This is a genomic window from Streptomyces sp. BR123 (assembly GCF_013401435.1).
Classification (GTDB): domain Bacteria; phylum Actinomycetota; class Actinomycetes; order Streptomycetales; family Streptomycetaceae; genus Streptomyces.
On the sequence record NZ_JACBGN010000009.1, the window covers coordinates 1 to 56,137 of the forward strand.

General features: G+C 73.6%; 52 protein-coding genes, 1 tRNA gene and 1 pseudogene (1 of these 54 cut by a window edge). 18 read left to right on the forward strand and 36 right to left on the reverse strand.

The features are described 5' to 3' along the window. Positions 1–780: 780 nt before the first annotated feature. The 4 genes from HYE82_RS02525 to HYE82_RS02540 all read right to left on the reverse strand — a co-directional run bounded on the left by HYE82_RS02525 (position 781) and on the right by HYE82_RS02540 (position 3,242). Positions 781–1,047, reverse strand: coding sequence for a GlsB/YeaQ/YmgE family stress response membrane protein (locus HYE82_RS02525; RefSeq protein WP_179172236.1), 267 nt, complete (start codon positions 1,045–1,047; stop codon positions 781–783). A 73-nt stretch (positions 1,048–1,120) separates the two neighbouring features. Beyond that, positions 1,121–1,480, reverse strand: a complete 360-nt coding sequence (locus HYE82_RS02530) for a hypothetical protein (protein WP_256986865.1) — start codon at positions 1,478–1,480, stop codon at positions 1,121–1,123. Continuing rightward, positions 1,477–2,361 (reverse strand): hypothetical protein, encoded by an 885-nt coding sequence (locus HYE82_RS02535; RefSeq protein ID WP_179172237.1) that lies wholly within the window; start codon positions 2,359–2,361, stop codon positions 1,477–1,479. Before HYE82_RS02535 ends, HYE82_RS02530 begins: the two co-directional genes overlap by 4 nt. Further along, entirely contained in the window at positions 2,358–3,242 is an 885-nt protein-coding gene (locus HYE82_RS02540; protein ID WP_179172238.1) for a phosphatase PAP2 family protein, read from the reverse strand. Before HYE82_RS02540 ends, HYE82_RS02535 begins: the two co-directional genes overlap by 4 nt. A 216-nt stretch (positions 3,243–3,458) precedes the next feature. On the opposite strand from HYE82_RS02540, the pseudogene HYE82_RS02545 reads away from it, so the two are divergent. Next, positions 3,459–4,046: pseudogene (locus HYE82_RS02545) on the forward strand (TetR/AcrR family transcriptional regulator); the annotation flags it as partial. 284 nt (positions 4,047–4,330) lie between these two features. On the opposite strand, the gene HYE82_RS02550 reads toward HYE82_RS02545, so the two are convergent. The 6 genes from HYE82_RS02550 to HYE82_RS02575 form a co-directional block, all read right to left on the reverse strand. Beyond that, positions 4,331–4,885: a TerD family protein gene (locus HYE82_RS02550; RefSeq protein WP_179172240.1), complete on the reverse strand. Its 555-nt coding sequence runs from the start codon at positions 4,883–4,885 to the stop codon at positions 4,331–4,333. 128 nt (positions 4,886–5,013) lie between these two features. Further along, on the reverse strand, positions 5,014–6,210 hold the full coding sequence (locus HYE82_RS02555; RefSeq protein WP_179172241.1) for a VWA-like domain-containing protein: 1,197 nt from the start codon (positions 6,208–6,210) through the stop codon (positions 5,014–5,016). 5 nt (positions 6,211–6,215) lie between these two features. Further along, entirely contained in the window at positions 6,216–7,406 is a 1,191-nt protein-coding gene (locus HYE82_RS02560; protein WP_179172242.1) for an AAA family ATPase, read from the reverse strand. Next, positions 7,403–9,223, reverse strand: coding sequence for an ankyrin repeat domain-containing protein (locus HYE82_RS02565; RefSeq protein ID WP_179172243.1), 1,821 nt, complete (start codon positions 9,221–9,223; stop codon positions 7,403–7,405). Before HYE82_RS02565 ends, HYE82_RS02560 begins: the two co-directional genes overlap by 4 nt. Continuing rightward, positions 9,220–10,359 (reverse strand): gala protein, encoded by a 1,140-nt coding sequence (locus HYE82_RS02570; protein WP_179172244.1) that lies wholly within the window; start codon positions 10,357–10,359, stop codon positions 9,220–9,222. Before HYE82_RS02570 ends, HYE82_RS02565 begins: the two co-directional genes overlap by 4 nt. Before the next feature lie 58 nt (positions 10,360–10,417). Continuing rightward, a tRNA-Arg gene (locus HYE82_RS02575) sits at positions 10,418–10,490 on the reverse strand. 811 nt (positions 10,491–11,301) lie between these two features. Here HYE82_RS02575 and HYE82_RS02580 point away from each other — a divergent pair. Further along, positions 11,302–12,114, forward strand: a complete 813-nt coding sequence (locus HYE82_RS02580; protein ID WP_179172245.1) for a glutamate ABC transporter substrate-binding protein — start codon at positions 11,302–11,304, stop codon at positions 12,112–12,114. A 336-nt stretch (positions 12,115–12,450) separates the two neighbouring features. Here the strand turns inward: HYE82_RS02580 and HYE82_RS02585 are convergent, their stop codons facing one another. After that, on the reverse strand, positions 12,451–13,017 hold the full coding sequence (locus tag HYE82_RS02585) for a DJ-1/PfpI family protein (protein ID WP_179172246.1): 567 nt from the start codon (positions 13,015–13,017) through the stop codon (positions 12,451–12,453). Positions 13,018–13,287: 270 nt separating this feature from the next. Between HYE82_RS02585 and HYE82_RS02590 the strand changes: the two genes are divergently transcribed. Both HYE82_RS02590 and HYE82_RS02595 read left to right on the forward strand, forming a co-directional pair. Beyond that, a complete protein-coding gene (locus HYE82_RS02590) occupies positions 13,288–14,118 on the forward strand; it encodes an endonuclease I family protein (RefSeq protein WP_179172247.1) in 831 nt (276 codons plus the stop codon). Between the two features lie 86 nt (positions 14,119–14,204). Beyond that, positions 14,205–14,513 carry a DUF3040 domain-containing protein gene (locus HYE82_RS02595; RefSeq protein WP_179172248.1) on the forward strand — a complete coding sequence of 103 codons (309 nt, stop codon included), beginning with the start codon at positions 14,205–14,207 and terminating at the stop codon, positions 14,511–14,513. 55 nt (positions 14,514–14,568) lie between these two features. On the opposite strand, the gene HYE82_RS02600 is transcribed toward HYE82_RS02595, so the two are convergent. The 4 genes from HYE82_RS02600 to HYE82_RS02615 all read right to left on the reverse strand — a co-directional run bounded on the left by HYE82_RS02600 (position 14,569) and on the right by HYE82_RS02615 (position 18,995). Continuing rightward, a protein-coding gene (locus tag HYE82_RS02600; RefSeq protein ID WP_179172249.1) for an IS5 family transposase occupies positions 14,569–15,458 on the reverse strand; the annotation gives its coding sequence in 2 pieces (ribosomal slippage) (positions 14,569–15,110 and positions 15,110–15,458; 891 coding nt in all). A gap of 22 nt (positions 15,459–15,480) precedes the next feature. Then, complete coding sequence (locus HYE82_RS02605; RefSeq protein WP_179172250.1) at positions 15,481–17,127, reverse strand: glycoside hydrolase family 20 protein; 1,647 nt, start codon at positions 17,125–17,127, stop codon at positions 15,481–15,483. A gap of 81 nt (positions 17,128–17,208) precedes the next feature. Continuing rightward, on the reverse strand, positions 17,209–17,673 hold the full coding sequence (locus tag HYE82_RS02610) for a heme-binding protein (RefSeq protein WP_179172251.1): 465 nt from the start codon (positions 17,671–17,673) through the stop codon (positions 17,209–17,211). A gap of 95 nt (positions 17,674–17,768) precedes the next feature. After that, entirely contained in the window at positions 17,769–18,995 is a 1,227-nt protein-coding gene (locus HYE82_RS02615; protein WP_179172252.1) for an MFS transporter, read from the reverse strand. A gap of 199 nt (positions 18,996–19,194) precedes the next feature. On the opposite strand from HYE82_RS02615, the gene HYE82_RS02620 reads away from it, so the two are divergent. Further along, complete coding sequence (locus HYE82_RS02620) at positions 19,195–19,674, forward strand: MarR family winged helix-turn-helix transcriptional regulator (protein WP_179172253.1); 480 nt, start codon at positions 19,195–19,197, stop codon at positions 19,672–19,674. Between the two features lie 7 nt (positions 19,675–19,681). Then, entirely contained in the window at positions 19,682–20,386 is a 705-nt protein-coding gene (locus HYE82_RS02625; RefSeq protein ID WP_179172254.1) for a ribonuclease H, read from the forward strand. A 760-nt stretch (positions 20,387–21,146) separates the two neighbouring features. Here HYE82_RS02625 and HYE82_RS02630 read toward each other — a convergent pair. The 4 genes from HYE82_RS02630 to HYE82_RS02645 all read right to left on the reverse strand — a co-directional run bounded on the left by HYE82_RS02630 (position 21,147) and on the right by HYE82_RS02645 (position 24,646). Beyond that, on the reverse strand, positions 21,147–21,878 hold the full coding sequence (locus HYE82_RS02630; protein WP_309144178.1) for a SigE family RNA polymerase sigma factor: 732 nt from the start codon (positions 21,876–21,878) through the stop codon (positions 21,147–21,149). A gap of 8 nt (positions 21,879–21,886) precedes the next feature. Further along, complete coding sequence (locus HYE82_RS02635) at positions 21,887–22,333, reverse strand: LPXTG cell wall anchor domain-containing protein (protein ID WP_179172255.1); 447 nt, start codon at positions 22,331–22,333, stop codon at positions 21,887–21,889. A gap of 173 nt (positions 22,334–22,506) precedes the next feature. Next, entirely contained in the window at positions 22,507–24,093 is a 1,587-nt protein-coding gene (locus HYE82_RS02640) for a glycosyltransferase (protein WP_179172256.1), read from the reverse strand. A 178-nt stretch (positions 24,094–24,271) separates the two neighbouring features. Then, positions 24,272–24,646, reverse strand: a complete 375-nt coding sequence (locus HYE82_RS02645) for a YbjQ family protein (protein ID WP_179172257.1) — start codon at positions 24,644–24,646, stop codon at positions 24,272–24,274. A 465-nt stretch (positions 24,647–25,111) separates the two neighbouring features. Between HYE82_RS02645 and HYE82_RS02650 the strand changes: the two genes are divergently transcribed. Next, a complete protein-coding gene (locus HYE82_RS02650; protein ID WP_179172258.1) occupies positions 25,112–25,819 on the forward strand; it encodes a hypothetical protein in 708 nt (235 codons plus the stop codon). 60 nt (positions 25,820–25,879) lie between these two features. Here HYE82_RS02650 and HYE82_RS02655 read toward each other — a convergent pair whose 3' ends face one another. From HYE82_RS02655 to HYE82_RS02675, 5 genes are all read right to left on the reverse strand, one after another. Continuing rightward, complete coding sequence (locus tag HYE82_RS02655) at positions 25,880–26,239, reverse strand: NYN domain-containing protein (RefSeq protein WP_179172259.1); 360 nt, start codon at positions 26,237–26,239, stop codon at positions 25,880–25,882. A gap of 21 nt (positions 26,240–26,260) precedes the next feature. Continuing rightward, positions 26,261–27,202, reverse strand: a complete 942-nt coding sequence (locus tag HYE82_RS02660; protein ID WP_309144179.1) for an AAA family ATPase — start codon at positions 27,200–27,202, stop codon at positions 26,261–26,263. Positions 27,203–27,205: 3 nt separating this feature from the next. Next, on the reverse strand, positions 27,206–28,420 hold the full coding sequence (locus HYE82_RS02665; protein ID WP_179172260.1) for an RNA ligase: 1,215 nt from the start codon (positions 28,418–28,420) through the stop codon (positions 27,206–27,208). Between the two features lie 103 nt (positions 28,421–28,523). Continuing rightward, a complete protein-coding gene (locus tag HYE82_RS02670) occupies positions 28,524–28,958 on the reverse strand; it encodes a VOC family protein (protein ID WP_179172261.1) in 435 nt (144 codons plus the stop codon). Positions 28,959–29,163: 205 nt separating this feature from the next. Further along, a complete protein-coding gene (locus HYE82_RS02675) occupies positions 29,164–29,910 on the reverse strand; it encodes a VOC family protein (protein ID WP_179172287.1) in 747 nt (248 codons plus the stop codon). A 316-nt stretch (positions 29,911–30,226) separates the two neighbouring features. Between HYE82_RS02675 and HYE82_RS02680 the strand changes: the two genes are divergently transcribed. Continuing rightward, entirely contained in the window at positions 30,227–31,891 is a 1,665-nt protein-coding gene (locus HYE82_RS02680; protein ID WP_179172262.1) for a ubiquinol-cytochrome c reductase cytochrome b subunit, read from the forward strand. A gap of 43 nt (positions 31,892–31,934) precedes the next feature. Here the strand turns inward: HYE82_RS02680 and HYE82_RS02685 are convergent, their stop codons facing one another. The 4 genes from HYE82_RS02685 to HYE82_RS02700 all read right to left on the reverse strand — a co-directional run bounded on the left by HYE82_RS02685 (position 31,935) and on the right by HYE82_RS02700 (position 35,842). Continuing rightward, positions 31,935–32,324, reverse strand: coding sequence for a cytochrome c oxidase subunit 4 (locus HYE82_RS02685; protein ID WP_179172263.1), 390 nt, complete (start codon positions 32,322–32,324; stop codon positions 31,935–31,937). Beyond that, complete coding sequence (ctaD, locus tag HYE82_RS02690) at positions 32,314–34,005, reverse strand: cytochrome c oxidase subunit I (protein WP_256986867.1); 1,692 nt, start codon at positions 34,003–34,005, stop codon at positions 32,314–32,316. The genes HYE82_RS02685 and ctaD overlap by 11 nt, the downstream gene beginning before the upstream one ends. Before the next feature lie 150 nt (positions 34,006–34,155). Further along, the gene (locus tag HYE82_RS02695; RefSeq protein ID WP_179172264.1) at positions 34,156–35,250 is read right to left on the reverse strand and encodes a glutamate--cysteine ligase; all 1,095 of its coding nucleotides are present in this window, start codon (positions 35,248–35,250) and stop codon (positions 34,156–34,158) included. After that, entirely contained in the window at positions 35,231–35,842 is a 612-nt protein-coding gene (locus HYE82_RS02700; RefSeq protein ID WP_179172265.1) for a type 1 glutamine amidotransferase domain-containing protein, read from the reverse strand. The genes HYE82_RS02695 and HYE82_RS02700 overlap by 20 nt, the downstream gene beginning before the upstream one ends. A gap of 255 nt (positions 35,843–36,097) precedes the next feature. Between HYE82_RS02700 and HYE82_RS02705 the strand changes: the two genes are divergently transcribed. Next, positions 36,098–37,330 (forward strand): AI-2E family transporter, encoded by a 1,233-nt coding sequence (locus tag HYE82_RS02705; protein WP_179172266.1) that lies wholly within the window; start codon positions 36,098–36,100, stop codon positions 37,328–37,330. 133 nt (positions 37,331–37,463) lie between these two features. Next, positions 37,464–38,291 (forward strand): SigB/SigF/SigG family RNA polymerase sigma factor, encoded by an 828-nt coding sequence (locus tag HYE82_RS02710; RefSeq protein ID WP_179172267.1) that lies wholly within the window; start codon positions 37,464–37,466, stop codon positions 38,289–38,291. A gap of 75 nt (positions 38,292–38,366) precedes the next feature. On the opposite strand, the gene HYE82_RS02715 is transcribed toward HYE82_RS02710, so the two are convergent. Next, positions 38,367–38,873 carry an ATP-binding protein gene (locus tag HYE82_RS02715; protein ID WP_179172268.1) on the reverse strand — a complete coding sequence of 169 codons (507 nt, stop codon included), beginning with the start codon at positions 38,871–38,873 and terminating at the stop codon, positions 38,367–38,369. 47 nt (positions 38,874–38,920) lie between these two features. After that, positions 38,921–40,372 (reverse strand): MFS transporter, encoded by a 1,452-nt coding sequence (locus HYE82_RS02720; protein ID WP_179172269.1) that lies wholly within the window; start codon positions 40,370–40,372, stop codon positions 38,921–38,923. A 216-nt stretch (positions 40,373–40,588) separates the two neighbouring features. On the opposite strand from HYE82_RS02720, the gene HYE82_RS02725 reads away from it, so the two are divergent. Together HYE82_RS02725 and HYE82_RS02730 are read left to right on the forward strand one after the other, a co-directional pair. Next, positions 40,589–40,990 (forward strand): DUF1992 domain-containing protein, encoded by a 402-nt coding sequence (locus HYE82_RS02725; RefSeq protein WP_179172270.1) that lies wholly within the window; start codon positions 40,589–40,591, stop codon positions 40,988–40,990. A 153-nt stretch (positions 40,991–41,143) separates the two neighbouring features. Further along, positions 41,144–43,792, forward strand: a complete 2,649-nt coding sequence (locus HYE82_RS02730) for a SpoIIE family protein phosphatase/ATP-binding protein (RefSeq protein ID WP_179172289.1) — start codon at positions 41,144–41,146, stop codon at positions 43,790–43,792. 296 nt (positions 43,793–44,088) lie between these two features. Here the strand turns inward: HYE82_RS02730 and HYE82_RS02735 are convergent, their stop codons facing one another. Then, complete coding sequence (locus HYE82_RS02735; RefSeq protein WP_179172271.1) at positions 44,089–44,781, reverse strand: TetR/AcrR family transcriptional regulator; 693 nt, start codon at positions 44,779–44,781, stop codon at positions 44,089–44,091. Between the two features lie 170 nt (positions 44,782–44,951). On the opposite strand from HYE82_RS02735, the gene HYE82_RS02740 reads away from it, so the two are divergent. Beyond that, positions 44,952–46,625 (forward strand): FAD-dependent monooxygenase, encoded by a 1,674-nt coding sequence (locus HYE82_RS02740; protein ID WP_179172272.1) that lies wholly within the window; start codon positions 44,952–44,954, stop codon positions 46,623–46,625. A 19-nt stretch (positions 46,626–46,644) separates the two neighbouring features. Next, positions 46,645–47,220, forward strand: coding sequence for a thioredoxin domain-containing protein (locus tag HYE82_RS02745; protein ID WP_179172273.1), 576 nt, complete (start codon positions 46,645–46,647; stop codon positions 47,218–47,220). A 33-nt stretch (positions 47,221–47,253) separates the two neighbouring features. Here HYE82_RS02745 and HYE82_RS02750 read toward each other — a convergent pair whose 3' ends face one another. Continuing rightward, a complete protein-coding gene (locus HYE82_RS02750; protein WP_179172274.1) occupies positions 47,254–47,571 on the reverse strand; it encodes a PRC-barrel domain containing protein in 318 nt (105 codons plus the stop codon). Between the two features lie 135 nt (positions 47,572–47,706). Then, entirely contained in the window at positions 47,707–48,867 is a 1,161-nt protein-coding gene (locus HYE82_RS02755; RefSeq protein WP_179172275.1) for an alkaline phosphatase PhoX, read from the reverse strand. A 310-nt stretch (positions 48,868–49,177) separates the two neighbouring features. Between HYE82_RS02755 and HYE82_RS02760 the strand changes: the two genes are divergently transcribed. Beyond that, on the forward strand, positions 49,178–49,414 hold the full coding sequence (locus HYE82_RS02760; protein ID WP_179172276.1) for a hypothetical protein: 237 nt from the start codon (positions 49,178–49,180) through the stop codon (positions 49,412–49,414). Between the two features lie 226 nt (positions 49,415–49,640). Here the strand turns inward: HYE82_RS02760 and HYE82_RS02765 are convergent, their stop codons facing one another. Next, entirely contained in the window at positions 49,641–50,321 is a 681-nt protein-coding gene (locus tag HYE82_RS02765) for a M15 family metallopeptidase (RefSeq protein WP_309144180.1), read from the reverse strand. A 153-nt stretch (positions 50,322–50,474) separates the two neighbouring features. On the opposite strand from HYE82_RS02765, the gene HYE82_RS02770 reads away from it, so the two are divergent. After that, complete coding sequence (locus HYE82_RS02770) at positions 50,475–51,752, forward strand: Nramp family divalent metal transporter (protein ID WP_179172277.1); 1,278 nt, start codon at positions 50,475–50,477, stop codon at positions 51,750–51,752. 108 nt (positions 51,753–51,860) lie between these two features. Here HYE82_RS02770 and HYE82_RS02775 read toward each other — a convergent pair whose 3' ends face one another. Then, complete coding sequence (locus HYE82_RS02775) at positions 51,861–52,916, reverse strand: M4 family metallopeptidase (protein ID WP_179172278.1); 1,056 nt, start codon at positions 52,914–52,916, stop codon at positions 51,861–51,863. A 131-nt stretch (positions 52,917–53,047) separates the two neighbouring features. Beyond that, positions 53,048–53,485 (reverse strand): hypothetical protein, encoded by a 438-nt coding sequence (locus HYE82_RS02780; protein ID WP_179172279.1) that lies wholly within the window; start codon positions 53,483–53,485, stop codon positions 53,048–53,050. 519 nt (positions 53,486–54,004) lie between these two features. Between HYE82_RS02780 and HYE82_RS02785 the strand changes: the two genes are divergently transcribed. Further along, a complete protein-coding gene (locus HYE82_RS02785) occupies positions 54,005–54,922 on the forward strand; it encodes a terpene synthase family protein (protein ID WP_309144181.1) in 918 nt (305 codons plus the stop codon). 15 nt (positions 54,923–54,937) lie between these two features. Continuing rightward, a protein-coding gene (locus HYE82_RS02790) for a cytochrome P450 (protein WP_179172281.1) crosses the window boundary here: on the forward strand, positions 54,938–56,137 show its 5' portion. Its footprint extends 156 nt past the window's final position; the window shows 1,200 of its 1,356 coding nt (coding positions 1–1,200); it begins with the start codon at positions 54,938–54,940; its stop codon lies off the right edge, out of view.

A 56,137-nucleotide genomic window follows, 5' to 3' on the forward strand; every position in this document is an offset into this window, starting at 1 on the left:
GCGGGGGCCAGGGCGGCCGCGGCGAGCGCGAGCGCGCCGAGCAGGCCGGTGATCCGGTGTCGTGTCATGGCCCCGCAGTGAAGCCCGCCGGCGCCTCCCCGCGCCAGGCCCGCCGCGCGGGTCATGGCCGGATTCCGCCCCCTCCGCCGCCGGAGGGGCGTTCCTCGAACGGCGGGGCGGGTCCTGCACGCAGGGCGGGCGGGTCAGGCGGCCGACTGCCACCGGGCAGGACCACGACGCCGCGTCGTCCGCGTGCACCGTGTCCGCGGGGGGCGGCGGAAGACGCCACCGCCGGTGGTGACGGCGCCGGGGTCGAGCCCGCCGAGGGCGACGCTGTCGCGGACCGCGCCGTTGACGACCGGCGCGGCCCGGCCGTTGCGCTGCGCGGCCCCGGCGACGACTTCTCGGGGGGAGGGCGGTGCGCAGCGGGCCCCGGCCGTCGACGACGGCACCCCGGCCCGACTGTGGTCCGGATCGCGCGGCAGGGCATCGCCCCCGCGGGAGACGGTCCGCACCGGCCCGGCGACCGCCGGGTCCTGCCGCGGCGAGGTGGGTGCCGGACGGTCCGGGCCCGGGCCCGTCAGGCGGGCGCTCCCGGCCGATCGCGCACAGGACGTCCGCGGGCCGGACCCGGTCCTGGCCGAGGGCGTGGGCCGAGTCGGGTCGGGTCGGGTCGGGTCGGGTCGGCGGGCAGTGTCCGCACGTGCCGCCGGGGCTGCGGCAGCCGGCAGGCCGTCAGGTGGTGCGGCTCTTCGGCAAAGCGGCGGGCGGGCCGCCCGTTCAGTCGCGGGAGTGGCCGAAGAGGATCCGGTAGCCGATGAGCAGCACCAGCGAGCCGGCGATCGCCGAGCCCCAGGTGGCGGGGTCGTAGAACTCGTTGGCGATCGGCTTGTCCAGGAACTTCGCGGAGAGCCAGCCGCCGATGAACGCGCCGACGATGCCGATGAGGGTGGTGCCGATCACGCCCCCGGGGTCGCGGCCCGGCAGCAGGAGCTTGGCTATGGCGCCGGCGAGCAGCCCCAGGATGATCCAGCTGACGATCCCCATGCCGTTTTCACTCCGCTCTCCTGCTGCGTGGTCGGTCTCGGAAAGGAGGACGCGGGGAGGGGCGAAACGGTTCTCAGCCCCGGCGGGCCCGCGCGCAGGCGACCGCCGCGACGGCCACCGCGGCAGCGGCGAGGCCCCCGCGGGCGCGCCGGCAGCGCACCGCCGTGCCGTGCGAACCGGCGGCGAGCACCGACCGGTTCGACCGGTAGGACAGCACCGAGCGGTTCGACAGGGCGCTGAGCAGGGAGCCCGAGCTCAGCCAGGAGCCGGCGGAGCCGAGGCAGAGCGCGGAGCCGAGCGAGCCGACCGACAGCACACTGCCGACCGAGCCGATGGAGAGCACCGAGCCCACCGAACCGATGGACAGCACGGAGTTCTTGGACCACAGCGAGAGAAACGATCCGTCAGCAGCCGTGCCGGTCATGTGCCTCATGCGGTCATGCTGCCACACGGCCGGCCGCGGCGGGGGCCGCGGCGGGCTGGGTCCGCCCGCTGTCCCGGGGCCGTACGGGTCAGCAGCAGCACTCCTCGGGCCGCCGCCAGCGCGCCCGCGACCGCGAGCAGCAGGCCGACGGTGCCGCCTTGGAGGCGTTCGCCGAGCAGGACCATGCCGATCGCGGCCGCGGCCAGCGGGTTGGCCAGGTTGACCACGGCGAGGGGCGCGCCGAGTCCGCCCCGGTAGGCCCGCTGCGACAGCAGCATCCCGCCGACCGCGAAGACGGCGACGAGCCCTGCGACGGCGAGGACGCGCCCGCCGGGCAGCGGTCCTGCGCGACCGCCCGCCACCGCCACCGTCTGGGTCAGAGCGGAGGCGACGGCTGAGGCCAGCCCGGACGCGGTCGCGTGCCGCAGCCCCGAGCGCACCTCCCTGCGTACGGTCAGCAGGCCGATCGCGGCGGCGGTGGCGCCCGACACGGCGAGCGCCTCGGCCAGGGTGAGGGTGTCGTTCGGGGTCGGCCCGGAGGCCGGGAGCAGCAGCAGGCCGAGCCCGGCGACGGTGGCCAGGGTGCCCCGCCATTCGGTGGCGTCGACGCGGCGGCCGGCCCGGCGGGCGCCCATGGGGACGGCGGCGACGAGGGTGAGCGCCCCGAGCGGCTGGACCAGGGTGAGCGGCCCGTAGCGCAGGGCGGCGGCGTGCAGCAGCGCGGCGGCGGTGTTCAGGCCCGCGGACCACCACCAGGCGCCGTTGCCGAGCAGGGCGCGGGCGGTGCGGGCGGCGCCGGCGCGGGCGAGGCGCTCCTGCGCGACCGCGGCAGCCGCGTAGGCCGCGGCGGAGGCGAGGCAGAGCGCGACGGCGAGGACGGTGGCGTTCACCGGCCGGCTCCGGCCGGTTCGGCGGGCTCGGCCGACGCGGCCCGTTCTGCCCGCGCGGCCGCGCGGCGGGCCCGCGGCAGGTGCCGTACCGCGACACGCGGGCGGGAGGGGGCCTGCGGGCCGGGTACGGCGAGGAGTGCGGCGCCGAGCAGGGCGGCGGAGACGATCGCGTCGAGCCAGTAGTGGTTGGCCGTGCCGACGATGACGAGCAGGGTCAGCAGCGGGTGCAGCAGCCACAGCAGGTGCCACGGCGAGCGGGTCCGGCCGGCGGCGATCATGCCGAGGGCGAGCACCAGCGCCCACCCGAAGTGCAGCGAGGGCATGGCGGCGAACTGGTTGGCCAGGGTGTCGGCGGCGGGCGAGGCCCCGTACACGGAGGGCCCGTAGGCCTGCCCGGTGTCGACGAGGTGCGCGGCGGCCAGCATCCTCGGCGGGGCCAGCGGAAAGGCCAGGTGCAGGGCGAGGGCGGCGCCCGTCAGGACGGTGAGGACACGCCGGGCCCACCGGTAGTGGCGGGGTTTGCGCAGGTACAGCCAGACGAGGAAGAGCGCGGTGGCGGGGAAGTGCACGGCCGCGTAGTAGGTGTTGGCGGCGTGGACCAGGATGTCCCCGGCGGCGTCCCCGGTGGGCGCCCCGGTGTCTCCGGCGCCCTGGAGGAGCAGCCGCTGAATCGTTCCCTCACTTGGGAGGCGCAGGGCCCGCTCGGCGTCCCAGACCCGGGCGGCGTTCCCGAAGGCGTCGTCCGTACGGTCCGTCGAGAGCAGCCGGCCCGCCTTGTAGACGGCGAACAGCCCCGCGACGAGCAGCAGCTCGCGCAGGAGCCGGCGGCGCGCTGCCCCCCGGCCGCCCGTCGGCCCCGCAGGTGTCGTGTGGGAGGTCATTCCCCCGGTCTCGCTTCCTGTCATCGGTCCCGTAGCGGGGGCCGCCGTGTGCGGCGGCCCGGCGGTGGCGGGCGGCCGGTCCGGGCCCCCACCACCGAAACGCCAGTGTATCGATACGTTCACGTACCGATACGCCGGTGTACCGATACGCGGGCGTTCCTCTACACTTCGGTGACCGAAGCATCTGCCGCGGAGCCCCCGAGGAGAGCCGCACCCATGACGTCGACGCAGCCCGCCGGGCGCCGCTCCAAGATCACCCCCGAGCGGGTGCAGGAGTTCTACGACGCCGTCCTGGACGAGCTGCGCGAACACGGCTATGAGGCCCTGACCATGGAAGGTGTCGCCGCCCGGGCCTGCTGCGGCAAGTCGACGCTCTACCGGCAGTGGAAGACCAAGCCGCAACTGGTCGCGGCGGCTCTGCGCGCGCACCGGCAGGGCACCCTGGCCGCGGTCGACACCGGCTCCCTGGCCGGCGACCTGCGCGAGGCGGCCCGCATCGCCGCCGGCACCTCGGGGCGCGACACCCGCCTCACCCAGGCGCTCGGGCACGCGGTGCTCAGCGACGAGAAGCTCCAGGCGGCCCTGCGCGAGGCGCTGGTCGAGCCGGAGCTGGCCGCGTTCGCGGCGATGGCGGCGCGGGCGGTGGCACGCGGGGAGATCGCCCCGGACCATCCCGCCGTGGAGTTCCTGCCTGCGCAGCTCATGGGCGTACTGCGGATCCGGCCGGTGCTGGAGGGGCGGTACGCGGACGCGGACTACCTGGTGCGGTTCGTCGACGCGGCCCTGCTGCCCGCTCTGGGCCTGGCGGCCGACGCGGCACCCGGCGCCGACGCCGGCCCGCGGCAGGCACCCCCTGGCCGCCCGCAGCAGGCGTCCGAACCGGGCCCCGACCCGCAGCAGGCGCCCGAACCGGGCCCGGATACGGCTCCCTGAACCGGTGGGCCCCGTCACCGATGACCGGACGGGGGCCCGCCCCGCGCTGCCTCGTGGGGACGGCGGCAGCGCGCCGGCCGGACCGGGCGGCGGCCACCCGCGCGAGGGGCGGCGGCCGCCCGGTCCGCACGGCCGGCCCCTTCACCCCTGCCGGGTCAGTGCCGTTCGGCGCCCATCGCCCGGACGAACTCCTCCGCATCGGCGTCGAAGCCCTGTACGGCGGTGTCCAGCAGCCAGCAGCCCGCACCGTCGCGCGTGAACCGCGCGACCGTTGCCGCCGTGGCGTGCGGCACGGCCGCGAAGTCGGTGACCGCGAGGTCGCTGTGGCCCTCCCGGATCCGGACGCCCGTGCCCCCTATGGCGGCGAACGTCTTCCGGTGGCCGCCGCGCGGGCCCGCGTCCTGGATCAGCACGCCCACCACGACCCGCACCGACTCCGGCCGCATCCGGTCCAGTTCGAGGACCATCACCTCGTCGTGGCCGAAGCCCTGGCCGGTGCGGCTGTCGCGGTTGAGCGTGATGGTGCCGTCGGGCGAGCGGCTGCCGAAGTGGACGACCTGGACGGGCTGCCCGTACGGGTCGGCGGCGCCGTAGACCGCGGCCACGATGTCCAGGTCGTTCGGGGGCGTGCCCGCGGGGCTCGGGTCCCACCGCAGCGCGACCTCGACCTTCGCCAGGCTCTTGCGTACTCCGCTCGCCGAACCGCTCACCGAACTCCCCTTCCGCTTCTCGGGTGTTGTCCGGCCATGCTGTCATGCGGAGCGGCTCCGGCGCGGGTGACCGCATGTTCCCGGCCATGCGGGATCCGGGTGCGCGCCTCCGCTCCGGCGGCCGGCCCCTACGATCCGGGGCCGACCCGTACGGTCTCCACCCAGTCCGGGGGCTGCGGGGCCCCCTCGCCGATCAGCGCGGCGATCACCCTGCAGGAGGAGGGCTCGCCGGGCCATGGCGTGAAACCGTCGGTCAGCACGACGACGACGTCCGGCCGGTCCGCCGCCGCCAGCGCGGCACCGATCCCGACCCGCATGTCCGTTCCGCCGCCGCCTGCGAGCGCCACCTGGTCGACGCTGGTCACCCGGGCCACGGCCTGCACGTCCGCGTCACAGGCCAGCACCGCGACCCGGTTTCCGCCCACCCCCACCTCCCGCAGCACACCGGTCACTTCGGCGAGCGCGGCGGCCAGCTCGTCCTCCCCCATCGACCCCGAGGTGTCGATGACGACCGCGACCCGCGGCAGCGGCCGGCGCAGGCTGGGCAGCACCACCCGGCCGCCGAGGGCGGGCGTGCGGCGAGAGGGGCGCCGGTAGGTGTAGTCGACGGCTCCGGCCGCCCAGGCGGCGGCCTCCCGTACCGCGCCGGTCAGCGCGCGCCGCCAGTCGACGGTGGGCTCCAGCACCTCCGTCGCCCAGCGCTCCCAGCCGGCCGGGAGCGTGCCGCGGCTGCGCTGGTGGGCGCGCATGGCCTGCGCGGTCTGGCGCCGCAGCGCCTCGGCCTCGACCGGGCTGATCCGGGCGGTGCCGGCGGCATCGCCGAGCTCCCAGGGGGCGGGCATGCCGTGGGCGCCCGAGCCGCAGTCGATGCCGTGCCGCGGGGTGGGCGGGATCGACGGCAGGTACGCCTCGAACATGCCTCCGGTGGGCAGGCCGAACAACCCGGGCTCCATCCGCCCCTCGGGCAGCGCCAGCCCGTCGGCGAGGAGGTCGTCATTGATCTCGCAGTCCTCGGCGATGTTGATCCGGACCTGGTCGCCCTGGTCGGCGGCCGGGAGCCGACCGGCCCGGCCGTGGTGGTCGCGCAGCAGGTGGGCCACCTCGTGGATCCACACGCCGGCCAGTTCGGCCACGGGGGTCGCGTCGACGAAGGCGGGCGAGACGTAGCAGCGCCAGTGCCGGTCCACGCCCATGGTCGGGACGGCCGTCGAGGGGACGACGGTGAGCGCGTACAGGGCCGAGGCCAGGTAGGGCCGGGCCTCCGCCGCCCGGTAGCGGGCGGCGAGCAGCTTGGCCCGGTCGAGACGGGCCTGCTCCGCGTCCACGGCCGTCAGCCGCTGCCGGGCAGTGCGCCGGAGAGCTGGAGCAGTTCGACGAACGCGTCGATGCCGGAGGGCACCGGCCAGTCCAGGTCGCGCATCGCGGCGAGGTCGGCGGCGGCCCGCGCGGCCACGTCCGGCACGCCCGCGTCCACGGCCTTGGCGAGCACCGCCCAGCCGGCCTCCCAGCGCGGGCGGGTGAGCTCGCCCTGGACGGCCGCGACCACGGCGATGAGGAACGCCAGCTGCCGGTCGCCGCGTTCGGGCAGGGCGAAGGCGTCCGGATCGGCGAGCACCCGGTCCGGGTCGGGCAGGTCCAGGTTCTCCAGGTACGACAGCAGCTCGATGCCTGCGGCCTCGCCGACGGCCCCGGTGAGCGCGGTGGCCAGGGCCTCCCGGCCGGCTCCGGCCGCGTACCCGGTGGCCAGCAGCCGCAGCGCCATCTCCCAGGTGCGCGGGGAGGGCCAGGCGCGGCCGCGGCCCTCGGCCTCGTTCGGCATGTGGTGGACCAGGCCCGGCCGGGCGGTCAGGAAGCCGGAGACCACACCGCGGGCCCGGGCGACGGCGCCGGAGACGCGGGCCGGGTCCACGGCCGGGAGGGCGACCTCGGGCCAGGTGCCGGCCATGCCGCGGGCGACGGTGCGCGGGCTGTGGGTCCAGTCGAGGTGGACGAACCGGTTGGCCAGCGGCGGGCTGAGGTGCCAGCCGTCGGCGGCGCTGGAGGGCGGGTTGGCCGCGGCGACGATCCGCACCGACTCGGGCAGGGTGAGGCTGCCGACCCGGCGTTCGAGGACGACGCGCAGCAGGGCCGCCTGCACGGCGGGCGGCGCGGAGGACAGCTCGTCGAAGAAGAGCAGGCCGTGTCCGGTGCGGGCGAGGCGCACCGCCCAGTCCGGCGGCGCCATCGGCACACCGGTGGTCGCCGGGTCGTCCCCGACGATGGGCAGGCCGGCGAAGTCGGAGGGCTCGTGGACACTGGCGATGACCGTCTCCAGCCCGATGCCGAGGGCGTCGGCGAGCTGCTGCATGCCGGCGGACTTGCCGATGCCGGGCTCACCCCACAGCAGGACCGGCTGATTGGCCGTCACGGCCAGGCACAGGGCCTCCAGTTGAGGGTTGGCGGCGGGCTCCGTGCGGGTGGCGCGCAGCCGGGCGCCGAGGGCGTCTGCGGCCGCGAGGGGGCCGGGCGGCCGGGTGCTCATGCGTCCTCGTCGCTTTCGCTTTCCTCGTACTCGGCGTTCATGGCGTCACGCTCGTCCATGTACTCGTCGAGCCACTCGGAGCCGATGCCGGGGAACTCCTCCTCGACACGGGTGCGCAGGAAGGCGAGATCGGTGCGCTCGTAGCGGCGGATCACCTGGGCCAGCGACAGTTCCAGGTCGTCGATGACGTCGATCCGGGAGCCGGCCTCGATGAACGCCCGCACCAGGTCGGCGGAGCCGCCGTTCTGGACGGCCACCTGCAGCGGGGTGAGGCCGGCCTTCGTCGTGGTCTCCACGTCCAGTCCCGCCGCCAGCAGCCGCGGCAGCAGCACCGCGTGGTCCAGGAGGTGGAGCACGTGCATCAGGGTTTGCCCCCGCCGGTCGCGGACCCGCGGGTCCATGCCGGCGTCCAGCAGCGCGACGACTCCCGGGGTGTCGCCGTGCTGGGCGCGCAGGAACAGGTCGCGCATCTGTGCCCGCAGGGCACGCGGCAGCCGCCCCCCGCCCGTGGTCCAGTCGTGCTGCACGGCGAAGCAGCCGGCGACGGCGCCGCCGAACGCGCGCATGGCGCGCTCGCGCTGCTGCTCCTCCGCGGTGTGCGCCGGCAGGTCCAGTGCGCCGCCTTGGACGCGCACCCCGTGCCATTCGCCGCGGCAGCGCACCCGTACCGGCTGCGCCGGGGACGTTCCGGGCGGGCCGGACGCGGGGCCGGCCTCGGGGAAGAGGGCCTCGGCGACGAGGGGGTGCAGTTCGCGCGGGGTGATCCGGCCGGTGCGGACCAGTTCGAGGTCGGGCAGCCGCTTCCGGGCGAACACGGGCATCCTGGCGCTCTCCTGCGGCGTGTCCCAGCCCGTTGCGACGGCGGACAGGCGCATGCCGCGCGCGCCCACCGGCTCCACCACCAGGGCGCCGTACCACTGCACGGGAATCCGGAACCTGCTGTCTTCGCCCGCCTCCGCCAGACGGCGCACCTCCGCTTCGAGGCGGGCCAGGTCGAAGGCGTCGGTGGCCATCAGCTCCCGCGGGTCCACCGGACGGGCGTACTCCGACGTGGACTCGGGGACGGTCATGTCCCGGTCGGCGCCGACGGCTTCGTAGGCCGCGTCGTACTCACCGCGGGCCTGCAGCAGGGCGACCCACTCGGCGCGTGCGGCGGGGTCCGCCGGGCCGGGATCGGCGGTGGGCAGTTCCCCGGGGCCGAGCGGCGTGCCGTCCGGGCGGAAGAACGGCAGCCGGTCGGCGCCGCCGGTGAAGCGCTCGCGGAGTTCGGCGGTGTGCCGGGCGTCCCAGAGGGGTCGGGCGGCGATCCAGTTCTCGGGGGTGTAGCTCGCCCGGGGCGCGGGCGTGTCGACGAGATGGTTCTCCTCGAGGGGGTCCACGGGGGTGCAGCGCAGCCTCAGCCGCTGCGGCCCGTCGGTCATCGGGCCGGTGGTGACGGAGAGGACCGGCGCGTCGTGGCCGGTGCCGTAGCGGGCGAGCAGCACACGCGTCAAGCCGGCGTGGGTCGTACGGCCTCCCAGGAGGCGGGGCAGGTGCCAGCGCACCAGGTCCGGGGCCAGGTGGTGCAGGTCCTCCTCCACCGCCTCGGCGACCGGCCGGCCGTGCTCGGCGGCGATCTCGGGCAGGTCGAAGGTGATGTCGACGGCGGCGGCCGCGCAGGCGGCCCGCCAGTCGCCGGCGAGCCGGTGCCCGGTCGCACGCTCGATCATCCAGCCGGGCACGGCGTAGCGGCGGATGCGCTGCCAGGCCGGGCCGTCCTCGGGGAGGAAGCCGCCGGGCAGCCGGTCGAGGCCGCGGTTAACGGGGCGCGCGTTCATCGGTACACGCTCGTGATGGCGCTGAGGTCGGGGTGGGCGCCGCGGGCGGGGCGCAGCCGGCCGGCGAAGGAGCGCTTCACCTTGCGGGGCAGGCCGGGGCCGAGGCCCACGTACTCCAGGGGCGAGCCGTCGGGGACGGCGGCCAGCAGGCACTTCGCGCCGCGTCCGGTCAGTCCCGTGTGGCGCAGCTCCAGGCGGCGCAGCGGGCTGCCGGGCAGGGCGGCGGCAAGGGCGTACGCCCCTTCGTCGCCGGTGGTGTTGCCGGTGGAGCCGAGGCTGCGCTCGGACAGGGCCCGGCCGAGGTCGAGGGCTTCGATGCCGGCGAGGGCGTCGGCGAGGGCCCGGGCGCCGTCGGGGCCGATGCCGTTGCCGCCGAGGCCGAGGCGGACCGGGCGGGCGGGCTCGGCGGCCGCGGCGGCGGCCAGGACGGCGGTGCCCTCGTCGCCGAGGTGGTTGGCGGGGAGGTACAGCTCGCGGACTCCGGCGTCCCGGATGAGGGCGGCGAGCAGCGGGGCGTCGGCGGCGGTGAGGCCGTTGCCGCCGAGGAAGAGACGCTCCAACGGGGTCTCGCGGGTACGGAGGGCGTCGAGGAGGAGGCGTACGCCGTCGCTGCCGATGCCGGTGTTGACCAGGTCGAGGGTGCGCAGGGTGCGGTTGCGCCGGAGCAGGGCGGCCAGGGTCGCGGCGCCGTCGGCGAGGACCGGGTTCCGCTTGAGCCAGAGGGCCTTGACGGAGGTGTCGTCGGCGAGGGCGTCCGCGAGGGCGGCGACGCCGTCCGGCCCGATCCGGTTGCAGCCCAGGTAGAGGGTGTGCAGGCCGTGGCCGTCCCCGAGGGCGCCGGCGAGCGTGCGGGCCCCCTCGTCGCCGATGGAGTTGGTGCCGAGCAGGAGGTGCCGGGCGTGCGGGGAGCGGGCTGCGGCGGCTGCGACACGGGCCGCGCCGGCCGGCCCGAGGCCCTGCTTGCACAGGTCGACACGTCCGTCGGTGCGCAGGGTGCCGATGGTGAAGGCCTCGTCGGCCGCGACCTCCTCAGCCGCGGCGAGCCGCGCGAGCAGCGGGTCGAGACCGGCCGGGTCGGCGAGCGGCAGGTCGGGGTGCTCGATCGCAGGGCACCGCACGGGTATCGGCCGTGTCATCACCACTCCACCGGTTCCTTCGCCGGTGCCCGGCGTCCGCTACGACTTGAAGAAGACGCAAGACCGGTCGGATTCGAACCGACGTCCTCCAGCTCGATGCTAGGGCGCGACGACCTCTGCGCTACGGCCTTGCTGCCGAGATCATAGCGGGTTTCCGGCCAAAGTCGATCACCAGTTTGAATTCGTGGCCGAATGACTGCTGCCGGTGACGAACGGGCAGCCGTGACCGCGCGCTTCGCTTGGCGGGTGAGTGCTCCGCCTGACGGGTTGAGCGTCCTGCTCGGCGAGGTACCGCTCTCGCGCCCGGACGGGGGCGAGCGGCGCGAGTGGGGCTGCGCGCGTCCCGCCGGAGCGCTCAGCCGCGGCGGCGCGGGCCGCCCGGCCACAGCGGAGGCCGTCCGGCCGGGGCCGTCTCGGCAGCGCGAGGCGGTTCTGCGGGTCGCGGGCGAGCCGACCGGTCCACCGCTCGCCGGCGGCGGGCCCACGCCTTGTCGACGCCGACCCGGAGCGCGGCGGGCAGCGCCGCGCCGCCCTGGGCGAGCCATTGCGGCGGCACTGCGTCCGGGGCAGCCCTCGGCCCGGCACAGGGCACTGCGCCGAGGCCGGCCGCCTGGGCCACGACACCCGACGCCCGGTAGGCGCAATGTCCGAATGGATCCGACATTCACCCATTCGCCGATAAGCAGGCCCTTTCTGCCCACCCGCGCCGAACGCGGCGCCCCGTGCGCCCCTCTCCATCCCGTTCGCAGCCGTAATCGCCGCAGGAACGCCGGTCGAGCCGGATCGTTACCTCAAGTTTCGCTCAATTCCAGTGACACCGCGGCGGCGGCATTCCTAGCTTCCTCGTACACGCGTCTCGAACGCTTTTCACATTTCCGCGGTTCCGCGCGATCCGGTGATCCCGCTCCGCATGCCGCGACCCCCTAGGAAAGAGTGCACAACATGAGGGTTCCCAAGGCTGGTGCGATGGCCGTGGTCGTCGGCCTCGCCCTGACCGCCACCGGCTGCGGCGGCGACGAAGGCCCCAAGGGGACCCTGTCGGTCGGCATCAAGTTCGACCAGCCCGGTGTGGGCCTGCGCGAGACCGGTGGCACCTTCTCCGGCTTCGACGTGGACGTCGCCACCTACATCGCCAAGGAGCTCGGCTACAAGCCCGAGCAGATCGAGTTCAAGAAGGTCGACAGCTCCGACCGCGAGCTGCTGCTGCAGTACAACGAGGTCAAGTTCGTCGCCGCGAGCTACTCGATCAGCGACAAGCGCAAGGAGAAGGTCGACTTCGCCGGCCCGTACTTCACGGCCCACCAGGACCTCCTCGTCCGCGCCGACGACGCGACGATCACCAAGGCCGAGGACCTCAACAACAAGAAGCTCTGCTCGGTCTCCGGCTCCACCTCGGCGCAGAACGTCAAGGAGAAGCTGGCGCCGAAGGCGAGCCTGCTGGAGCTCGGCGGCTACTCGGAGTGCGTCATCGCCCTCCAGGACGGCCTCGTGGACGCCATGACCACCGACAACTCCATCCTCGCCGGTTACGCCGCCCATAAGGGCAACACCGGCAAGTTCAAGCTCATGGGGCTGAGCCTGAGCAACGAGAGCTACGGCATCGGCGTCAAGAAGGGCAACAAGGAGCTGGTCGACAAGGTCAACGCCGCCCTGAAGAAGATGGTCTCGGACGGGTCCTGGGACGCGGCCGTGAAGAAGAACTTCGGACCGGCCTACCGCAACGAGCCCGCTCCGCAGATCACGACGGGCAGCTGACGGCGCCCTACGCGGTGGCGGGGTCCGGCCGGTCGGCGTCGAAGGCGGCGTTGACCGCCCACGGGCGCCCGCCGCGCACCGCCGCCGCCGTCGGCCCGTCGAACCGCCGGTCGGTGGTCCGCTCCACGAAGCGGCCCGCCGGCCGTCCGCGCCGATGAACCTGCGCCGGGCCGGGGATCCGGTCACGGCGTGTCCTTTCGACCGCCGCGCGGACAGCGGTGGCCGGTGCCGCTTCGGGAAGATCCTGCCCGCCGCGGCACGCCACCGCCGTCCCGTCAGTCCCCGGCCCGGACCTTCACGAGCAGAGGGGGAACGCCCCCTTCGCCGCCGCCGGGATCAGGCCACCGGGGCCTCGACGGCGAGTACCTTCAGGAACTCGCGCATCCACGCCGGGTGGTCGGGCCAGGCCCGCGCCGAGACCAGCTTGTCGTCGACGACGGCCTCGGCGTCCTCGAAGTCGGCGCCGGCCGCCTTCATGTCCAGTTGGAGCGCCGGGTACGCGGTCACCCGCCGACCGTCCAGCGAGCCGGTCGCCGCGGTGATCAGCGGGCCGTGGCAGATCTGGGCGATCGGCTTGCCGGAGGCGGCGAAGGCGCCCAGGATCCGCTGCACGTCCTCGTTGTTGCGCAGGTACTCCGGCGCCCTGCCGCCCGGTACCACGACGGCCGCGTACTGCTCCGGGTCCACGTCGGCGAAGGCCACGTCGGCGGGCCAGGAGTAGCCCGGCTTCTCGGTGTAGGTGTCGAAGCCGTCCTCGAAGTCGTGCACGACGAACCGCAGCCGCTTCACCGCGGGCGCCGCGATGTGGACCTCGTACCCCTCCTCGCGCAGGCGCTGGTACGGGTAGAGGACCTCCAGCGCCTCCGCCGCGTCGCCGGTCACGATGAGGATCTTCGCTGTCATGGGCTGCTCCCGGTAGGGGTGTTCGCACGATCGTGGTCTTCGTGTCCGCCCGGTCCTTGCCGGGCCCCGCGCCACACTGCCCGTGCTCCGGGCTCCTGCCAAGAGGACTGTCACCCGATCGGCGTACCGGACCCACAGGAAATGTCCGGGCTCCCGACACGTGCACTTCACCTGTACGGCACATGACAATATGACCGTCGCTCCGTCACCTGACACCCCGTCGACCCACCGGCGGGGATGGCGGTGCGCACGGAAAGGATCCCCCACATCATGTCCATCTCCCGGAGAACCTCCTGGGCCGCCGCCCTCGCCGCGGCCACCCTGGTGGCCATACCCGCCGCCGCCACGGCGGGTACGGCGCACCATGCCGCCGACGGCACCGCAACGGCCGCCGCCGCGGCCGGCGCGTACACCACCGTCGACGCGTACTACGCGCCCGCCGAGGGCAAGAGCGGGGCAGCGCTGAAGGCCGCGCTCCACGACATCGTCAAGAACCAGTCCCGGATCGGCTATGACGCCGTGTGGAACGCGCTGAAGGTCACCGACCAGGACCCGGCGAACCCGAACAACGTCATCCTCCTCTACTCGGGCCGCTCCCAGTCCAAGTCCACCAACGGCGGCGGCGCCAACGACTGGAACCGCGAGCACGTCTGGGCCAAGAGCCACGGCGATTTCGGCACCGCCACCGGCCCGGGCACGGACCTGCACCACCTGCGCCCCGAGGACGTCACGGTCAACAGCACCCGCGGCAACAAGGACTTCGACCGCGGCGGCAGCCCCGTCGCCGAGGCCCCCGGCAGCTACACCGACGCCGACTCCTTCGAGCCTCGGAACGCGGTCAAGGGCGACGTCGCCCGGATGCTGCTGTACATGGCGGTGCGCTACGACGGCGGCGACGGCTTCGCCGACCTGGAGATGAACGACCGGGTCGACAACGGCAGCGCGCCGTTGTTCGGCCGGATCAGCGTGCTGAAGGAATGGAACCGGTTGGACCCGCCGGACGCCTTCGAGAAGCGTCGCAACGAGATCATCTACAACACCTACCAGCACAACCGCAACCCGTTCATCGACCACCCGGAGTGGGTCGACTCCATCTGGTGACCCGGGGTTGACCCCCCGCGGACCGGGTATCCGCAGGTCAGAGGCTGCAGCACGCACCCTGCGAGCTGCAGCCGACGGAGGTCGCCATGGACGATGCCGGACTCTCCGACCGCGAGCAGCGCGCCTTCTCCGCCATCGAGGCGGAACTGAGGCAGGACCGCTCGCTCGGCCGGATCCTGCGCTTCGGCAGGCTGCGCCACCGCGCGATGGCGGCGTGCGCGCTCGGCGCGGTGACGATGGGGCTGCTGATCGCGGCGTCGATCACCGTGTCCCCGCCGCTGATCTGGGGATTCGCGGCCGCCTGGACCCTGACGGTGGCCATGGCGCTGCCGCTGCTCGCCCAGTGGCTCCGGCACCGCTGGCAGGTCCGGGAGCACAAGGGCCGGGCGGGCTGAACCACCGGCGCGCCCGGTCCGGGCACCCCGTTGCTAGGCAGTGTCTGACAAATGATCATCTGGCTGGTTCGCGGAGCCAGAGGATCAGCGAGGCCAGCACGACTCCGGCGCGGTAGCGGTCGGCGAGCTTGTCGTACCTGGTCGCGATCGCGCGGAACTGCTTGAGTCGTGCGAAGCATCGTTCGACCACGTTGCGGTCGCGGTAGGCCTCCTTGTCGAAGGCGGGCGGCCGGCCGCCGAGGCGCCCTCGGCGCCGGCGGTTGGCCGCTTGGTCGCGGCGCTCGGGGATCGTGGCGGCGATGCCCCGGCGCCGCAGCAGGTGGCGGATCGCCCGGCTGGAGTAGGCCTTGTCGCCCAGGACCCGGGCCGGTGTCGTGCGCGGGTGGCCGGTGGAGGCGCGCGGGACGCGGATCCCGTCGAGGACCTGGGCGAACGCGGTGGCGTCGTTGATGTTGCCCGGGGTGAGCACGATGGACAGGGGCAGGCCCCGGCCGTCGACGGCGAGGTGGACCTTGGTGGTCAGCCCGCCCCGGGACCGGCCGAGGGCCTGGCGCGTCTGCGAGCGGCCCGGATCTTCCAGTTCGTCCCCGCCTGCGGCCCCTTTTTACGCGCGCCGGCGGCGTGCTGGTGGGCCCGGTTGACCGTGGAGTCGACAGCAACGGTCCACTCAACCCGGCCCACCGCGTCGTCGCGGACCTGCACGTGTTCCAACAGCGCTGCCCACGTGCCATCCGCCTCCCAGCGGGCGAACCGCTCATAGACGGTCTGCCACGGCCCATACCGCTCAGGCAGGTCACGCCACGGAGCCCCGGTCCGCAACCGCCACAGCACACCATTGACCACCTGCCGGTGATCACGCCACGGACGCCCACGCCCGTCCATGCGCGGCAGCAAGGGCTCTATCCGCTCCCACGCCGCATCCGTCAACTCGCCTCGACCTGCCACAAGATCAATTATCAGACAGGCCTTAGGACCCGGCGGGCCGGAGCCGGTCGGCGAGGGCCTCGAAGTCGGTCCACGGCTGCTGCGGGGGCCGCGCGTCCCAGACCTTCTGGGACAGCGCGGCCAGCGGCAGCCGGATCCCGTCGGCCACCTGGGCCTGGGTCTGGGCCCCGGCGAGGTCGCTCCAGACGGCGAGCCGGCCGCCCAGGATCTGCGGCCCGTACCTGGCGGGCACGGGGGTGGTCCCGCGCAGGACCAGCGGGGTCCACTCCTCGTAGATCCGCCGGCCGGTGGGGTAGGTGAACTGGTTCGGCTGCCCCAGCACGTAGTAGAGGTACTCGTCGTTGAGGTTGACGACCTTGCGGCCCTCGTCGAGGTACGGGAGCGGCGGCCGGGCCCCGGTCTCACGGCCGGTCCAGTACTCGACCTGGATGTCCTGCGCGGCCCGCGCCACCCCGCCCGCGAACAGGCCGTCGTTCCACGCCTTGGGCACCCGGCCCGCCGGGCGCACCACGCCCGCCCGGTCGTTCAGCCAGCCCGTGGCGAGGTCCTGCACCTTCGCCGAGGGCCCGTACCGCTGCCGCGCGGCCTGCGCGAGCTGCGGGAAGGAGGCCTGCGGGTCGCGGTAGACCAGCGCCTGGTACTCGTCGGCCCCCAGGTGCCAGGTGGTGCCCGGGAACAGCGGCAGGTACTCGCGCAGCAGTTCGTCGACGAGCCGGGCCGCGGCCGGGTTCGAGATGTCCACGGCTCCCTTGACCGCGCGGCCCTGTACGTCGCGCAGCTGCAGGTCGGGGTGGGCGCGCAGCACCGCGCCGAGATGGCCCGGGGAGTCGATCTCGGGGACGACGGCGATGTGCAGGCGGGCGGCGAGCTCGGTGATCCGCCGGACCTCCGCCTTGGTCAGGTGGGGGGTGGAGACGATCTCGGGGTGGGTGTCGGACTGGATCCGGAAGGCCTGGTCGTCGGAGAAGTGCAGGCCGAGCTGGTTGAGCTTGAGGTCGGCCATTTCGCGCAGCCGGGCCTCGATCCACGGCGCGGTGTAGTTCTTCCGGGCGGTGTCGAGGTTCAGGCCGCGCTGCGGTTTGGCCGGCGCGTCGCGCACGGTGCCCTCGGGAGCCGAGCCGGCCGCCTTCACCGCCTGTTTGAGGGTCCGGGTGCCGTAGAAGACCCCGGCCTGGTCGGGGCCGGTGACGCGGGCGCGGCCGTCCTTCACGGTGAGGGTGTACGACTCAGGGGGCCCGGAGTCCGGCGCGGCGAGTGCGAGTTCGACGTCCCCGGGACGTGCGGCGGCCTTGTCGGTGAAGCCGAGCCGGAGTTCGCCGGCGAGCAGCCTGCCCTCGTCGGCGAGGGCCGCGCTGTTCGCCGCCGGTACGACGACCCGCGCGCCCGGGGCGGGTTTCCAGCCGGGGCCGCGGGCGGGGGTGTGCTCGCGTACGGCCGGGATGGTCCGCGGGGCGGAGGACATCGGGTACGACGGTGTCGGCGAGGGAAGGGTCGGCGCGGCCGCCGGTCCGGTGCCCGGTACCTGCCCGGCCGGGCCGGTGGGGGCGGCGCCCGTCCCGCGGCCGCCGCCCGGGGCGGCGGTGCAGGAGGAGACGGCGAAGGCGACCAGCGCGGCGACGGCCGCCGTCGCCAGGGCGCGGCCTGTCCTGTACTGCCCGGTTCGTCTCATGATGCACCCGTGTCCCCGTATCCCCGTGGCCCCGGTACCAACCTGGCACGGGGGACACGGGCTCGCGACTCGGCGCGGGCCTCAGGCGGCCGGCGCGCCGTCCCCGTCGTGTGCGGCGAGTTCGGCGAGGGCGGCGGCGGCGAAGCCGTGGTCCTCGTCGGGAGCGGCCCCGCCCACGCCGACGGCGCCGATGGTCCGGCCCTCGCGACGGACGGGCAGCCCGCCGGCGATGAACAGCAGCGGCCGGTCGAGGGCGGTGGGCAGGGTGTGGAACGGCCCGTCGGGGCGGACGGCGTCGACCAGGTCGGCCGTGGGGGCGTTCAGCTGGAGGGAGGTGAAGGCCTTGCGGGTGCTGGTCTCGCCGGAGATCAGCACGGCCCGGTCGTCGCGGCGGAAGGCGAGCAGGTGGCCGCCCGCGTCGAGGACGGTGACGCTCACGGTGGCGCCGGCCGCTTCGGCGGCGGCCCGGGCGGCGGAGACGAGGAGCTCGGCGTCGTCGGTGGTCAGCGGGGCGACGGCAGTGCGGGGGCGGATGGCGGTGGACATGGCGGGGTTCTCCCGGGTTGGTGCGGTCGGGTGGCGGTGTGAGTGCGGAGGGTGTGCCGCGGATCGGCTGATCGGCTGATCGGCGGACGGGCGGGTCAGCGGCGGGCGGCGACGGCCTCTGGAGCCGCGGCGCCCCGGGCGGATGCGGAGGCGGCGGCGAGCCGCCCCGGGCGGAGGGCCGTCGGCCGCTCCAGCGCGCCGGAGACGAGGGCGAGGACCAGGGCGGAGCCGGCCATGGCGGCACCGACCCAGTTCGGGGCGGTCCAGCCGTACCCGGCGGCGATCACGATCCCGCCCAGCCAGGTGGCGAGCGCGTTGCCGAGGTTGAAGGCGCCGATGTTGACGGCGGAGGCCAGGGTGGGCGCACCGGCGGCCTGGTCGAGGACCCGCTTCTGCAGGGGAGGGACGGTCGCGAAACCGAGGGCTCCGATGAGGACGACGGTGACGGCGGCGCCGGCCTTGGAGTGGGCGGTGAGCGTGAAGAGGGCCAGGACGAGCGCCAGAGCGCCCAGGGAGGCGTACAGCATCGGCATCAGCGCCCGGTCGGCGAACCGTCCGCCGACGAAGTTGCCGGCGACCATGCCGAGACCGAAGAGGACGAGGATCCAGGTGACGGAGGAGTCGGCGAAGCCGGCGACCTCGGTCATCATCGGCGTGATGTAGGTGATGGCGGCGAAGACCCCGCCGAAGCCGAGGATGGTCATGGCCATCGCGAGCAGCACCTGGACGTTCTTGAAGGCGGCCAGTTCGTGGCGGATCCGGACGCCCTCGGGCCGGGGCGGTTCGGGGACCAGCCGGGCGATCCCGAGCAGCCCGAGGAGGCCGAGGGCGGCGACGAGCAGGAAGGTGGTGCGCCAGCCGAAGGTCTGGCCGACGAGGGTGCCGAGGGGAACGCCGACGACGTTGGCGACCGTCAGGCCCGTGAACATCATCGCGATCGCGCCGGCCTTCTTCTCGGGGGCGACGAGCTCCGCGGCGACGACCGCGCCGATGCCGAAGAAGGCGCCGTGGGCGAGGGAGGCGACGACCCGCCCGGCCAGCATGGCGCTGAAGACGGGGGCGAGTGCGGAGAGCACGTTGCCGGCCACGAACAGTCCCATGAGCAGCATCAGCATGCGTTTGCGGGGGATGCGCGTGCCCAGCACGGTCATCAGCGGCGCGCCGAATACGACGCCGAGGGCGTATCCGCTGGCGAGGTAGCCGGCGGTCGGGATGGAGACGCCGTAGTCGGCGGCGACCTCGGGGAGCAGACCCATGATCACGAACTCGGTGGTGCCGATCCCGAAGGCTCCGATGGCCAGGGCGAGCAGGGCGAGAGGCATGAGGGGAGGTGCCCTTCAGGGGTGGGGGTGGTGGTGGGCGCGGCAGCACCGCCAATGATTGCGATCGCCGACTGCCTGCGTACACATTAATTGCAGACGCGGGATACTTGCAAGCGCGGGCTATTGCGTCCGTCGCCTATCCTGGAGGTACCCGCGTACGGGGAACCGGCCCGGACCGGGGATCTGCAAGGAGGAGCCCATGACGGCCACGGACAGCGCGCTGACCGCCCTCGCCCAGGGCTGGTGCGCCCTCTCCCTGCTGCACGGGCGGATCGAGGCGCACATCGAGCGGGCCCTGCAGGCCGAGCACGGGCTGAGCGTGCGCGAGTACTCGCTGCTCGACGTCCTCAGCCGCCAGCACAACGGGCCGGGCGGCCACCTGCGCATGAACCAGGTCGCCGACGCGGTGGTCCTCAGCCAGAGCGCCACCACCCGGCTGGTCAGCAGGCTGGAGGACCGCGGGCTGCTGAGCCGCTACCTTTGCGACACCGACCGCCGCGGCATCTACACCGATGTGAGCGAGGCGGGCCTGGCCCTGCTGGCCGCTGCCCGGCCGACCAACGACACCGCGCTGCGCGAGGCCTTGGACGAGGCCGGGCTCAAGCCCGAGCTCGCCCCGCTGGTCGCCGCCGTGGAAAACATCCGGCCCGGCACGGGCACCCCCGCGGTTGGGGCATGATCGAGGGATGTCTGAACGGATCATTGCCGCCTGCGACGGGGCGGCGAAGGGCAATCCCGGGCCTGCCGGATGGGCGTGGGTCATCGCCGACGCCGAGGGCCGCCCGGAGCGGTGGGAGGCCGGCCCGCTGGGCCGGGCCACGAACAACGTGGGCGAACTGACGGCCCTGCAGCGGCTGCTCGAGGCGCTCGCCCCGGGGACGGCCGTCGAGGTGCGCATGGACTCGCAGTACGCGATGAAGGCCGTCACCCAGTGGCTCCCCGCCTGGAAGCGCAACGGGTGGAAGACCGCCGCGGGCAAGCCGGTGGCCAACCGGGAGCTGGTCGAGCGCATCGACGGGCTGCTGGCGGAGCGGGACGTGGAGTTCCGCTACGTCCCCGCGCACCGCACGGACGGCGACCGGCTGAACGCCATCGCCGACCAGGCCGCCAGCGACGCGGCCGTCTCCCAGGAGGCCGCCGGCACCGCGCTCGGCCACACCGACCCGCCCCTGCCGGACCCCGGCCGTGCCGCGCCCGCCCGGGGGACCGCCGGCACCCGGGCGAAGAAGGCGGCGTCCGGCCGCGGCCGCGCTTCCGTCAAGGCGAAGTTCCCCGGCAGCTGCCCCTGCGGGAAGCCGTACGCGTCCGGCGAGACCATCGCCAAGGTCGGCGCCCGCTGGGGGCACCTCGCCTGCGCCGGCGCCTCCGGCCCGGCCGACGCCGCGGACTGACCCGGCCGCGGCAGCGGTCGCGGCCAGGGCCCTCCGGCGCCCGGCGCTCCGCGGGAGGTGCCGCGAGGGGCCGGTGACCGTCTGCGGCCCGGTTGTGGCCGGTCGCACAGCCCCGCGCCCCTCCGGGGCGCTGCCGATCCGCGCTGCCGGACCGCGCTGCCGGACCACGCTGACGAACCGCGCTGCCGAACCGCGGCCGGCTTCGCCACGGCCGCTCAGCCCGTCCTGCTCGCGCTGGGGGTCGGGATACGCGACGGCGAGGACTGCAGCGGAGTCCCGGTTGCCGACGGCGCCCCCGGCGGATGCCCGGACCGCGACGGGGAGGCCGGGGGCGCCGACCGCGACCCCGACGGGCCCGGCGACGCACCGGGGGGCGGCGCCGTCCGGCTCCCCGGTGTCGCGGGCGGGGACGACGGCACCGCCGACGGGGCGGGGCTGCCGGACGGGCCCGGCCCGGGCCCGGGGGAACCCAGGTCGGGCGGGGAGGCAGGCGGCACCGGGCGGGCGGGCGGCGCATCCGGGGCCAGGACGGCGTATCCGGCCACGGCGGCGGCCGCCGCGGCCAGTCCCGCCAGCGGCACCGCCCAGCGCCGCGAACGCAGCCACGCCAGGGGCCCCGGCCGCCGCAGGTGCAGCCCGGGCGGAGCCGCGGGGCGCAGCTCGCGTACGGTGACCGAGGCCGCCCGGGCGTCGAGCGCGGCCCGCAGCCTGCGCTCGACCGGTCTTTCGCACGCGGCCCCGTCGGGGCGCTCTCCGTACGTCATACGCGTCCCTCCAGAATCCGTTCCAGCGCGTCCAGCGCGCGGCTCGCGTTCGACTTCACCGCGCCCCGGCTGATCCCGAGGGTGGTGGCGATCTCCGCCTCGCTCAGGTCGGCCCAGTAGCGCAGCACCAGGACCTGCCGGCGGCGCGGGGTGAGCCGGGCGAGCGCGGCGAGGACCTCCCGGTGGGCCTCGTCGAGGACCACGTGCTCCTCCGCGGACGGCAGGTCCCGCGCCGGGGGCGGGGTCCAGGCGCGGGCCGTGCGCCGGCGGCGCAGGACGGACCGGGAGGTGTTGACCACGGCGGTGCGCAGGTAGCCCAGGGCGTTGTCGACCTCGGCGATGTCCTCTCCGTGGCGGCGGTACAGGGCCGTGAACGCGTCCTGCACCACGTCCTCGGCGGTGGCGGGGTCGTCGACGAGCAGGAGGGCCAGGCGGACCATCGGCAGCCGGTGGGCGTGGTAGAGCTCGGAGACCGTCGGGCGCGGCGGACCCCACGCCGGATCCCCGTGGTCGGCCGGGGTGCTGTCGTGCAGGGACCCGCTCCGGTGGGCGGGCCCGGCTCCGTACGGCGATGCCGCGGCCGGCGGGGGCACGGCCGGGGCCGGGCGGGCGGCGGCCCCGGCGGGCCGCTCACGGCGCAGCGCCCTCGCCAGCAGGCCCCGCCACGCCCGGCCGAAGCCGGGCGCGGGGGGCCGTGCGAGGAGTACCGGTGGTGCGAGGTGGAGCACGGGCGTCCTCAGCCGTTGGCGCGACGCCGGACGGCGTACAGGGTCCCGCCGCCGGCGGCCAGGAGTACGGCCGCCCCGGCTCCCAGGGCGACGTTGGTCGCGGAGGACCCGGTCTGCGCGAGCTCACCGCCCGCCGGCGAGGGGGTAGCGGACGGCGTCCGGCCCGGCGGCACGCTCGGCACCGCGCTCGGGGCGGTGCTCGGCCCGGCCGTCGCAGGGACGCTGACCGAGGGCGTCGGCCGGCCGGCCGGGGCGGTGCTCGGCGGCGCGCTCGGCACGGCGCTCGGAGCCGTGCTGGGCACGGCGGTGGGCGGCACGCTCCGCGTGGCGGTCGGCGCGGGAGACGGCGTGGCCGAGGCCGCGTGCGCGGCCGTCACCGGCCCGGCGAGGGCGGCCGCGGCGGCGGCCACGACGGCGGCGGCCGCCGCCCTGTGCAGCGACGGACGGGCGGACATAGGAACGCGCTTGAGGTTGGTCACGGTGGTTCTCCACGGTCGGGTCGAGGACGTGGAACGACGCCCTTCACCCCCGCACGACGCGCGGCCCCCCGGGAGGTTGCCGCCCTGTGCGGAAAAATTTCCGCGGACCTCCGGCGCGGCGCCGACCCGGGTCCGGGACACGCCCGGCTTCACCCCGCCGACAGCGGGATCCGGCGGACGACCTCGAAGCTGAGATTGCCGTACGCGGTGAAGAAGGGCGCGGCCGCGAGCTCGGACGCCCCGCCCGCCTCCCGGGCCAGGACCTTGGAGCGGCGGGCCGTGCGGTCCAGGTCGGGCGCGTGTCGGCGGCCCAGCCGGACGGTGCGCACCACCCCGCCCGCGCGCACGTTCAGGAAGCAGTCCCACAGGCCCGGCGGGAGCGGCTCTCCCCCGGCCACGGTGGCGAGGTCGAGCTCCGCCTGGAACCCGGCCATGTCCAGCTCGGGATCGCGCCCGGCGAGCTCGGGGGCCGGGCACGGGGCGGCGGGCACCGCGTACTCGCGTCCCGTCCCGCGCTCGCGCAGGAGCAGTTCGCTGTCCATGCGGTCCGTGCCGAGGCTCTGGATGTAGGCGTGCCCGGCCAGCCGTACCCGGCAGCCCTGCCAGGTCATCGACTCCAGCCGGTGCTGGGCCTTCAACTGCCCCGTCACGTCGAAGAGGACGTCGGGCAGGCCCGCGGCCGGATCGCGGAAGAGGGGGTAGCAGCGGTACAGGCGGCCGTTCTCCACGATCTCCCGCGGCGCCTGCTCGTTCGCCGCGTCGTACTCCATCAGCTGCTCGAAGGCGGGGAGGGGGCCGCAGGCGAAGGCGTACAGCCGGATCCAGTCGATCCGCGGCAGCTCGCCGCCCATGTCGGGGGTCCAGTACGTCTCGACCAGCGTCCGCGCCCGCGTGTAGACCTCCGCCGTGTACGCGGGGTCGCCGTGGCGGGCGGCGACGGCCGGCCGCAGGGCCGTGCGCAGCAGGCTGCGGAAGTGGCGGCCGAGCATCCGCCGCCGGCCCACCGGGTCCTGCACGCGGTCGGCGACCAGCGCCATGACGCGTTCGATGTGGGCGACGGTCTCGTGGGCGGTGCGGGTGCGCGAGGTGAGGTTGCCGCCGTCGTCGCGGCGGCGCAGGTAGTAGCAGTCGTAGTCGCCGACCACGGATATCCTCCCGGCGGCAAGGAAGACGGAGGTGACGAAGATCTGGTCCTCGCCGTACCAGAGGTCCTCCGGGTAGCGCAGCCGGGCGTCCTCGATGGTCTTGCGGCGCATCAGCTTGGCCGAGTGCAGCGAGCGGTAGACCTCCGAGGTGTAGAGGTCGGCCTCCGGGGCGTGTTGGTGGGCCTTCTCGGAGACGGTCCGGCCGAGGCCGACCTGCCGGGCGAGGACGAGGTCGCTGCCCTGGGTGTCGGCCATGGCGAGCAGCCGCTGGAGGGCCTCCGGGCCCAGCATGTCGTCGGCGTCGGCGAAGAAGACGTACCGCCCGCGGGCCAGGTCGAGGGCGCGGTTGCGCGGTCCGCCGGGACCGCCGGAGTTCGGCTGGTGCACCACGCGGATCTGCGGGTGGCGTGCCGCGAAGCGGTCGAGCTCGGCACCGCTGCCGTCCGTCGACCCGTCGTCGACCGCGATGACCTCCAGGCGATCGCGCCCGAGCGTCTGCGCCATGACCGATTCGAGGCATTCGGTCAGGTACGGCATCGCGTTGTACACGGCGATGATCACGGACACGTCGGGCACGAACCGGTGGTACATGCCCTGAGCATAGGTTCGCCGCGCACTGCTCACGCAGCCGGGACCCGGCCGCGGCGGCGGCGCGCCAAGCGCTCGCGGGAGGTGCCGCGAGGGAGCGGCGACCGCCTGCGGCCCGGTGGTGGCCGGTCGCGCAGTTCCCCGCGCCCCTTCGGGGCGTTGCCGAACCCGCCGCGGCCGATCAGGAGCCGGCCGGGACGAGGACGACGGCCGTGCCGTACGCGCACACCTCCGTGCCCACGTCGGCGGCGTCGGTCACGTCGAACCGCATCATGAGCACGGCGTTCGCGCCGCGGGCCTTGGCCGCCTCGATGAGCCGTTCCATGGCCTGGCTGCGGGTCTCGACCAGGGTCTTGGTCAGGCCCTTCAGCTCGCCGCCGATCATCGACTTCAGGCCGGCGCCGATCTGGCTGCCCAGGTGGCGGGAGCGGACGGTGAGGCCGAAGACCTCCCCGACCACCCGCTCCACCCGGTACCCGGGGGCGTCGTTGGTCGTCACGACCAGGACTCCGGTCTGCTGGGCCCCGGGGCCGCCGGTGTAGTCGTCGATACCCATGGCACCCACTGTGGCGGTGCGTCCCCGGCCGCGCATCCGCAGCGCGGCCCACCGGGTGACCGAGTGCCGGTCGGAACACGCCTGCCGGTACGGACTGTTCCGCAGCGGGCCCCCCGTGACTACGCCCCCGGTTGTACGCGGGGGCCGTCCTGGGGTGTAGGCGGTTTTCACCCTGCGGACGGGTGAGCTGTGCGGCCCGGGCCGCGTACATTCGCCGTGCCGGCAGCGGCCGGCACCGGCCCCGGGCTCCGGGGCCCTGCGGCGAGGCCGTGCCCGTACGGGGGGCGGGCACGGCCCACGCGCACCAGAGCGATACATATTGGGCATTTCGGGCGAAATGACGGTGAGTCATCGGGGCGGCGCGATACGCCCTCGTCATAGTCGTCCCTGGCGACCGCCCGGTCGCCGCTCCGGACCGCGGCGCATCGCGGCCGGGCGGCTGCGCCTTCGCAGAGGAGCCTGTACATGCTGAAGCCCACCAGGACCGTCATCGCTCTCGCCGCCGGAAGCCTGGTGCTCGGCTTGGGCTGCGCGAGCGCCGCCGTCGCACACGCGGGCCACGGCGCCGACACGTCGTCGCACGACCTCCGCCTCGTCAAACCGGGGCACGGGTCGTCGGGGAAGCACAACGGCCGTCACTACACCGTCGGCAAGGTCGTCTCGCGCGGTTCGCTGAAGGTCAGGAGCCTGCCGACGGCCGACTCCCACTCCGTCGGCGAGGTCAGGTCGGGCCACAGGGTCGCGATCCAGTGCAAGGTCCGCGGCCAGAAGGTCGACGGCAACGACATCTGGTACCGCCTCCTGGTGCAGGAGCACGAGGAGTCCCAGGAGGACGAGAAGGAGCAGGGCGGCGAGGACAAGGACCGGCAGGACCAGCAGGACCAGCAGGACCAGCAGGACCAGCAGGACCAGCAGGACCAGCAGGACGAGCAGGAGCAGCCAGAGGAGGGGCAGGAGCAGCCAGAGGAGGGGCAGGAGCAGCCCGAGGAGGACCTCGCCGACGGGTCGGCCGGCGAGGAGGTGGCCGAGGAAGACCTCGTGGACGAGCTCGAAGAGGACTCCGACGAGGAGAAGGCCGTGTCCGCGAAGCGGAGCGGCAGCAAGGAGAACGCCAAGGCCTGGGTCTCCGCCCGCTACGTGAAGAACCTGGACCGGGTCGGGTCCTGCGACTGACCCGCCCACACCCCCGACTCCCCCGAATCCCCCGGACCTGCCGGTCCTGCGACCGCCCGGTCAGTCCTCCGGGCGTACGGCACGCGGCCCCACGCACTGCGCTCCGTACGCCCGGACCCGGGACCGCAGCTCCCGGTCCGCCGTGACGACGGTGCAGTCGCGGCCGCTGCCCGCGAGGGACGCCACCAGTTCCACGATCCGGTCGTCGCCGCTGCCGGGAGCCGAGTCCACCCGTACTCCGGGCACGGACCCGACCCCCCTGGCGGCGCCCTCGACGACGAGGACGACCTCCTCGCCCGCCACCGGGTCGCGCCCCGCCAGCCGGTCGCGCAGCCGCTCGGCCGCGCCCCGCCGGTCGCGCCACCAGCCGTCCGGGACGGACCCGACGACGTTGGCACCGTCCACGATCAGCACGCTCACGGTCCCAGTATGGCCGCCGGGCTAGAAGGCTCCGTAGTTGACCTGCCAGGTGGGCAGGCCCATCCGGCGCCAGACCGCGACGACCCGGTCCCGGTCGTCCAGCGACACCCGCACCGCGAACCGGTGCCGCACGTGCGCGTCGAACAGCTCGGCCTTCACGACGTCGTCACGGCGCGTGTCCCCGGCCGGTCGCATCCACAGCTCGTCGTACGGCACTCCGTGGCGGGCGAGCCACGCCTCGGTCTGCGGCCGGTGCTCCTCGCCGCGCCCGGACAGCAGCACGATGGTGTCGCCCTCGGCACGCCGGAAGGCGTCCAGCGCGTACCTGACCGGCTCGTTCAGCTCGTCGATCCCGCAGCGCGAGAAGTCGTACGGGCTGCGGTCGCCGGTCAGCGCGAGGGTGCCGTCGATGTCGCACATCACCGCCGGGGGCAGGGAGGGGTCGGCCACGTACGGCTGCACGGACGGCGTGTCGTTCAGCCATTCGGCGGTGAGCCGCCAGCCGCCCTTGCGCGCATTGGTGTGCTTGTCGGCGAGGATCCGGATGATCTCCTCGCCGACCGGCCGCGCGCGTTCGGCGTCGCGGCGCAGGCACTCCTCCACCGGCACGTGGGTGAAGTCGTGCACGACGAACGTGGCCCGGCCGGCGACGGCGGCCTTGAGCCGCTTGGGGATGTGCGAGGTCAGGTGGGTGTTGTCGACGACGACGTCGAAGCCGTCCTCGACGGCGGCGCTGACCGCCGCGTCCTGGACGGCCAGGACGGTCTGCTCGTGCCGGTACGAGCGGCCCCGCTCGGGGTCGGGCACGTCGAGCATCGCGCGCAGGTCGTCGAGGTTGACGCGGCGTATCCGGCCCGCGGCCCCGGACTGCAGGGCGCGCGCGGCGGTGGTCTTCCCCGACGCCGGCAATCCCGTCATGACGTGGACGACGGGCCGTACGGGCTCTTCGGGTCGTGCGGACACTGGTCAGTTATCCTCATCGGTCGTGAACGGGTCGGACGCCTGCGGCCGTACGTGGCGCCACATGACGAGCTCGGTCGGACGGTTGTCCAGACGCAGGAACACCGCCGCGCGGATCCCGCTGTCGGGCAGCGCCTTCGCGGCGCGCGCGAAGGCGCCCCGGTCGGAGGCGAGGTGCTCCAGCTGCGCGAAGGCCGCGTCGACGGCCTGCTCGCGGCGTGCGGCCTCCTCCTCGAGGCGGGCGATGACCTGGCGCACCCAGGCGTCGAACTCGTCGGGCACCTGCTCCAGCAGCGCGTCCAGCGGCTTGCCGCCGGAGGCCTCGATCTCGGCGCGGGTGCAGCCGAGTGCCTGCGCGACTTGCTTGGCGGGCAGGCCGGCGAACCGCTGGATGCCGTGACTGCGCCAGATGTCCCGTTCCGTGACACCGGTCAGCACCTTGTGCAGGCGTACGTATTCGGACAGCTTGGCCTTCGCGCGCACACCGGAGGCGAAGCGCAGCACGAAGCCCTCGGCGTCGGTTCCGGTGGCGGCGCGGCCGCCGGGCAGCGTGTTCGCCTCGGCGAGCGCGATCAGCTCGCCGATCGGCATGGCGGGCCACAGGGTGACGACCGATCCGATCCCCTCCCAGTGGCCGGCGGCCTCGGCGAGCGGGACCTCGGTGCCGTCGGGGCCGAACGCGGCGAGGAGCACCAGGTCCCGGCGGTCGCCGTAGTCGACGACGATACGATTCTGCGGGTACAGGATCTCGGCGAGATAGGTCGTGCCGGGCACGAGGGCCGAGGTGTCCCGGCCGTCGAGACGGCGCTGTGCCCACACCGCCTGCGTGCTGATGAACGACCCCTTGGACGCGACCCGCCAGGCGCCCGCGTAGTGGAAGACCACCGCGAGGCTGCCGTCGACCTTCTCGTACACCTCGAACGGCTCGTCGGGCAGGGCCGGGGCGTAGGGCTGTCCGGATTCGTGCTCTCCGACGTTGAAGAACTTCGGCAGCGGCAGCGCGACGACGGCACCGGTGGAGTCGTCGGCGACGAGTCCGCGGCAGCGGACGGTCACCCGGTTCCAGACCCGCTCGTACTGTGCCGTCCGGGTGTAGGTGTAGATGGACAGCGGCAGTTCGGGGTGTTTCTTGCGGCTGACGTGGCCGGCGTCGATGGCGTCGGCGAGCTGCTGCCGCGGCATCAGGTCGTCCAGCGTCAGGTAGGCCTGGTTGTGGCCCATGGGTCCCTCCCGTTTCGAGATGTCTCATTCTCGACGGTGGGAGGGACGGCCCGGTACCGAATTACCGCAGGTCGCGGCGGCGCAGGGTGCGGTTCCGCGCGGGTCAGCGGGATACGCAGAGTTCGTTGCCCTCCGGGTCGGCCAGGGTGGTCCAGACGAACGGGCCCTGCCGGCCGTCGTGCAGGAAGGCAGCACCCTTGGCGAGGAGGCGCTCGACGACCCCCTTCGGGTCGTCGGAACCGGTACGGACGTCGAGGTGGACGCGGTTCTTGACGGTCTTCGGCTCGGGAACGAACTGGAACAGGACGCGGGGGGCGCGGTCCGTGCCCTCGGGGTGGCGGATGGCGGTCCCCGCCTTCCAGACGAGCCTGCCGCGGTGGGTGGTGGTGTCGTCCTCGGTGGCGTGCCCCGCCGCGACGGTCTTGCGGATGAACTCCTCGTCGGTCGGCTCGACTTCCCAGCCGAGGGCTTCCGCCCACCAGTCCGCGAGGGCGTGCGGGGCGGCGCTGTCGATGGTCACCTGAAACGTATAGGCCATGCGGCGACCCTACCGAGGGGCACGGACAACGCCGTGGTTCCGCCCACGGCTGAACGCGGTGAAGCGCAGCGAACCCCGCCGCTGGAGGCCGACGGAGAGGATGCCGGGGCCATGACGGCGCCGCCCGCGGCCGGGGGCAGCTCCATGCAGCAGGTGAGGCCCGGCGGGGAGGGCAGGTGCTGCGTCCGCAGTCCGGCCGCCCGGGTCAGCCGTCCTGGGCCCGGGCGGCCGTGAGGGTGAGCATGGCACCCTCGGGATCGCGGACGGTGACCCAGCGCTCGGTGGCGCTGGAGACGATCGTCGACAGGGTGGTGCCGCCGGCAGCGATGGCCGCTTCGATGGCCTCGTCGAGGTCCGCGACGCGGAAGTAGACGTGCCAGCGGGGCCTGGATTCGGGGGCGTGCTTGGCGGCGTCGGGGCCGAGGCCGCCGTTCAGCCGGGCGACGGGTTCGCCGGCCTGACGCAGCACGACCTGGTCGTCCTCGTACGAGACCTCGCAGCAGCCGACGCGGCCGGTGGCCCACTCCAGGACCTCGCCGTAGAACATCGCAGCCTCGAAGGCGTCGCGGGTGCGCAGTTCCAGCCAGGCCGGCGCCCGGCCGCGGCCCACCCGCCATTCGGCGGAGACCCGGCCTTCCCAGATGCCGAAGACGGCGCCGTCCCGGTCGGCGGCGAGGGCTCCCCGGCCGCCGCCGGAGAAGGTGACGGGGCCGACCGCGACCGTGCCGCTGCGCTCGCGGATCCGGTCCGAGGCCACGTCGGCGTCGTCGACGGCGAAGTACGGCGTCCAGGTCGGTGCGACGGCCAGGTCGCCGGCCAGGGCCCCGATGCCGGCGACGGCGACGCCTTCCAGCTCGGCGATGGTGAACGCGTCGCCCAGGCGGTCGGGCCGGAACTTCCACCCGAGGACCGCGCCATAGAACTCCTGTGCCTGCTGCAGATCGCGGGCCATCAGGCTCACCCAGCACGGGGCGCCGAAGACCTCTCTCGTAGAAATCTCCACGACTCACGCTCCGTCCTTGTCCCGCCCCATCCTCGCGTCAGGGAAGGTGGCCCGCACGTCGGGCACTGTGCGGCAGCACGGAACGCCTCTCCGCGCGCCCGTCGGCGGTGGTACCACCATGATGCGCCTCGTACCCGGAGCACCGTGTCTGAATTGATCCGCATTGACCACTTTCTGTAGCGTTGCGGCTACTCGGGGCGGCTCGCCCGGCCCCTCCCCCATCCCCTCCCTGCGACGGCGAGGGCCCCGACAGGAGGTGCACCGGGTGCCGGCATCGACGCGGACGACAGGACGGAAGGCCAGGGCAGGGAGCCCGGCGGTACGCGGGGCGGAGTGGCTGGACGCGCGGCTGCCGCTGGCGGAGCTCACCCGGTCGGTGCTGCGCAAGGTCTTCCCCGACCACTGGTCGTTCCTCCTGGGGGAGATCGCCCTGTACAGCCTGGTGGTGCTGCTGCTGACCGGGGTGTACCTCACCTTCTTCTTCGACCCGTCGATGGCCGAGGAGGTCTACCGGGGCTCGTACGAGCCGCTGCAGGGCGTGCCGATGAGCCGGGCGTTCGACTCCACGCTGACGATCAGCTTCGACGTGCGGGGCGGCCTGCTGGTCCGCCAGGTGCACCACTGGGCGGCGATCGTGTTCGTCGCCGCGATCGGGGTGCACATGCTGCGCGTCTTCCTCACCGGCGCCTTCCGCCGACCGCGGGAGCTCAACTGGACGATCGGCGTCACGCTCTTCCTGCTGGCGCTGCTGGAGGGGTTCGCCGGCTACTCGCTCCCGGACGACCTGCTGTCGGGCACCGGTCTGCGGATCGCGCAGGGGATCATGCTGTCGGTTCCGGTCGTCGGCACGTACCTGAGCATGCTGGTCTTCGGCGGCCAGTTCCCCGGCGAGGACATCGTGCCCCGGCTGTACGCCCTGCACGTCCTGCTCGTCCCGGGCCTGCTGGTGGCCCTGGTGACCGTGCACGTGCTGCTGGTGTTCGTGCTGAAGCACACCCAGTGGCCAGGCCGCGGCAGGACCGCCCGCAACGCCGTCGGCCTGTCCTTCTTCCCGAACTACGTGGCCAAGTCCGGCGGGCTGTTCCTGGCCGTGGCCGGCGTGCTCGCGGTGCTCGGGGGCGCCGCGCAGGTCAATCCGATCTGGGTGTACGGCCCCTACCGGCCGGACCTGGTCTCCACGGGCTCCCAGCCGGACTGGTACATCGGGTTCCTGGAGGGGGCGCTGCGGCTGATGCCGGGCGTGGAGACCCGCCTCTGGGGCCACACGGTGAACTGGAACCCCCTGCTCACCGCGGTCGTCCTGCCGGGACTGCTGTTCGCGGTGCTGTACGCCTACCCCTTCTTCGAACGCTGGATCACGCCGGGGCCGGGCGAGCGGCACCTGTGCGACCGGCCGCGGGACCGGCCGGTGCGCACCGGGCTGGCGGTCGGGGCGCTGTCCTGCTACGCCGTGCTGCTCGTGGCGGGCGGCCAGGACATCGCGGCTTTCGTCTTCGACGTGCCGGTCGTGAGGGTGACCTGGGCGCTGCGGGTGGCGTTCTTCGCAGCGCCGGTGATCGCGTTCTGGACCACCCGGCGGCTGTGCCTGGCACTGCAGGCGCGGGAGGCCGCCGAGCTGGCCGGGGGCGCGGAATCGGGGCTGGTGGTCCAGGGGGTGGAGGGCGGCTTCCGCCCCCGCCACCGGCCGTTGTCGGCCGACGAACGGCGCGGCATCCTCGTACGGGAGCGGCCGCAGCCCCTTCCGTCGGCGGGCCCGCAGCCGGCGGCCGGTGCGGGGCGGCTGCGGGGCCCGGCGCGGCGCGTCCGGTCCGCGCTCTCCGCCTGGTACTACGCCGACCGGGTCCCCTACCCGGTGACCGCCGGGCAGCGCCGCGCGGTCGAGGACGTCCTGGCCGGACCGGACCGGCGGCCGCCTGCGGACGGGGGCTGAGGGACCCGGACCGGCTCCCGGCCCCGGGCCGCGTACCGCCCTGCTACTGCGGGTGGTCGAGGGTGCGGAAGGCGAAGCCGACCACCGCGGGCAGCAGGACGCCGAAACCGACCAGGCACAGCCACAGCCCCTGGACCACGCCCAGGCCGATCAGGGCGGTGCCCGCGGCCGCCGTGACCGGGAGGTAGGTGCGGCCCGGGAAGAACTCGCGCCGCCCGCCCGCCTCCCGGACCTCGGCCGTGGCCCGGTCCTCCGGGCGGGTCCCGCCGCGCCGGTACTGCCGCCACAGGAACGCGGCGACGAGGGCCGTCATGAGGAACGACACGGCCAGGGCCGCGGTTCCCGCCGGCTCCCCGGAGAACCAGGCGTAGACCGCCATGGTGACCGCGAAGAACAGGGCGGTGCCGGTGAACAGCCAGGCCTCACCTTTCACGGACCACCTCCGGGTGGTGCAGGTCGAAGGCCGGGGACTCGGAGCGGATCCGCGGCAGCGTGTGGAAGTTGTGCCGGGGCGGTGGACAGCTCGTCGCCCATTCGAGTGAGCGCCCCCAGCCCCAGGGGTCGTCGACGGTCACCCGCACACCGCGGGTCTGCGTCCGCCACACGTTGTAGAGGAAGGGCAGGGTGGACAGCCCCAGCAGGAAGGCCCCGATGGTGGAGACCGAGTTGAGGACGGTGAACCCGTCTCCGGCCAGGTAGTCGGCGTACCGGCGGGGCATGCCGGCCTCGCCGAGCCAGTGCTGGACGAGGAACGTGGTCTGGAAGCCGGTGAAGAGGGTCCAGAAGTGGATCCGGCCCAGCCGCTCGTCGAGCATCCGGCCGGTGAGCTTGGGCCACCAGAAGTAGAAGCCGGCGAAGGTTGCGAAGACGATCGTGCCGAACAGGACGTAGTGCAGGTGCGCTACGACGAAATAGCTGTCCGTCAGCTGGAAGTCCAGCGGCGGCGAGGCCACGAGGACGCCCGTCAGCCCGCCGAGGAGGAAGGTGACGAGGAAGCCGACCGACCACAGCATCGGCGTCTCGAAGGAGAGCGAGCCGCTCCACATGGTCCCGATCCAGTTGAAGAACTTCACTCCGGTCGGTACGGCGATCAGGAAGGACAGCAGGGCGAAGAACGGCAGCAGCACCGCGCCCGTCGCGAACATGTGGTGCGCCCACACCGTCGCCGACAGCCCGGTGATGGCGATCGTGGCGGCGATGAGGGAGCGGTAGCCGAACATGGGCTTGCGGCTGAAGACGGGCAGGATCTCGCTGACCACCCCGAAGAACGGCAGGGCCACGATGTAGACCTCCGGGTGGCCGAAGAACCAGAACAGGTGCTGCCACAGCAGGGCGCCCCCGTACGCCGCGTCGAAGACGTGCGCGCCGAACTTCCGGTCCGCTTCGAGGGCCAGCAGGGCGGCGGCGAGGACGGGGAAGGCCAGCAGCGCCAGGATCGAGGTGAACAGCACGTTCCAGGTGAAGATGGGCATGCGGAACAGGGTCATCCCGGGCGCGCGCAGGCAGATGATCGTGGTGATGAAGTTGACGGAGCCGAGGATGGTGCTCACCCCGGACACCACCAGCCCCATCACCCACAGGTCGGAGCCGGGGCCGGGCGCGTACACGGCCCCGTTGAGCGGGGCGTACGCGAACCAGCCGAACGCGGCCGCCCCTTGCTCCGTGAGGAACCCGGACACGACCATCAGGGCGCCGAAGAGGTACACCCAGTAGGTGAACGCGTTCAGCCGGGGGAACGCGACGTCGGGCGCGCCGATCTGCAGGGGCATGACCGCATTGGCGAAGCCGGTGAAGGTGGGGGTCGCGAACAGCAGCATCATCACCGTCCCGTGCACGGTGAACAGCTCGTTGTACTGCTGGTTCGAGAAGATCTGGTTGCCGGGGCGGGCGAGCTCGGCCCGCATCAGCAGGGCCAGGACCCCGCCGAACAGGAAGAAGGCGAAGGCCGTCACGAGGTAGAGGTTGCCGATCACCTTGTGATCGGTGGTCGACAGCCAGCGCAGCAGCGCCGCGCCCTGGCCGACGCGGCGTTCGGTGCGCTGCCCCGCCGCCGGCCGGGAGGACCCCTCGGACGCGGAGGGTGCGCCATGGGGTGAGGGGTCCACTGACGTCATCCGGCCTCCCGAGCCTCGCCGCCGCACCGCGGCCCGGCGGCCGCCGTACCGGTACCCCCTCTGCTACAGGCTGCGGGGGCGGAGCGGGGCGGCGGCGCGCCGCAAAGTGGCCCGGTCGGACCGGTCCGGCCGGGCCCTGCGGACGCCGGGTCAGTCCGCGGCGTCCTTGGTGGTGATGAGGTCGGTGAGGGCCCGGATCCCTCCGTCGGTGAAGGCGCGGCGCTGCCGGTCCGCAGGGGTGCCCTGCCGGAGCAGCCGGTGCAGGAGGGCGCTGACCTCCCGCAGGTCCCCGGCCTCCTCCAGGGCCGGGGTGATGTGCTGGATCAGCATGTACAGCACGTCGCCGGCGCTCTGCCGGCGCCCGTTCGGGTCGAGGAGGGTGCCGCTCAGCCCGTACCGGGCCGCGTGCCACAGGGAGGCCTGCAGCAGTTCGGGGGCGCAGTCGGGCGGCGGCGCGCCCGCCTTCTCCTCGTTGACGGCAGTGGTGATCAAAGCCCGGGCGATGCCGGCGAGCAGCACGGCGTCATCGGCCTCCAGCTGCACGTCCAGGCACCGGAGCTCGATCGTGGGGTAGCGCTCGGACAGCCGCGCCTGCCAGTACAGCTGGCCCCGGTCGGCGATCATCCCGGACTCCACGAGCGCGTCGATCCGCTGCTCGTAGTCCGCGAGCGAGTCGAAGTGCGGCGGCAGGCCGCTGACCGGCCAGCGGCCGAAGACGATGGTGCGCCAGCTCGCGAAGCCGGTGTCGCGCCCGTCCCACATGGGCGAGTTCGCGGACATCGCCAGCAGGGTCGGCAGCCAGACCCGCGCCCGGTTCATGGCCGCCACGCCGGTGTCCCGGTCGGGGATCGCGACGTGCACGTGCATCCCGTTGATCAGCTGTTCGTCGACCAGCCGGCCGGCTTCCTCACGCATCTTCAGGTAGCGCGTCTCCCGGGTGACCGGTACCGGCAAGCCGTCCCGGAGCGGCCAGGTGGCGGTCTTGGCGACCACGCACCCCTCCTGTTCGGCGGCCGCCGCCACCGCGTGCCGCAGCCGCAGCAGGTGGCCACCGACCTCCTCCAGGTCCGTGCAGACGGGAGTGGCGACCTCCACCTGCGCCTGGAGCAGCTCGTGCTGGACCTCACCCTCGTCCACCCAGGTCCCGAGGCCCGCCCGGGCCCGTACCTCCTCGGCGCAGGCCACCGGGAGGTGGGTGGCGGGGTCCAGCAGTACGTACTCTTCCTCAACCCCGACCGTGGTCATGTTCCGCCGAACTCCTCGCCGAAGTACCCGACTCGAACCCCGCGTCGAACTCCCTGTCGAACTCCTTGACGAACGCCCCGCAGAAGGCGTCCAGGTCCGCCGGTTTTCGGCTGGTGACCAGGGTGGCGGGAGCGGCGCGACAGACGTGGACCTCCTCGTCCACCCAGGTGCCCCCGGCATTGCGGATGTCGGTCGCCAGGCTCGGCCACGAGGTGAGTGTGCGCCCGCGTACGACATCGGCCTCCACCAGGGTCCAGGGCGCGTGGCAGATCGCCGCGACCGGTCTGGCCGCGTCGAAGAAGCGCCGCACGAACCGGACGGCCCCCTCGTGCAGGCGCAGGGCGTCCGGGTTGGCGAGGCCGCCGGGCAGGACGAGCGCGTCGAAGCCGTCCGCGGCCCCGGCCGCGTCGTCCCCGAGCACGTCGTCGACGTGGTGGCGGCCTGCCTTCTCCAGGTGCCGGAAGGCGCGGACCTCCCCCGGCTCCGTGGACACCAGCCGTGGATCCCAGCCGGCGTCGAGCACGGCTTTCCACGGCTCGATGAGCTCGATCTCCTCGACGCCCGCGGGCGCGGTCAGAAAGGCGATGCGCACCAGGCTCACTTCCTTCGGTCCGGGGCCCGGGCCGACCGGTCCCCAGGTGGGTACCGCGTCTGCCCGGTTGGACTCACCTCAAGCATGGCAGGAATGCCCGTCCGCGGAACTCCGGGAATCCGGGAAACCGGGCATCCGGCGTCCGGCCGCCTCCTTCGGGCGAATCCTCCGGCGGGTGCGTGCGCCGTCCGGCCCCGCGTGGCACCTCGTACGGCGACAGGCCCTTCGCCACCGGCAGAGGCGGTACACGCGTAGATGATCAGGCGATCCGCGGCGCGGCCGGACCGTCGCGCGGCGGGCCCGCGCGAGGACGGCCCGCGCTCCTCCATCCGGGTGGCGGCCCGCCGCACCCGCGCCCGCACCCGCGCCCGGTACGGGGCCGGGACCGGGACCGGTGCGGGCGCCGGTGTCCGCGGCCGCAGGCTGCCACCGGCCGGGGCGGGCGCGGGGGCGGTGTCGCCGCTGCTGCGGACGGCGGCCGCGCACGCCTGGCGGCTGCTGGTGGTCGGCGCGGCGGTGTACGCGGTCTTCGCGGTCCTGGGCCGCTTCCACGAGGTGGCCGTGGCCGTCTTCCTCGGCCTGGTCGGGGCCGCGCTGCTGCGACCGGTGGCGGACCTGCTGGACCGGTGGATGCCGCGCCCCCCGGCGGTGGCCCTCGCGATCACCGGGAGCGCCGTGCTCCTGATGGGCGTGCTCGTGGGCATCGGCGAGACGGTGGCCGTGCAGTGGCAGGCGCTGATCGCGGAGTTCCGGGTCGGCCTGGGCCGACTGCAGGTGTGGCTGGACCGGGCGCCGTTCGGGATGGCCCCCGGCGCGCTGACCGACCTGCGGGAGCGGATCGGCTCGTACCTCACCAGCCACCGCACTGCGCTGCTCAGCACGGCCTGGGACAGCGCGGGCCGGGTGGCGCACGCGCTGGCCGTGGGGGCGCTGGGGCTGTTCTGCGCCGTGTTCTTCATCGCGTCCGGCGAGCGGCAGTGGAACTGGCTGTGCGGCCAGCTCCCGCCGGGCGGGCGCGACCGGGCCCGGGTCGCCGGCCGGGCGGCGTGGCGGGCGTTCACCGGGTACACCCACGGGATCGTCCTCGTCGCCGCGACGAACGCCGTGCTCGTCGGGGTGGCGCTGTACGCGTTGGGGGTCCCGCTGGCGGTGCCGCTGGCCCTGCTGGAGTTCTTCCTCGCGTTCGTCCCGCTCATCGGGTCCCCCATCGCGCTTGCGGTCGCCGTGGTCGTCGCGCTGGCGTCCAAGGGGCCGCTGGTCGCCGCCCTCGTGGTCGCGCTGATCGTGGTCATCGGGCAGTTGGAAGGGCACGTGCTGCACCCGATGGTGATGAGCTGGGCGGTGCGGCTGCACCCGGTCGTGGTGGCGCTGTCGGTCGCGGCGGGGACCATCGCCGCGGGGCTGGTGGGCGCGGTGGTGGCCGTACCCCTGGTGTCGGTGCTGTGGGCGGTCCGGCTGGCGCTGCGGAACGAGGAATACCGGGCCTGATCCGGCGAGCCGACCGGCCCGGTCCGGCGGGCTGCTTTCGCGGCGGTCCCGCGCGGGTATATCCCTCAGGAAAGCTCACGAGACGGCCGGGTCGCACGGCGGTGCGGCGCGACCATCCGTCGGAGGAGCCGACATGCTCTACGCAGAGGTCACCGAAGGAATCCCGCAGGACACGCTGAGTGTGAGCACCGGCGAGGCCCGCGCTCTGTCGGAGACCCTTTTCCGCAGACTGCGGGCCCTTGAGGAAGGCACGGCCGAGTACTCCTACGTGCGCAACACCCTCGTGGAACTCAACCTCAGCCTGGTGAAGTACGCCGCGCGCCGCTTCCGCGGCCGCAGCGAGCCCATGGAGGACATCGTCCAGGTCGGGACGATCGGCCTGATCAAGGCCATCAACAGGTTCGACCCGGCGCGGGGCGTGGAGTTCACCACGTTCGCCCTGCCGACCATCACCGGGGAGATGAAGCGGTTCTTCCGCGACACCAGCTGGGCCGTCCGGGTGCCCCGGAGGCTGCAGGAGCTGCGGATCGGCGCCGCGAAGGCGCACGACGCCCTGGAGCAGGACCTCGGCCGCGAGCCGACCGACGGCGAGATCGCCGAGCACCTGAACGTGAGCGAAGAGGAGCTCGCCGAGGGGCAGAAGGCGGCGCACGCGTACTCGGCGCGCTCCCTGGACGCGCCGGCGCGGGAGGACGGCGAACGGCAGCCCGGATCCGACCGGCCCTCGCTGGGCGAGGAGGAGACGGCGTACGACCGCATCGAATGCCTGGAGTCCCTCAAGCCGGTGCTGGCGGCGCTGCCCGCGCGCGAGCGCACGCTGCTGTCGCTGCGGTTCGGGGACGAGCTGACCCAGTCCGAGATCGGCGAGCGGCTGGGGCTCTCCCAGATGCACGTCTCGCGGCTGCTCAGCCGGACGCTGGCCATGCTGCGGGCGAGCCTGCTCGACCTCGACGACGCGTGACCCGCTTCGGCCCGGTGTGCTTCGGTGCCCCGTGTGCTTCGGTGCGGCGGTCCGGCGGCGCTCCCGTCCGGCCGTCTAGTGCAGCTGCCTCGGGAGCGGTGAAGGCACCTCGGCCCAGACCGTCTTGCCGGTCCCGTCCGGGCGGGGCTCCCAGCCCCAGTCCCGCGCGAGCCGCTCCACCACCAGCAGGCCGTGCCCGCCGGGGAGGGCGGGGTCCGTGGCGGTGCGGCGGCGGGGGTGCTCGGGGCTCCCGTCGCCCACCTCCAGACGGAGCCGGTCCGGGGTGCGGCGGAGTACGAGTTCGCTGGGGCCGCCCGCGTGCACACAGGCGTTGCTCACCAGTTCGGAGACCATGAGCAGGACGTCCTCGGCGGCCTCGGCCCGGTCGGGGTCTTCATCGGCCGCCTCCTTGCCGTGCTGCCCGCCGGGGCCGTACTGCCGGTCCGCGGCCTGTCGGCCGTCGCCGGGCGGCCGGGCGATCCACTGCCAGGCGGTGAGAGCGTCCAGGGTGAAGTCGCGGCACCGGGCCACGACACCTCTGGCTCCGCTGCCGAGAGCCAGCCTGCGGATCTCCTCGCTCATGGCATGGTGCCCCGTTCCTTCCGGCCGTGCGACCTGCCGAAAGTCGCCTACCCCTCATGGGCCGAGAACATTCGCCGGGGCGGGCGGGTCGAGGGCACGGGCGCGGTGTCCTCCCGGGCCGGGGGCCGGGGCCCGGCGGGCGCCGGCAGGAGGGTGTCCAGCCGACGCAGCCCGGCTTTGCGCTGTACGAGGGACAGCCCCGCGACCGCCGCGCCGAGCACGAGCCATCCGGCGGGCCCGGCCGGCATGACCGCGCCGGTCAGCAGCAGCGGGCCGGCGGCCTTCTGCACCGACGGGGAGATCCCGGCCACCCCCAGGTACGAGGCCCTCGCGTTCCGCGGCGCGAGCGACACCGCGAGTTCCCATGAGCTCACGGAGCGCACCAGCTCCGCCGCGGTGACCAGCACCGATGCGGCCAGGAGGGCGAGCGAGGCGGTCCAGGCCCCGCGGGCGGGGGCGAGGGCGACGGCGGCGCAGCAGGCCAGCAGGAACAGCCCGTACCAGGCGGAGGCGCGCGCGGCCCGGCGCGGCTCCGCCACCCGGGCGGAGACGGTCAGCTGCAGGGCGACGACGAGCACGGTGTTGATCGCCAGGATGGCCGGGACGAGGGCGTGGGGTGCGTCGGTGCGGTGGACGAGCCACAGCGGCAGACCGATGGTGAGGATGGCGTCGTCGAGGTTCAGCGGGATGTCGAGGAGGACGAAGCGGAGGTAGCCGCCGTCCCGCCACGGGCTGCGCCCGCCGCCCGCGGGCGTGCTCTGCGCGGCCCCGCCCGCCCGGGCTCGGTCGGCCCCCGCCCCGTCCGCCCCGGTGTCTTCGCACCTCGGAGCCCCGGCTTGGGACGGCGCGGTGAGGCGGCCGTGGCCGTACGGCTCCCGGGTGCGCCACACCAGCACCGCGGCCGCCAGGAACGACACCGCGTTGCCGAGGATGAGGAACGCGTACGCCTCCCGGGTCCCGACAGCGAGGCCGAGGGCGGCGATGCCCGCTCCGACGGCGTAGCCGGCGTTCGCCGCGCTGCGCGAGAGGGCCTGGTAGGTGGCGCGCCGCTCGCCGGCGACGCGGGTGGCGAAGAGCATCTCCAGCGTCTTGGCGGCCCGGTCCCCGAGCTGGGTGAGGGCGACGACGAGCACCAGGGCGTCGAAGCGGGTGACCACGAGCAGGGCGCAGAGAGCCGCGAGGCGCACAAGATGGCAGGCGATCAGCAGCGGGCGCAGCCGGTAGCGGTCGGCGAGGTGTCCGGCGAGCGGTGATCCGGTGATGCCCGCGATCGCGCCGGCCCCGAGCATCAGGCCCAGCTGCCCGGCATCGAGCCCGACGACGAAGGTGAAGAACAGGACCGAGGACGCGGCCCACACTCCGGTGCCGGTCCGGTCCAGCAGCTGGCCGAACAACATGATCCGGGCGTCGCGGCCGCCGGGCGGCCGGCGCAGCTGTGCGATCAGGCCGCTTCCGGCTGCCTCTTCCCCTCTCGCGTGTCCCCCGCCGCGCCGCTTCATGCCGGGCCTCCCGAGTCCCCTGTGAAGGTATCTCGATGTCGAGATACCTTGGGGTAGCCTGCCGCAGCATCAATCTCGACGTCAAGATACTTAGCGCGGCGCTACGCTGGCGCCTGAGGCTTCAGCCGGCCGAAGGACCGGGGAACGAGGAGCGGGGAGCCGGGGGCCGTCGGCAGGGCGCCCGGGGGGAGCCGGGTCGGAACCGAGGGAGGAACCGTGACCGAGCGCAAGCCACCGGGCGTCAGCTTCGAGTCCTGGGTGGACCGGCAGATCCGCGAAGCCGCCGAGCGCGGCGCGTTCGACCGGCTGGAGGGCATGGGCAGACCGCTGGCCTCTGCCGACGCCCCCTACGACGAGATGTGGTGGGTCAAGGAGAAGCTGCACCGCGAAGGGTTCGCCGGCCTGCCACCGAGCCTCGCCCTGCGCAAGGAGGCCGAGGACGCGATGGAGGCGGTGCACGCGGCCCGCTCGGAGCGGCAGGTGCGCGCCGTCCTCGCGGAGATCAACGAGAAGATCCGCGCCGCGCTGCGCAGGCCTCCGCCCGGGCCGCCGCTGCGGCTGTCCGTCTTCGACGTCGACGAGGTCCTCGCCGCCTGGCGGGCGGGCCGCACCGGCTGACGCAGAGTCCCGCGGCAGCGGCGGCATTGGCGGCATCGGGGGCGCCGGTGCGGACGTACCTCGCAGGTACTCCCGGCCGACGGCCATAGACAGTGCTACAAATGGTCTCGTGGCCCGTCCTTGCAACCCGTGCCGGGGACATCGGTGCGGTCACTGAGCGGGAAGCGCCCGCGGAGCGTCGCCAGACAGGTATTCGTCCTTCAGGTGGCGATCGTGGTGCTGCTCGCCGCCGGCGCCGTGCTGGCCCTCGTCCTCCAGTCGCGCCACGACGTGGACCGGGAGGCCCGCGGCCGGTCCGTGGCCGTCGCCGAGACCTTCGCGCACTCCCCCGCGCTGCGCGAGGCACTGCGCTCCTCGGACCCGTCCAAGACCCTCCAGCCACTGGCGGAGCAGACGCGCAAGGCCGCCGGGGTCGACTTCATCGTCGCGATGGACACCAAGGGCATCCGGTACTCCCATCCGCTGCCCGACCGGATCGGCAAACGCTTCGTCGGAACGATCGAGCCCTCGTTGCAGGGCCGTGTCTACACCGAGAGCGTGGACGGCCCGCTCGGCAAGGAGATCCAGGCCGTGGTGCCCGTCTTCTCCGAGGGCGACAAGGGCAAGGTCGAGGCACTGGTGTCGGCCGGGCTCACCGTCGAGAACGTGACCGGCGTCGTCGACCGGCAGCTCCCCGTGATCCTCGGCACCAGCGCGGCCGGCCTGGCCCTCGGCACCGCAGGCGCCGCCCTGATCAGCCGGCGCCTGCGCCGCCAGACCCGCGGCCTCGGCCCGCTCGAGATGACCCGGATGTACGAGCACCACGACGCGGTGCTGCACTCCGTGCGCGAAGGGGTGCTGATCACGGACCGCGGCGGCCGGCTGCTCCTCGCGAACGACGAGGCGAAACGACTCCTCAGCCTGCCGCCGGACGCCGAGGGCCGGCACATCCGCGACCTCCCGGAACTCGACGGGCACCTGGCCGACCTGCTGCTCTCGGGCCGGGAGGCCACCGACGAGGTGATGGAGGCCGGAGAGCGGCTGCTGGTCATCAACCAGCGGCCGACCCGGCCCTCGGGCGGCAGGAACGAGGGCATGGCCGTCACCATCCGGGACTCCACCGAGATGCAGGTCCTCACCACCCGGGCCGAGGCCGCCCGCAGACGGCTCAGGCTGCTCTACGACGCCGGGGTCGGCGTCGGCACCACCCTCGACGTGGAGCGGACCGCCCAGGAGCTGGCCGACGTCGCCGTGCCCCGCTTCGCGGACTTCGTGACCGTCGACCTCGCAGAACCGGTCCTGCTCGGCGACGAGCCCACCGCAGCCGCCGTCGACCTGCGCCGCACCGGCGTGAGCGGCATCCGTGACGACGTGCCCCTGTACCCCCGCGGCCGGCGGATCGACTTCCTGCCCTCCACCCCGCAGGCGCGCGGCCTCAGCAGCGGCAAGGCCGAGGTGATCCGCGACCTGGCCGACGCCCCCGGCTGGCACGCGCAGGACCCGCCGCGCGCCCGGGCCATCGTCGAGGACGGGGTCCACTCCCTGATCACGGCGCCGCTCAAGGCCCGCGGCGTCGTCCTCGGCGTGGTCAACTTCTGGCGCTCCGAGAAGCCGGAGCCGTTCGACGAGGAGGACCTCTCCCTCGCCGAGGAGCTCGTCGCCCGAGCCGGGGTCAGCATCGACAACGCCCGCCGCTACACCCGCGAGCACGCCCTCGCCGTCGCCCTCCAGCACAGCCTGCTGCCGCGCGACCTGCCCGAGCAGAGCGCCGTCGAGGTCGCCCACTACTACCTGCCCGCGCAGTCCGGCGTGGGCGGCGACTGGTTCGACGTGATCCCGCTCTCCGGCGGCCGGGTCGCCCTCGTCGTCGGCGACGTCGTCGGCCACGGACTGCACGCGGCCGCTGCCATGGGCCGCCTGCGGACCGCCGTGCTGAACTTCTCCTCCCTCGACCTGCCGCCCGACGAACTGCTGGCCCGCCTCGACGACCTCGTGCAGTACACCGACCAGAACGGGGAGGGCGGCGGAGCCGAGGGCGGCCTGCTCGGCGCCACCTGCATGTACGCCGTATACGACGCCGTGGCCCAGCGCTGCACGGTGGCGCGCGCGGGCCACGTACCGCCGGCGGTGGTGTACCCGGACGGCCGGGTCGAGACGCCCGAGCTCCCCGCCGGGGCTCCCCTCGGGCTCGGCGGGTTCCCCTTCGAGGCGGCGGAGCTGGAGCTCCCGGAGGGCAGCCAGCTGGTGCTGTACACCGACGGGCTGATCGAGGACCGCGCCCGGGACATCGACGAGGGGCTCGACCTCCTGCGTTCCGCGCTCGCCCACGCCGACCGCAAGCCGGAGGAAACGGTGGCGGCGGTGCTGCAGGAACTGCTGCCGGTGCGCGCCCGGGACGACGTGGCCCTGCTGGTCGCGCGGACCTCGGTGCTGCCGACGGACCGGATCGCCGAGTGGGAGGTCCCGTTCGAGCCCAGCGCGGTCGCGACGCTGCGCGCGGTCGCCATGGAGAAGCTGGACGAGTGGGGGCTGTCGGAGCTGTCGTTCGGCACCGAACTGGTGCTCAGCGAGCTCATCACCAACGCGATCCGGCACGGCGCGGAACCGGTGCGCGTACGCCTGCTCCGCGACCGGGTGCTGACCTGCGAGGTCTTCGACGGAAGCAGCAGCTCACCGCGCCTGCACTACGCGACGACCACCGACGAGGGGGGCCGCGGGCTCTTCCTGGTGGCCCAGCTGAGCAGGCGCTGGGGGGCGCGGTACACGCCGGAGGGGAAGGTCATCTGGTCGGAGCAGCAGCTGCCGGACGACGGGGAGGACTGAACCGACCCGCTCCTGCCAGCGGGCTGTCACTGGCAACTGGCGTGCAGCAATCCGGATGCCCACCGCCGGACGGACGCGGAGTCGGTCCCCATGCCCCGGCTCCTGCCGGAACGCGGCCCGCAGCGCATCTTCGCCGCCTCCGACTCCGCCGGCGCCGCGGGCAGCGGGCAGCGGGACCCACCCGGCCGTGGGTTCGTGTTCTTCACACAAGCCGCGTACCCCTCCCCGCCCCGGTGGTGTTCGGGCTCGGTATCGCCGGCTTCGTCTCGCTCGCGGCAGAGGGGGGCCGGACACGGTCAGCTCGCGCCGTAGCGTGCGGCGATGCCGTCGAGGATGAGCTGGAGCCCCTCCTCGAACTGGGCGTCGAAGTCCTCGAAGAGGTGCGACCCGGCGGCCGCGGCCAGCGGGTAGTCGGCCAGGCGCTCGCCGCGCTCGGCCACGTCGAAACCCTCCCGCCGCTCGCCCGGGACGGGGTGGACACCCTGCTCCTCCGTGACGAAGCCCAGGGTGTAGACGAAGACGGTCGCGAGGGCCCGGACGGCCTGAGGCAGGCCCAGTCCCGCCTCCTGCAGTGCCCGGAGGTGGGCCTCCACCTGCTCGCCGTGCCCGGTGCCGGTGAAACGGGAGCCGCTGAAGACGCGTGCGCCGTCGCGGTAGGACAGCAGCGTGCGCCGCAGGTGGCGGTTGCCGGCCAGCAGCATCGCGCGCCACTCGGGCCCTTCCGCCCCGGCCCCGTGTGACGGCAGCACGGCCGCCGGGTCGGCGGTCATGCGCCGGTGCATCTCGGTGGCCATCTCGTCGATGAGCTCTTGCTTGTTCTTGAAGTGCCAGTACAGCGCGGGGGCCTTCACATCCAGTTCGGCCGCGATGGCCCGCAGTGTGAGCTTCTCCAGCCCCGTCTCGTTCAGCAGGCGCAGGGCGGCCTCGGCGACGGTCACGCGGCTCAGCGGTGGGACGCGGGGCGGCGTGCGGTCGGGCTTGGGGGTCATCGCCCGCCTCTCTCCTGTGGTCGCACGGACGCGCGGCGTCCGGATCATCGGGGTTGACAGCTTAACAACGTTAAGGGCATCCTCGTGCCACCACCTCCTTAACAACGTTAAGGAGGCTGGAGACGGGGAATGTGCGGCGGGTACGCGATGCGCCCGCCCGACGAACGGGGATGACGATGAGCGCACGCACGGACGAGATCGGGACTGTCGGCGTGACGGATGTGCTGGTGGTGGGCGCGGGCCCGACCGGCCTGGCCCTGGCCTGCTGTCTGGCGCGGCGGGGTGTGCGCCCGCTGGTGGTGGAGCGGGCGGCGGGGCTGTTCCCGGGCTCGCGCGGCAAGGGGATCCAGCCGCGGACGCTGGAGGTATTCGACGACCTGGGCGTGCTGGAGGAGGTGCTGCGCCGGGGCGGCGCGGCCCCGGTCGGCATGGCGTGGAAGGACGGCGTGCGGCTGGGCGAGCACACCATGTTCGACGAGGCCGCGCCCACCGAGGAGGCCCCCTACACCGGCCCCTGGATACTGCCGCAGTGGCGCACGCAGGAGATCCTGCTGGCCCGCCTGCGGGAACTGGGCGGTGAGGTGCGGTTCGGCACGGAGCTCACGGCTCTCACACAGGACGCCGACGGCGCCGATGCCCTCCTCTCGTCGGACGGCGGGCCGGCCGTGGCGGTACGCGCGCGGTACGCGGTCGGCGCCGACGGCGGCCGGTCCACGGTCCGCCGGCTCCTCGGCATCAGGATGTCCGGCGAACGCGTCGACCCCACGCCGCTGGTCGTGGCCGATGTGGTCGTCGACCACCTGGACCGCGACAACTGGCACCTGTTCCCTCCCGCCGAGGACGGCAGCCGGGGCTTCGCCGCCCTGTGCCCGCTGCCGCACACGCAGGAGTTCCAGTTCGTCGGCCAGTACCGCGAAGTGCGCCCCGACCTCTCCTCCGACGACGTCCGCGCCCTGGTGGCCGAGCTCACCCACGTCCCGGCCGCGGACGTCCGAGAAGTCCGCTGGGCCTCGGACTTCACGGTGAACGCGGCCCTCGCCGACCGGTTCCGGGAAGGGCGGGTCTTCCTGGCCGGCGACGCCGCGCACATCCACTCCCCCGCCGGCGGCCAAGGCCTCAACACCAGCGTCCAGGACGCCTACAACCTGGGCTGGAAGCTCGCCGCCGTGCTGTGCGACGGCGCCCCCGAAGCCCTGCTGGACACATACGAGGAGGAGCGCCTGCCCCAGGCGGCCGCCGTGCTGGGACTGTCCACGCGCATCCACCGCGGCGAGGCGCGCCGCGGGGCCGCCACCCGCCAGCTCGGCATCCACCACCGGGATTCGTCGCTCTCCCGCGAGACCCGCTCCGGCCTGCCGGAGGACGCCCTCACCGCGGGCGACCGCGCCCCAGACGGCCGACGCGACGGGCTGCGGCTGTTCGACCTCTTCCGTGGACCGCACTTCACCCTGCTCGCCGTCGACACCGACCTGCCGGAGCAGCTGCCGCCGCTGCCGCAGCTGCGCACCGCCCGCATAGGCGCCTACGAGGGCTACGGCCGCGGCCTGTTCCTCGTCCGCCCCGACGGCTACACGGCCTGGGCCGGGTCCTCCGCTTCCGAAGCAGCCGATCTGGCGGACTGGTCGGCCCTGGTCACGGGCCCGGCGGCCGGCCGCATACCGACAGCCGGCCGAACCCGCCGCCGGGAGCCCGGGCCGGAGTGCGTACGCTCGCCTCTTCAGACCACAGGAGGGGACATACATGCAGGTCAGGTCCAGACGACAGGTGCTCGTGGCGATCGGGGCGGCCGCGGTGGCGCCGGCGACCGCCGGATGCCTGCCGATGGGAAGGTCGGGCAGGCGTGAGACCGGGCCGATCGGGCCCGTGGCGCAGGCACTCGGCTCGGACGGGACCACCATCGTGGTCGGTGACCCGTCGGCGAAGCTCACCGTCAAGCTCTTCGAGGACCCGAGCTGCCCGGCCTGCGCCGATTTCGAGACCACCGGCACCGGGCCCCGCCTGCTCCGGATGGCGGCAGCAGGCGAGGTCCGGCTGCAGTTCGCCCTGGGCTCGTTCCTCGGCTCCGGGTCCAAGCGGGCCGTCAACGCCCTGCGCGCGGCTCTGGACAAGGGCAAGTTCGTCAACCTGCACCAAGCGGTCTACGACGGACAGGCCTCGGCCAAGCGGCGCGGCGGCTTCAGCACGGACGGCCTGCTCGACCTGGCCGCCACGGTCGAGGGGCTGCGCGACGGCGACTTCGACGACGCAGTGCGCACAGCACGGCACCGCGAGTTCGTCGAAGCCGCCGACCGGACGCTCGGCGCGTCCTGGGTCCGCGGAACCCCCTCGATGGAGGTCAACGGACTGCCCGTGAAGGAGGACGACCGCGACGTCATGGACGACAGCGCGGCCCTCCGCCGCTACCTGAAAGCCGCGGCGGAGCGCCGGCCGCGCCACTGAGCGGCGGTGCGGGGCGGCGGGCGGGGCGCGGGCTCAGGTGTGGCTGTTCTTCGAGTAGTAGTGCTCGATGATCTGGATGGACGCCATGTCGTCCTGGTGCTGGCCGCGCTCGAACTCGGGCGCGTCCTTGACCTCTGCCCGTGTGACGGACAGGTGGACGGTCTTGTTCTCCTCGTCCACCCTGCTGACGACCGAGGCAGGCACCAGGACATGGTGTCCGAAGATCCACGGGCCGGTGTCCACCACCATGTACTGCCGCCCGACGTACTCGCTGTGCCGATCGATCTTGCCGATGGTCCCGTCGGAGGCCTCGACCTTGTATCCGATGAGGTCGGCCATGTCAGCGGCCATACGTCCTCACCTCTCCTGTGGGCTCGGGGCGTCCCGTCTACCCACTATGCACGGCGCCACACGGGGCCGGCGACGGGCGCGGCCCCACCGGGGCCGGCGGGGCCGCGGCGCGGTGTGCGGGAGGAGCGGGCGGGGTCAGGTGCGGAAGGGGCCCGTCACCTCGTAGGTGATGCCGCCGGAGGAGCTGCCGCTGGTGCCGCGCTGGCTGGAGAAGTACAGCCGGTTGCCGGCGGGCGAGAAGGCGGGACCGGTGATCTCGGAGGACGACTGCCCGGTGATCCGCAGGAACGGCGCGACGACGTCGTCCGGGGTGATCACGCAGATTTCCATGGTGCCGCCGTCCTCGGCGACGTACAGGTCGCCGAACGAGGACCCGGTGACGTTGTCGACGCCGGTGAGCGGGGCACTGCCGCCGACCACGAGCGAGTCGTCGTAGGCCAGCTCGTAGGTGTTGCCGGCGAGATTGAGCTGCCAGACGCGGTTGTCTCCCTTGGTGGTGAACCAGACCGTGTCGTTGGCGTAGTGGCAGCCCTCGCCCCCGTTGAAGCGCTTGGCGCCGGACACCTGGTTGCGGGTGGTGGTGGGCGAGCCGTCCGGGTCCGGCACGTTCTGCCAGCTGAAGGAGCCAGAGGTGCCGGAGCCGGCGACCAGGACCTGGAGGGTGCCGGAGGAGAGGTTGCCCCAGGTGGTGGGGAGGAAGCGGTAGAAGCAGCCGTCCGACTCGTCCTCGGTCAGGTAGACCGCCTGCCGGCCCGGGTCGGCCGCGGCCGCCTCGTGCTTGAACCGGCCCATCGCGGGCCGCCGGACGGCGGCGTTCACGCCCCACGGGTCCGTCTCGTAGACATAGCCGAGGCTGACTTCCTCGCAGGAGAGCCAGGTGTTCCACGGCGTCTTGCCGCCCGCGCAGTTCTGGCGGGTGCCGGAGAGGATCCGGTACGCGGAGGTGATGGTGCCGGACGAGTTGAAACGGACCGCGCTCGCCCCGCCGGACGGGTTGATCTCCGAGTTGGACACGTAGATCCAGCCCGTGCCGTCGGAGTAGCACGCGCCGCCGTCAGGCGCGTTGTGCCACGTGTAGGAGGTGCCGGAGACGGTCTGGCCGGAGCGGGCGATGACGCGGCTGCTGAAGCCGCCGGGCAGCATGATCCCGTTCGCGTCGGCCGGGCCGAGCGCCCCGTAGGGGCCGGGGCCGGGCTGGGCGGGGACGGCGTAGGCGGCGCCGCGCATGAGCGTGCCGCCGAAGGCAGCGGCGGAGGTGCCGACAACAGCGCCGCGCAGGAAGGTACGACGTTCCACGGTCACTCCTCGGAGATGGGGAGAGCAGGGGAGAACGGGGGGAAGCGCTGAGGAAACTAGGGGCTGGGTGTGGCGTCCGCACCAACGCCGGGTGTCGCGGGGACGGCTGCTGCCGGGCCCCGGGGCAACCGGGCGCCGGGAGCGTACCGCCGGCCCCTTGAGGTGTCCCGCCCCGCGTCCTTGGTCATCGACGGCGCGTGCGGCAGGCCCGAGCGGGACACGCGCGAGTGACTTCTCGCACGAACATACGAGCACCCCGGCGCCCGGATTCCGCTTGCCCCCAAAATCGAACAGGTGGCCTAATTCAGGCATGGTGCGAACCGAATTCCCCGATGACCTCCTCCTCACCCAGATCAGGGTGATCCGGGCCTACGCCACCCTCGCCCGGCAGCCGCGGGGAGGCACCGCCCCGCTGCGGCGCGCCCTGATCCACGAGCTACGCCTCCTGTACGCCCATCCGTACTGGACCGACGCCGCCCACTCGTACGCCGACCTGGTCGAACTACGCCGCCTGGCCCGCGCGCGAGCCTGGGTGGAAGCCGCATGACCACCGCACAGGCGGCCCTTCTCCGCACTCGGAGCGCAGGCACGGCGCGTCGTCTCGGTCCGGCCGCCGCTCCCGGTCCGCCCGTGCGTCGTCAGGTGAGTGAGCCCTCCCCCGAGGCCGGCGCACCCCGCCTGGCAACCACTCCCGCACGAGCGGGCAGGAGCGGCGCCGCGTTCACCTCGTTCACGGCCGCACAGGAATCGAGGCGTTGCTTCCTTGCAAGCCCTCAGCCGCCGGTCGCCGAGAAGTGCTGGTAGTCGCGGTGGGACCAGCGGCCGCCCCAGCGCCAGCCGACCTCCGCGAAGGCCCGCGTGATGACGTCGCCGGGGCGGATCATGCCCGGCGCGGTGCGGTCGCGGCGGAGGTAGGGCCGGCTTGCGGGCGGGTGAGCGGTGCCGAAGCGGTCCACATAGGGGTTCTCCACGGGATTGATGTCGACGGCGTCTCCGTAGGTGTGCCGGGAGAGCCGGGAGGCGTCCCCGGTGACCCGGCGGCAGTTGAAGGCGGAGGTGTTGTCGTCGGCCATCGACTTCGCGTCGTCCCCGCCGTACGCCGAGACGGGCCGCATCCGGCGGATCGGGAACCGGGCCCGGAAGGCCTCGCCGAAGACGTGGAGCAGCGGGCGGACCACGCGTTCGTGGACGACGATCTCCCCCCGGTGGACCTTGCCGTCGAAGCCCCAGTGGTTCATCCGGATCAGTCGCAGCCGGTCGGGACCGACCGGGCAGCCGGGGCGGTGGGTGGCGCCGAGCGCGGCCGACGGGACGCCCGTCACCTGGGCGGCCAGGTCCCGGCTCTGGGCCTCCGCGCGCAGGCCGGGCTGCGGGAGCGACACGGTCCGCGTGCAGGACGGGGCGGCGGCGCCGAGCACGACGACCACGGCGACGGCGAGGGGGGCGAGGCGCACCGGCCCACGGTAGACGGGCCGGGCCCGCCGCCCCGCACGCCACGCGGGCCACGCGTCGCTCCCCCGGCTCCCGCAGGGAGGTCCTCTTGCGGGAGGGCCGCCGAGCCGGTTGGGTGATGCGGATCACCAAGGCGAGCGGGAAGGCGGCCACGGATGGCGGAAACCACCCAGACCGGCACCGGAGCGGGCGAGAACCAGGCGCCGCGCAAGCCGAGTTGGCGGTCCATCGGCCCGGGGATGGTCGTGGCGGCCACCGGTGTCGGCGCGGGGGACCTCGTCGCCACCCTCATCGCGGGCAGCAAGTTCGGCTACACCCTGCTGTGGGCGGCGGTGATCGGCTGCCTGGTCAAGATCTCCCTCGCCGAAGCCGCCGGCCGCTGGCACCTCGCCACCGGCCGCACCCTGTTCGACGGCTGGCGCAGCCTCGGGCCCTGGACCAGCGTCTACTTCGCGGGGTACGTCGTCGTCTGGGGGTTCGTCTACGGCGCGGCCGCGATGTCGTCCAGCGCGCTCCCGCTGGCCGCCCTGTTCCCGGGCGTGATGGACCTGAAGGTGTGGGCGGTGCTGTGCGGCCTGTCCGGGCTGGTGTTCGTATGGTTCAACCGGTATGCCGTCTTCGAGAAGGTCATGACGGGCCTCGTCGGAGTGATGTTCGCGGTGACCGTGTACCTCGCGATCCGGGTCACGCCCCACCTCGGCTCGGCACTCACCGGTCTCGCGCCGGTCCTGCCGGACGGTTCGCTGGTCTACACGCTCGGCCTGATCGGCGGCGTGGGCGGGACGATCACGCTCGCCGCGTACGGCTACTGGGTCAACGCGAAGGGTTGGACGGACACCGGCTGGATGCGGGTGATGCGGCTCGACAACCGCATCGCCTATCTCACCACCGGCGTCTTCGTGGTGGCCATGCTGTTCGTCGGGGCCGAGCTGCTGTACGCGTCGGGGGTGGCGCTCGCGAAGGGCGACAAGGGGCTGCTCGACCTGAGCGGCGTCCTGGAGGAGCGCTACGGTGCGGCGACCGCCAAGCTGTTCCTGGTGGGATTCTTCGCCACGTCCTATACCTCGCTGATCGGCGTCTGGCACGGCGTCAGCCTGATGTTCGCCGACTTCGCCGCCAAGTACCGGCCCTCGCTCGTCCCGGCGGGGACGGGCCCCGAGCGGTCGCTGCCCTTCCGGGCCTACCTGCTCTGGCTCACGTTCCCGCCCATCGGCCTGCTCTTCCTGGACCAGCCCTTCGGGCTCGTCATCGTGTACGGGGTGGTGGGCGCGCTCTTCATGCCGTTCCTGGCGCTGACCCTGCTCTGGCTGCTCAACTCCGCACGCACGCCTGCTGCCTGGCGCAACGGGATGCTGAGCAACGCGATGCTGGGGGCCGCCGGGCTGCTGTTCGTGGTGCTGTGCGTACAGCAGCTGTGGGACCTGGCCGGGTGACCGCCCCGGCGGCACGCGTGCCCCGGAGCGGCCGCCACTCGAACCGCCGCCTCCGGACGGGAGTCCCGAGGCGGCGACGCGGGTCCGCGGGGGCTGCTGTCCGGTGTGTCAGACGACGCCGGGTATCTGCCGGGCCTTGAACGCGTCGCGCACGGCGTTCGCGGCGCTCGTGCCGTACATGCGCTGCGCCGTCGCGATCGTCGTCAGGGCCGCGTCCCGGAAGCCGGTGTCCGGGCGGAAGCCGAACTGCGCGTTCACGATGATCCGGTCGGCGGTCCGCGCCCCGAGCGCCCCGCGGATGTCGGACAGCGCCCGGGACCATATCTCCCCGTCCGCGTGGACCTCGCCGACCCGGTCGGCGTACACCTTGCCGCTGTCGGTGCGCCGCAGGCAGTGCGGGGCGGAGGTGTAGGCGACCGCGTCCCAGTCGGCGACGCACGCCGGGTCGGCGCCGCCCGGCCAGCCGTACTTCGCGGCGGCGTGCGAGCCGACCGCGACGGCCAGGTAGTCCCCGAAGGCCTCGCCGATCGCGCCCGCCTCCGGCGAGGTGCCGAACCCCGGCACCTGGGCGTGGTGCACCGCGTGCCCGTACTCGTGGACGATGACCTCGGCGTCCTCGGCGTCGTCCACACCGCCCTTGCCGAAGCGGATTTCGGCCTTCTTGTCGGTGAAGAAGGAGTTGTCGGCACCCCACTGGTTGATGCGGACGGGCTGCGGCCGGTCGTTGGCCCCGGGCAACTCGCTGCCGAAGCCCAGGCCCTGGAGGTACTCCTGCGCCTCGTTGACCCAGAAGTACGCCATGACCTGCTCGAAGCGGTCGTCGTTCCGGTCGTACGCGCCCGCGTCCGCGATTCGGGCCGAGGCGCCGGTGTCCGAGCGCACGTACGCCCACTTCCCGGACAGCGATCCGCTGCCGTCCAGGTTCCGCAGCGCCGCGAGGGTGTACGCGGACTCGGGCACGGCGGCGGCCCCGTCCTTGCCGTCGGTCAGGGTCCGGTCGCCGGTGGACTGGACGGGGTTGACCATGAAGATCCGGGCCGGCGGCAGCCCGGCCTGGCCGGCGCCCGCCTCCGGCGGCAGGGCCGCAGCGGGCTCGGCGAGGCCGAAGAGTGCCACGGTGGCGGTGGCCGCGGCGACGAGGCCGCGGTGTGTACGGCGGGCCATGAAGGTCCTCCCGTGCTGGAGCGGTGTGGGGTGCGGCCGAGATCCTCGCGCACGCCCCCGTTTGACCAGGCCCGGGAACGGGTTCCAGGCCCGGATTCTCGACCAGGTCGCCCGCCCGCCGCGGGCGCCGGTCAGGGGGACGACGGCTTGCCGGCGCTCACAATGCCGTCGAGTTGGGCCTGGATCCACATCCGCTCGGCGTCCTCGGACCGCGGGCCGGTGGTCTCGACGACCGCCCAGCCCTTGTCGCCCTCGGGGGCGGCGAGGGCGACCAGGTGGTGGTCGCGCCTCCCCGTGATCATGACGGCGAGCAGGGAAAGGTACTCGCGCTGCAGTTCGGGGGCGAGTTCGCCCCCGCCGGGCACCTCGACGACGGTCCGGTGGGGGCTCTCACCGAGCAGGGCGCAGGTGGCCTGGACGGCACGGATGACCACTTCGAACCGCTCCCCGCTCAGGCGGGCCCGCACCCCTTCCAGATAGGCGCCCAGGACGTCGGCTTCGGGGCCGCCGTCATCCGGTTCGGCCGGACGGTCCTCGACCACGTTCCCCCACCCCTCCCGCACTGCCATGCCCACCGGCAGTCTAGGCAGAACCCCCTGTCCCCGAGGCGCTCTTCGACCACTTGCCCGCTCCCCCGCAGCATCCCGGCCAACCGGGCCCGGTGGTACGCGCCCGGGTCCGCGGCCGCCGTCGACTATGCCAACCACATATTATGTACGAATAGACGGCACGGGTTTTCGGGACCAATTCATACTGTTCGATCGTCTGACATTGACAGCGCCGTCCCTCCTGGGGGTTAATTGCCCTTCAGATGGCCGGAACCGTTCGACATATGATCGATTCTTCCCCACAAACATCACACATCCCCATGAAAGTTTCGCAGTAAATGGGGAACGCTCCAGGTCGCAGTGCTCATGTTTCACAGTGACCGAGCACCGACGGACGAGACTTCTTCATGGGGGGACCAAATGGCCAGGCTCACAGATTTCACCGTCCCGGATTTCCATCTGCCTTTCGGGAACGCGAAGCACCCGCACGCAGCGCGCGCCAATGCGGAAGCGACGGCCTGGACGGTGGGGCACGAACTGGTGACCGATGCCGTGGACCAGTTCGCGGGGATCGGATTCGGCCACCTCGCGGGCCGGGTCAGCGGCGAGGTGGCGTACGAGACGGTCGTCCTCCTCGCCGAGTGGATGGCCTGGTCCTTCGTCCTGGACGACCAGCACGACCACCTCATCAGGAACGGCGAGCTCGCCGCATGGCGGCCCGTCGCGGGCGCCATCGGCGACTACCTGCGCACGGGCCGGATCAACAGCGCGGCGGCGGAGGGAAACCCGCTCGTGCGCGGCTTCACCGAGCTGTGCGACCGGATCCTCGCCGGACTGTCCGAACCGGCCACGGCCCGCTTCCAGGCCCATTTCCGGCTCGTGCTGCGCTCGTTGGACCAGGAGGCGTGCAACCGGCGGGCCGGCGTCCGCCCGACGGTCGAGGACCACGTCCTCCTGCGCCGGCACAGCTCCCAACTGCTGCCCATGATGGACATGGTGGAGGCGGGGCTGGGCATCGACGTGCCGCAGCACGTCCACGACCTGCCCGAGTTCCGGGCGGTGGTCGCGAGCACCCTGGACATCATCGGTTGGGAGAACGACATGTTCTCGCTGCCGAAGGAGCACTCCTGCGGGGACACCAACAACCTCGTCACCCTCGTCGCCACCCGGGACCGGTGCTCGCTCGCCGACGCGCTGCGGACGGTGGAGGGCGACATCCACGCCCGCATAGAGGAATACCTGGACTGCAAGGGGCGCCTGTTCCGGCTCCTGGACGCCGGCGACGGAACCGACCCGGCCCTGCGCGAGGCGGTCTCCCGATGCGTACGCAGTTATGAAGACTGGATGATCGGTGCGGATCTGTGGCAGCGTTACGAGTGCACGCGGTACAGCGACGAAAGGTTCGCGGCCGGGCTGGAGTCCGCGTACACCCGCCCGGACCTGGTATCGGTGGCATGACGAGGGGGTCCGCCCGTGGCACGCGTGGAACAAGGGGGCCCCGCGGCCGGTGCCCTCGTGGCGCCGGGGCGATTACCGCTCCTCGGTCACGCCCTGCCCCTGTGGCGGGAGCCGATCGCCTTCCTGACGTCGCTGCGGAACCACGGCGAGGTCGTACGGATCGACATCGGCACCTGGCCGGTCCACGTCCTGACCACCCCTGAGCACGTCCACTCCGTACTGGTCCGGCAGGCACAGCGGTTCGGCCGCGGGCGGATCTTCGACCGGCTCCGCCCCGTGTTCGGCAACGGGATCGTGACGACCGACGGCGACTTCCACCGCACCCAGCGGCGGATGATCCAGCCGGCGTTCCACCGGAACCACATCACCGGGTACGCCGAGGCGATGTGCCGGCAGGCCGAGGCGATGTCCTCGTCGTGGACGGCCGGGCACGAGGTCTCGATCGTCACCGAGACCCGCCGCTACGCGATGTCCTCGGTCGCCGAGATGGTCTTCTCGGGGGAGCTGAGCCGCCCCGCCGTCGCCGAGGTGCACCGCTCCCTGCCGGTCGTCCTGGAGGGCATGCTGCTGCGCGCGGTCATGCCCAAGTCCCTGGACCGGCTGCCGATTCCGCTCAACCGGCGCTTCGACACGGCCGCGGAGCGCCTGCGCGGGATCATCGACGAGGTGATCGGGCAGTACCGGGGCCGGGACGCGGAGGGCCGCCACGACCTGCTCTCGATGCTGCTGTCGAGCACGGACCCGGAGACGGGCCGGACGATGGATCCCGAGCAGGTGCGGGACGAGGTGATCGCCATCATGCTCGCCGGTACGGAGACCTCCGCAACCACCCTGGCCTGGATGTTCCACGAGATCGGCCGCCACCCGGAGGTCGCGGAGCGCCTGCACGCCGAGGTGGACGCGGTGGTGGGCACGCGTCCCGTCCGCCCCTCGGACCTCGGCGGGCTGACGTACACGCACCACGTCTTCCAGGAGGCACTGCGGCTGCACTCGCCGCTGCTGTTCACCCGGCGCGCCCTGGTCCCGATCACCCTCGGCGGCGTGTCCGTCCCGGCAGGGGCCGAGCTGGCCTACAGCCCGTACGCCCTGCACCGGGACCCGTCGCTGTTCCGCGACCCGGAGGTCTTCGATCCGGACCGCTGGCGGCGGGACGAGGGGGAACGACCGCGCGCCCACCGGTACATCCCGTTCGGTGCGGGCCAGCACAAGTGCATC

Excerpts from the sequence above, each read along its gene's own strand:
- HYE82_RS02625 (WP_179172254.1), top strand. The coding sequence starts at position 19,682 with ATGTCTGAACGGATCATTGCCGCCTGCGACGGGGCGGCGAAGGGCAAT.
- HYE82_RS02590 (WP_179172247.1), top strand. The coding sequence starts at position 13,288 with ATGTCCATCTCCCGGAGAACCTCCTGGGCCGCCGCCCTCGCCGCGGCC.
- HYE82_RS02565 (WP_179172243.1), bottom strand. The coding sequence starts at position 9,223 with ATGAACGCGCGCCCCGTTAACCGCGGCCTCGACCGGCTGCCCGGCGGC.
- HYE82_RS02735 (WP_179172271.1), bottom strand. The coding sequence starts at position 44,781 with ATGACCCCCAAGCCCGACCGCACGCCGCCCCGCGTCCCACCGCTGAGC.
- ctaD (WP_256986867.1), bottom strand. The coding sequence starts at position 34,005 with ATGACGTCAGTGGACCCCTCACCCCATGGCGCACCCTCCGCGTCCGAG.
- HYE82_RS02525 (WP_179172236.1), bottom strand. The coding sequence starts at position 1,047 with ATGGGGATCGTCAGCTGGATCATCCTGGGGCTGCTCGCCGGCGCCATA.
- HYE82_RS02540 (WP_179172238.1), bottom strand. The coding sequence starts at position 3,242 with ATGACCTCCCACACGACACCTGCGGGGCCGACGGGCGGCCGGGGGGCA.
- HYE82_RS02740 (WP_179172272.1), top strand. The coding sequence starts at position 44,952 with ATGACGATGAGCGCACGCACGGACGAGATCGGGACTGTCGGCGTGACG.
- HYE82_RS02670 (WP_179172261.1), bottom strand. The coding sequence starts at position 28,958 with ATGGCCTATACGTTTCAGGTGACCATCGACAGCGCCGCCCCGCACGCC.
- HYE82_RS02560 (WP_179172242.1), bottom strand. The coding sequence starts at position 7,406 with ATGAGCACCCGGCCGCCCGGCCCCCTCGCGGCCGCAGACGCCCTCGGC.
- HYE82_RS02720 (WP_179172269.1), bottom strand. The coding sequence starts at position 40,372 with ATGAAGCGGCGCGGCGGGGGACACGCGAGAGGGGAAGAGGCAGCCGGA.
- HYE82_RS02675 (WP_179172287.1), bottom strand. The coding sequence starts at position 29,910 with ATGGCCCGCGATCTGCAGCAGGCACAGGAGTTCTATGGCGCGGTCCTC.
- HYE82_RS02585 (WP_179172246.1), bottom strand. The coding sequence starts at position 13,017 with ATGACAGCGAAGATCCTCATCGTGACCGGCGACGCGGCGGAGGCGCTG.
- HYE82_RS02665 (WP_179172260.1), bottom strand. The coding sequence starts at position 28,420 with ATGGGCCACAACCAGGCCTACCTGACGCTGGACGACCTGATGCCGCGG.
- HYE82_RS02710 (WP_179172267.1), top strand. The coding sequence starts at position 37,464 with ATGCTCTACGCAGAGGTCACCGAAGGAATCCCGCAGGACACGCTGAGT.
- HYE82_RS02695 (WP_179172264.1), bottom strand. The coding sequence starts at position 35,250 with ATGACCACGGTCGGGGTTGAGGAAGAGTACGTACTGCTGGACCCCGCC.
- HYE82_RS02780 (WP_179172279.1), bottom strand. The coding sequence starts at position 53,485 with ATGGCAGTGCGGGAGGGGTGGGGGAACGTGGTCGAGGACCGTCCGGCC.
- HYE82_RS02715 (WP_179172268.1), bottom strand. The coding sequence starts at position 38,873 with ATGAGCGAGGAGATCCGCAGGCTGGCTCTCGGCAGCGGAGCCAGAGGT.
- HYE82_RS02615 (WP_179172252.1), bottom strand. The coding sequence starts at position 18,995 with ATGCCTCTCGCCCTGCTCGCCCTGGCCATCGGAGCCTTCGGGATCGGC.
- HYE82_RS02760 (WP_179172276.1), top strand. The coding sequence starts at position 49,178 with ATGGTGCGAACCGAATTCCCCGATGACCTCCTCCTCACCCAGATCAGG.
- HYE82_RS02635 (WP_179172255.1), bottom strand. The coding sequence starts at position 22,333 with ATGTCCGCCCGTCCGTCGCTGCACAGGGCGGCGGCCGCCGCCGTCGTG.
- HYE82_RS02605 (WP_179172250.1), bottom strand. The coding sequence starts at position 17,127 with ATGAGACGAACCGGGCAGTACAGGACAGGCCGCGCCCTGGCGACGGCG.
- HYE82_RS02705 (WP_179172266.1), top strand. The coding sequence starts at position 36,098 with ATGATCAGGCGATCCGCGGCGCGGCCGGACCGTCGCGCGGCGGGCCCG.
- HYE82_RS02580 (WP_179172245.1), top strand. The coding sequence starts at position 11,302 with ATGAGGGTTCCCAAGGCTGGTGCGATGGCCGTGGTCGTCGGCCTCGCC.
- HYE82_RS02595 (WP_179172248.1), top strand. The coding sequence starts at position 14,205 with ATGGACGATGCCGGACTCTCCGACCGCGAGCAGCGCGCCTTCTCCGCC.
- HYE82_RS02775 (WP_179172278.1), bottom strand. The coding sequence starts at position 52,916 with ATGGCCCGCCGTACACACCGCGGCCTCGTCGCCGCGGCCACCGCCACC.
- HYE82_RS02620 (WP_179172253.1), top strand. The coding sequence starts at position 19,195 with ATGACGGCCACGGACAGCGCGCTGACCGCCCTCGCCCAGGGCTGGTGC.
- HYE82_RS02650 (WP_179172258.1), top strand. The coding sequence starts at position 25,112 with ATGCTGAAGCCCACCAGGACCGTCATCGCTCTCGCCGCCGGAAGCCTG.
- HYE82_RS02610 (WP_179172251.1), bottom strand. The coding sequence starts at position 17,673 with ATGTCCACCGCCATCCGCCCCCGCACTGCCGTCGCCCCGCTGACCACC.
- HYE82_RS02640 (WP_179172256.1), bottom strand. The coding sequence starts at position 24,093 with ATGTACCACCGGTTCGTGCCCGACGTGTCCGTGATCATCGCCGTGTAC.
- HYE82_RS02770 (WP_179172277.1), top strand. The coding sequence starts at position 50,475 with ATGGCGGAAACCACCCAGACCGGCACCGGAGCGGGCGAGAACCAGGCG.
- HYE82_RS02750 (WP_179172274.1), bottom strand. The coding sequence starts at position 47,571 with ATGGCCGCTGACATGGCCGACCTCATCGGATACAAGGTCGAGGCCTCC.
- HYE82_RS02570 (WP_179172244.1), bottom strand. The coding sequence starts at position 10,359 with ATGACACGGCCGATACCCGTGCGGTGCCCTGCGATCGAGCACCCCGAC.
- HYE82_RS02645 (WP_179172257.1), bottom strand. The coding sequence starts at position 24,646 with ATGGGTATCGACGACTACACCGGCGGCCCCGGGGCCCAGCAGACCGGA.
- HYE82_RS02530 (WP_256986865.1), bottom strand. The coding sequence starts at position 1,480 with ATGAGGCACATGACCGGCACGGCTGCTGACGGATCGTTTCTCTCGCTG.